We start from the raw sequence: 57,671 nt of genomic DNA, 5'->3' as shown, positions 1-57,671 counted from the left end.
TAACTCTTCATCGGCGGTCACGCAGCCGCTCATGTAATAACTGAAGGAGATAAAATCGACAGTCTGTTTTAATGCCAGTTTATCTTCAGCAGTAATTTCAACACTAATGCCGTGCTGTTTAAAATAACGAGCCATATAAGAGGGGTAATAACCGCGAACCTGCACATCGCCAAAGAATAGCCATTCACGATTCTGCTGTAATGTTTCCAATACATCGGCAGGCTTGCAAGTTAGTGGATACATCAGCCCACCCAACAGCATATTTCCGATTCGGCCATCAGGGATAATTTCATGCAATGCAGCAACCGCTTTGGCACTGGCAACCAACTGGTGATGGATAGCCTGATACACGGCACTCTTACTGCTTGCTTGCTCTAATCCTACTCCGGTGAATGGCGCATGCAGCGACATATTGATCTCATTAAATGTCAGCCACAATTTAACCTTATGCTGATAACGCTGACACACGGTGCGGGCATAATGTTCAAAGAAACCAATTGTTTTACGATTACCCCAGCCACCATAATTCTTAACCAGCCCATAAGGCATCTCATAGTGGGATAATGTCACCAATGGCGTAATGTTATATTTCGCCATTTCATCAAATACACGGTCATAGAATGCCAGACCTGCCTCATTAGGCTGCTGCTCATCGCCCTGTGGGAAAATACGTGTCCAGGCAATGGATATCCGCAAACATTTAAACCCCATCTCAGCAAATAGTACGATATCCTCTGGGTAGCGATGATAAAAATCGATAGCTAGATCTTTGACATAACTGTCACCACTCACCCTAGGAATGATATCGCCAAAAATACCATGGGGTTGTAAATCAGAGGTAGATAGCCCTTTCCCCTCAGCAAGATAAGCCCCTTCTACCTGATTAGCGGCAATCGCACCGCCCCAAAGGAAATTATCTGGAAATGCATGTTTCATCGGTTTTCTCCTAAATCAGTATTAACGAATTACGGTTAATAACGGGGCTTGCTCAGTAATAGAGGTGCCTTTAGCACACAGGACATCCTGATAATTTTCACTGTTGCTGATAATTATCGGCGTCGTCAGGTCATAACCTGCTCCGGTAATCGCCGCACAATCAAACTCCAGCAGTAAATCACCTGCGCTGACCCGGTCACCGGCTTTAACATGAGCGGTAAAATATTTGCCATCGAGTTTGACGGTATCAATACCAACGTGGATAAGGACCTCAGCACCAGAATCAGATTCAATGCCAATCGCATGGTGGGTTTTAAACAGTGACGCTACAACGCCATTAACCGGTGACACGACCCGCCCTTGTTGTGGAATAATCGCAATTCCCGCCCCCAATAAACCACTGGCGAAAATACTGTCACTGACATCCGCTAGCGCTAACAATTCACCACTGATCGGGCTGAATATCACTTCGCCCATACCACTGTGGTTATCGGTGATGGATGAGGTGTGAGACAAATCCTCTGTTTCTGCGGTGGCAACAGGCGCTGGCAGGCCAAAAAAGAAGGTGCTGATGGCAGCAAAGATCAACGCAATCAGGGTGCCAATAATGGCGCCCCATACGCTGGCATCGACACCTGTAGCGGGAATTATCTGGGCAAAAGAGAAGATACTGGCAAGGCTGAATGAATAAACATGGGTCTGGCAGAAACCGACGATGACACCCCCTATCGCCCCGCCTACGCAGCCAAAAACAAACGGTTTTTTCGACGGTAAGGTCACCCCATAAACAGCGGGTTCAGTAATACCGAATATCCCCGCAGTAAATGCCGAACCAGCCAGCCCCTTCATTTTTGCATCGCGAGTACGTAAAAAGACACCGAGCGTGGCCCCCACTTGCCCCATAACTGCCGGTAACAACAGCGGCAACATGGCGTCATAGCCCAGTACACTCAGGTTGTTTATCATCAAAGGGACCAAACCCCAGTGCAGCCCAAAGATAACGCAAATCTGCCATAGCCCGGCCAATACACCACCGGCAACAGGAGGAGCAGCCGAATAGATAATTTGGAACCCCGACGCCAATAAATGGCTAAGCCAGGTTGCCAGCGGGCCAATCAGTAAAAAGGTGGCTGGAACGGTTATTACCAGACACAGTAATGGCGTGAAAAAGTTCTTAATATTGCTGTGTAACACCCGGTTAAACCCTTTTTCTAACCGACTACTAACCCAAGCCGCTAATATGATAGGGATAACCGACGAGCTGTAATTGATAAATGTGACCGGAATACCAAGGAAATAGACCTCAGAAGCCCCAGGTTGCCCGGCTGCGTTAAATGCAGCGAGCATCAAGGGGTGTACTAATGCACCACCAATCGCCATGGTAATAAATGGACTGCCACCAAACTTCTTACCTGCGGTATAACCCAATACCAGTGGGAAGAAATAAAACAGTGAGTCACTGGCAGCAAATAAAATTGTATAGCTGCCGCTGTCGGGTTGTAACCAGCCGCAAACAACACTCAGTGCCAAAAAACCTTTAAGAATACCGGAGGCGGCCAATACACCGAGCAAGGGGGTGAAAATACCCGAAATGATATCGATACAGTGACTGAACAAACTCTCTTTTTGATTACCTGACTTGTTATCATGCTCTTCAGCATCAGCCAACCCCGCTTGGTTCACTAACGCCTGGTAGACCTCACTAACATGGTTTCCGATAACCACCTGAAACTGGCCACCACTTTCCACTACCATAATAACGCCAGGATTATCTTTCAGCGCTTGGGCATCAGCCCGCGCCATATCCTTGAGTTTAAAGCGTAAACGGGTAGCGCAATGTACTACGCTATTAATATTACTCTGCCCCCCTACTCCGGCGAGGATCTCGCTGGCGACCGTTGTGTATTGCATCGTGTTTTCCTTCGGTAACACTCTTGTTTATACAGGTAAAAATTCGGGCAAAAAAAAACCTAAACGCACTCCGCACCGCGACCCAGCGACACAAGTACATTCAGGTTTTGCCTGCCGAAGCAGTAACAATCCAGTTTGGCTAAATTCTCTTACTACTTAGAACCCTTCCCTTTTAAATCATTTAATCTGGCAGATTAAAACTTTCCCGGCGAACGCGTTCAATATGGATAGTCAAAAACATCCGCTCTTCTTTGCTCAAATCTTGTTGATACTGCAATTTCATATGCTGCTGAATCTTACCCGCACAGCGGTAAGCCTCGGCATAATTATCTTTCACTGCATCGTGTAAGGAATCATCATCACTGGTGACCCCATTACGGCCCAACATTCGCTGTGAGAAAAATTTCAGATGGGTAACAAAACGGTGATAACTCAGCCCGTCCTCATCATATTCCAGCTTAAATTGGTACTTCACGATATGCAGTATCTCCTGCATTACCTTCGTCACTTGCATTACTTCAGGCATTTCACCCTTCAACTGAGCATTCACCAGATGGAGCGCGATAAATCCAGCTTCATCTTCACGCAATTGCACCCCAAGGCGTTGTTTAATAATCTGCAAGGCTTCACGACCCAAGGCAAACTCTTTGGGATACAACCGACGAATCTCCCACTGCAATCCATTCGTTATATCCAAACCTTGTTTATGCCGCTCAATCGCATAGAAACAGTGGTCAGTCAGCGAAATGTAGAGGTTATCCTGCAACTTACCCAGTTTTGCCGTTGCCTGCGTGATGATACAGTCACAAGCAATCATTACTTCTAATGGAATACAGCTCAGCAACTCACTCAGCCGCGAAACCAATTCATTGTCTTTTAGAGCAAACACTTTTTCGATCAATGTGTTATCTAGCGATTCACCTGGGTGTTTTTGAAAGCCAAGACCACGTCCCATAATGACTTGTTCCTGACCATGCTGATCGAGAACAATAACTACATTGTTGTTAAGTATTTTAGCGATTTGCATGCTTTAGCCCTGAAAACAAAAAAACCCGACTCAGCAGCATTCATCATGCTACTCAATCAGGTTTTGCCCGCCATTGACGGTAACAATCCAACTATTCGGTAAACTACCATGTTAATGCACGACTGCAAGCTGGAAGAGATAAGAATCGTGATGCAGATCTCTTCTTATCTGGATAAATAGATCAGCATGTCATTTTAGCCATTATTTAGTTAGGGTTAATACCACCAACCATTGCCGTTATGGTGATAAAGAATAGCGGTAAAAACAGCCGTTTCTTTATTAAGACTTTTCTTAAGATCATAAAGATAAATTAAATTAACCCATAAAATAATGGAAATAATAACAGCACCCGGTCATTTGAGATTGATTCTTTATTACAACTACTAACTTTATATAAATACATTAATTTTATGTATAGGGAATGGTTAATATCTTACGGTAAATTATTAATAACCTTCGCCTCACTCACAAAAAACAGCGCGATATTTCCGTTATATCGTCTTAATTGATTTACATCATATAAAAGTAACAAGTTATTTCCTAAGGTGAGACATTGCCGCTCAACCCTAATTTTCTTATTTTTCATTAAAAAAGTGTCCTCCGCAAAGGTAATGTCGATGAATAACAATAAAAGACCTATCACCGGCTCACTAAGCCGCCGTGAATTTATTCAAACATCCGCCGCAGTCACCGGGGCTGCGGCTATTGCCAGTTCTATCACCCTTCCTTTTTCAGTACATGCCGCGCCAGAAGAGCACGCAGCAACAACAGAGGAAACCGTTAAATACAGTGCTTGTCTGGTCAACTGCGGTAGCCGCTGCCCACTAAAAGTGCATGTGAGAAATGGCGAAATTATTAAAATTGCTAATGAAGCAATTTATGATGACTCTACCTTTGGTGAGCATCAAATTCGCCCCTGTTTACGTGGCCGATCGGTAAGATGGAAAACATATAACCCGGATCGGGTCAAATATCCCATGCTGCGTGTTGGCAAACGCGGCGAAGGTAAATTTAAACGTATTAGTTGGGATGAAGCTACCACTATTGTCGCTGATAATCTAAAAAGAACCATTGCACAATACGGCAACGAAGCAATTTATTATCAATATGGTTCTGGTTCGACCGGCGCTAATTTACAAGGCCGCAATGCCTGTAAAAGAATGCTGAGCTTGCTGGGTGGTTTTCTCGATCAACACGGTACTTATTCCACCGCCCAAATAAATACGGTAATGCCGTATATCTATGGCAATGCAGACGAAACTTTGCTGGATGAAATTAAAAACTCAGATCTGGTGGTTATGTTTGGTCATAATCTGGCAGAGACTCGGATGTCGGGCGGCGGGCAATATATCGAAACCGTTCATGCTCTGGGGCAAAGCAAAGCCAAAGTTATTATTATCGATCCACGCATGACCGACAGCGTAACGACCCTCAACGCAGAATGGCTCCCCATCTTCCCAGGTACCGATGCCGCGCTGGTGGCCGCATTAGGACATGTATTAATTAAAGAAAATCTGACTGATGAAGATTTCCTGGCACAATATTGTGTCGGCTGGGATGCCACAACACTACCCGCCTCAGCCCCCGCCAATAGCTCTTACAAAGATTATATTTTAGGTAACGGCCACGATGGGGTAGAAAAAACACCGCAATGGGCCAGTGAGATAACCGGCATTGCACCGACACAGATTATTCAATTAGCCCGTGAGTTGGGAAATGCCCGTGCAGCATGGATATCACAAGGTTGGGGGATTCAGCGCAGTGCTAATGGCGAGCAGGCGGCACGCGCCATTATGATGTTGCCATTGATGACTGGTAATATTGGCCGCGCCGGAACCAATACTGGAGCCTGGGGCGGGAATGTGAAATATCCGGTGCCGGGATTCAGTATTCCGAACCCAGTGAAGACTGCTATTCCCTGCTTTATGTGGACCGATGCTATTTTTCGTGGCACTGAAATGACAGCGAAAAATGCGCATGTGAAGAATAAAGATAAACTTGATACCAATATTAAGTTTATGTGGAACTACGCCAGTAATGTTATCGGCAATCAGCATTCTGATCTGAATAAAACCCACCGCATTTTACAAGATGAATCACTGTGCGAGTTTATTTTGGTGTGGGAAAACCACATGACCAACTCTGCCAAATATGCTGATTTATTACTGCCCGATGTCACCTCAGTTGAATCAAATGATTTAATTGATAACTCCTACGCTAGTGGGGCTTATCACTACGTCACGCGGTTGCAAAATGCGATCGAGCCGCTGTGGGAGTGCCGCCCGTCTTATGATGTGTTAGCCGAAATTGCCACCAAGTTAGGAATTGGCGATGCCTTTACCGAAGGCCATACCCAGCAAGAATGGATTGAAATCAGCTATAACAAAATGCGTGAGAAAAACCCCGCCTTGCCACCTTTTGAACAGACCAACGACCAAGGCATCATCGATCGTATTTATGCCGACAGCAGTCAATATATCGCGTTAAAAGATTTCCGTGATGACCCTGTGAACCACCCGTTGAAAACCCCGTCTGGCAAAATTGAGATCTACTCAGAAGCGCTGGCAACATTGGAAAAAGAGTGGCAACTGGCACCCGGTGATCGCATTACCGCTGTCGCTGAATATTGCCCAACCTTTGAAGGTGTTAGCGATGTAGAAACCATGAAAAACTACCCTTTGCAGATGACAGGCTTCCATATCAAAGGCCATACCCACTCCTCTTATTATAACGTAGCCATGCTGCGGGAAGCGGTACCACATCAGTTTTGGATTAACCCCATTGATGCCCAGCCTCGCGGTATCCAACAAGGGGATATGGTCGAAATTTTTAACAGCCGAGGCCGCATGCGTATTGCAGCAAAGGTTACCGAACGGGTGTTACCGGGGGTTATTAGCGTGCCGCAGGGGGCATGGCGAAATACCAATAAGGACGGCATTGATGTGGGAGGGTGTATCAATACCTTAACAACACTGCGACCGTCACCACTGGCAAAAGGTAACCCACAACACACCAACCTCGTTGAAGTAAAACGTATATAAGGAGTTGAATAATGAAGCAATATGGTTTTTTTGTCGACTCCACCAAGTGCACCGGATGTAAGACCTGCCAAATCAGTTGCAAGGATGAGAAGAAGTTGGATCTCGGACCGAAGCTGCGTCGGGTTTACGAATATGGCGGCGGCAGTTGGACTCAGCAGAACAATATCTGGGTACAAAATGTCTTTAACTACTACCTCTCTATCGCCTGTAACCACTGCTCATCACCTACCTGCGTAACGGGTTGCCCAACCGGTGCCATGCATAAACGCGAAGAAGATGGTTTGGTGGTGGTTAATCAGGATCTCTGTGTCGGCTGCCGCTATTGCGAGATGCGCTGCCCGTATGGTGCGCCGCAATTTGATGCCAAGAAGAAACTAATGACCAAGTGCGATGGCTGCTATCAGCGGGTTGCCGCAGGTGATAAGCCAGTTTGTGTCGAATCCTGCCCGCAGCGGGCGTTAGATTTTGATGAAATCACGCTATTGAGGGATAAATACGGTGAAGAGAATGCCATTGCGCCATTGCCGCACGCGCATCTGACACACCCCAATCTGGTTATCAGAAGCCACCGTGATGCCAAGCCATCCGGTGATACATCAGGCTGCATCCAAAATCCGGCGGAGGTATAAAATGCATGAATTACCCTTGGTGTTTTTTACCGTACTGGGGCAAACCGCTGTCGGGTTGTTTGCACTGGTGCTACTGAGTCACAAACTCGGTATGACCACGCCACTACAACTCAAACAAGCCAATATCATCGGTCTGCTGCTGATGATGGTAGGCCTGATCGTTGGCACACTGCATGTTGGGCAACCATTGCGCGCCGCCACCATGCTATTGGGTGTTGGTCGCTCGCCGATGAGTAATGAGATAGTGCTCAGTGGATTGTTTGTCGCCATGGCCTGTGGCACCGTATTTTTCTCAACCATAGCCAAAAATACATTACTGGCAATGCTGTGCAATGTGGCAACGGTTATCTTCGGCCTGGTCTTTGCCTGGTCAATCACCCAAGTTTATCAACTGACAACCGTGCCTAATTGGGATACCTCGTATACCTCGCTACAACTGTGGATGACGGTACTGGTTGGCGGTGGCGCTTGCGCTATTCTGACCGGCGCTCGTCAGCTTGGCGCATCAGCGGTGTTGGTCGGTGCCATTGTGACCTTGGTGAATAAACCAGGTTACCTCAGCTTTCTGGGTCAAAGTTCAGCGGAACTGAGTAGCCAGCAGGCGCTGTTTTGGGGAATTCAAATTCTGCTGCTAACGCTCGGTATCTTTGTTGCTGCCGCAGCATTACTGAAAGACAGGATCCCTCGGGTTACGCTCGCGGTCAGTGCCTCGGCGCTGGTTATCGGTGAGTTGGCCGGGCGTATCGCTTTCTACAATCTCTGGCAAGTGCCAATGTAAATTAACATATTGATTCTATTGGCCTACTGACAAATAGCTGCTTAGCCGTGATACCTGCGGCTAAGCCGTATTGAGATAGCTGGACCTGAAGAGAGAAAATTTTGATGTTACTGAACACCACTCTGCCGAGGATTTTAGGTGCCTGTTTTTACTATCCACCACAGTCCGATACCGTACAGCGCCTTTGGCCACTACTGCCACAGATTGCTGAGATTTTTCCGTGGCCGAATCCGGCTAAAATTGTACGATATTGCCAACAGATGCCGAGTATCCAACCCGAACAACTGGAATATGATTTCTCGATTTTGTTTGAGGGACAAGGTGAAATGCCCGCCCCACCTTGGGGGTCTGTTTATCTGGATAAAGAAAATATCTTGATGGGGGCGAGCACCCTGCAATATCGCCAATTCCTGTCAACATTCGGGTTGGTAAATCAAAGTGCGATACGTGAACCGGAAGATCAATTTGGCCTCATGTTACTGGCATGGGTTCATTTAATTGAACAGCAGCCGACAACTAAGCCCCCATCGGATAAAGCCGCGCTAGCACTGCTCACTGAGCATTTACTGCCGTGGGCCTATCGCTATCTTGAGCTGGTAACCAACAGCCAAACCGAGTATCAGGTATATCCGTTGCTGGCAAAAATCACCGAGTGCTACCTGAAAACCTTACAAACTGAACTGGGCCTATTTCCTCAGCCCCGTGAGCTATTTCGATGATAAAAGACGAGCGCTACTACAAGGCGTATCTGGAAAACCGCACCATCAGTCGCCGTGGGCTATTTCGTGGCTTGCTAAAAAGCGCCCGCCAACAACCACTTACCCTCCCATCGGGGAGCGCAATCAGGCCACCGGGAGCCATTGTTGAAAGTGCTTTCACGCAAACGTGTACGGGTTGTGAAGCCTGCATGCACGTCTGCGGCGAGCATCTGATAGTCATGGTCGAGCAACGGCCTGAGTTGGATTTTTCTACCCAATATTGCAGCCGTTGTCTGGCCTGTACCACTGCTTGCCAAACCGGTGCTTTATCACCCTCTACCTACCATATTACGGCGCACCCTCGCGTAGAAAACATCTGTCAAAATACCTATATCTACTGCGACAGTTGCGCCGATTACTGTGATAAACAGGCTTTGGTGTGGCAGCCCCACCAGCCGCCGACACTGGCTTTAGCGCAGTGCGATGGCTGCGGTGAGTGTGCATTCAGATGCCCGGCAAGGGCGCTGGAAATGCGGCTGACATCACCCAAAATGGCCGATTGAATCAAAGTGCTACTACGTTAAATAAGTAACCCCGACCTGCTGATGTCAGTACAATGCCACTACCTTTAGTAGCTTGTACCCCACAGGAGTGACACCGTGTTCCATTACCCAGCCCATTATGCCCTTGATGAAGCCAGCGGCGAGTACCACATCCAGTATCGCGACTTCCCTGAATTGGAATCAGTGACCTACTCTCAGGAGGATATTGAACTGGAAGCACAGGACGGTATTAAGAATGGTATTGCAGCAGAAATGGAAGAGCGCCGCCCCGTCCCCGCCCCCTCAGCGCTGCAACCGGGTGATATTGCAGTTCATGTGCCCATTCTGGTGCGACTGAAAGCTGAATTACACAATGCCATGTTAACCACCAATACCCGCAAAGCAGATATGGCGCGCAAGCTCGGTTTGAATGCCGCACAGATGGATCGCCTGCTGGATGTGTACTACGCTTCCAAGGTTGAAGCACTGGAACAAGCCCTGTATTTACTGGGCTTTGAGGCCAATATCGGGGTAAAAAAAATAAGCTGATTGTCTGGACCTCGACCAGATTGGCTTAGATTGTAACCAAGAGAGTAACAAATTGTTATTTAGCGATAATTTAAAAAAACGTTAATAGCTTCACACTTCAATGCATTGGCTCACAATATTTGCGGTTTATATACGAAAACGTGATCTAATGCATAAAATTACAGTATTGAAAGTTTCTCCCTGTTGGGATTACATTAGCCCGATCCTGTCGTATACCACTGAGTTAGCTCAGGCTGACACGACAATTCGGATGTATCTCAGATTGATAGCTGGCCAGTTGTGATGAAATGGCTACCATTGATTAAAAACGTGATTCGTCCACATTTAATACCCAAAGAACTTGGCATTACAGTCAGGCAGAACGTGAGTTGATACCGACAAGCTGACATCAGTCAGTGACTCGGGTGAGTGAACGTAGCGAACACCACTGTAATTTTAAGTAACAAGGGTAAACGTAGCACAGCAATTTGGATCGTTACTGGCGAGGTAGCTCCAAGGGGAGTTGTTCAGTGAAATATTTCTTTATGGGTATCTCTATTATGTTGGTGGTTTGGGTTGGCACCTTCATGATGATGGTCGAGTAATATTAACTCGAACCATCCACAATCTGACATCGTATAGAGGGCGCATTCGCGCCCTTTATCATTTTCCTGGCATCATTCGGCGTAATGTATCATCCCGGCGAATATAGTGATGATAAAGCGCGGCCAGTGCGTGAGCGCCAATCACAAAATAGCCTAAATTGGCAATTAGCTCGTGAGTCTGCTTAAGATAACCACGCGCGACATCATCCGGTGTTACCCACTGCGGTACCTGCCACCCCAGCAAGAACCAGGTTTTCCCACCATAAGCCTGAGCCAACACCCCCAGCACCGGTAATGATAAGAACATTAAATACAGACCCCAATGCATAATCTGCGCCCCTAACAACTGCCAGTTAGGTAACCTTGGGGTGATCGCTGGTGTTATATTGCGCTGGCGCAACCACAGTCGTACCAACATCAGTAGCCAGACAGAAATACCAAAATTGAAATGCAGATTTTTCACTAATGTACGATCTTCATCCGGTACCGTGTCACTGAGTAACATGGCGGCATAAGTCAGAATGATCATCACTAGCGTCAGCCAGTGCAGGGTTATTTGGGGGAGTGAATAGCGATTTCTCATTGTGGTGCTCCACTGACTTCATCAAGTTAATAATCAGTATGGTGCAAAATAGATGAAGAAAACATTAAGGAGGGCGGATAACGTTTTGAACACAAGGTACTTTATTCTGACCGGACAGCGTGGGTCGCCGGTCAGAATAGAGAGTTAGCTATTTAGTTGATGGTAAGCGCGGGGTTAGATACCGTCACCTGAAACCGCTTTACTCGGTTTCAGCAAACCATCAGTACGAAACATACTCTTAATTCCGCGCACCGCCTGACGGATCCGGTCCTGATTCTCAATCAAGGCGAAACGGACATGAGTATCACCGTAATCACCGAATCCTATCCCCGGCGAAACGCAGACTTTTGCCTCAGACAACAGGCGCTTGGCAAACTCGAGTGAGCCTAAATGGGCGTAAGGCTCTGGGATTTTCGCCCAGACATACATCGACGCTTTGGGGTTTTCAACCATCCAACCAGCCTCATGCAACCCACGTACCAACACGTTACGCCGCTGGCGGTATTTTTCAGCGATATCACGAACACACTGTTGGTCCCCTTCCAAGGCAGCAATTGCCGCCACCTGCAACGGGGTAAAAGTGCCATAGTCGTGATAGCTTTTGATGCGAGCCAGCGCATTAACCAATTCCGGGTTACCCACCATAAAACCAATACGCCAACCGGCCATATTGTAGCTTTTGGATAAGGTGAAAAACTCAACCGCAATGTCTTTTGCCCCAGGCACTTGCATGATTGACGGCGCTTTCCAACCATCATATACAATGTCGGCATAGGCCAAGTCATGCACCACCAGCACGTCGTATTGCTTCGCTAACGCCACCACCCGTTCAAAAAATTCTAGCTCCACACATTGTGCTGTAGGGTTAGACGGGAAGCCGAGGATCATCATTTTCGGTTTAGGAATGGTTTCACGAATCGCACGTTCCAATTCACAGAAGAAATCAATGCCCTCGGTCAATGGGACCGAGCGAACTTGCGCCCCTGCAATCACCGCACCATAAATATGAATCGGGTAGCTAGGATTCGGCACCAATACTGTATCACCGTGGTCCAGTGTCGCCAGCATCAGATGAGCCAGCCCCTCTTTCGAACCGATAGTGACAATAGCTTCAGTTTCAGGATCAATATCCACTTGGTAACGCTCGGCGTACCAGTTGGAAATGGCCCTACGCAGCCGCGGTATACCCCGAGAGGTTGAGTAGCCGTGGGTGTCTTCACGTTGCGCGACACTGCACATTTTCTCAACGATATGGGGTGGTGTCGGACCATCGGGATTACCCATACTGAAATCAATAATATCTTCACCGCGACGGCGGGCCGCCATTTTCAACTCAGCGGTAATATTGAAAACATAAGGGGGCAGGCGATCAATACGGGTAAAACGACGCTTAGCAGGGAGTTCAGCCATAATTTCCTCGAGGATACGTTAGCGCCCGGACCGTCCGAGCGACGCTGACCATCAGATGGTCTGTTTATGAACATATCCCAGCGCTAAAGGGCTGTCGAGTGGCTGGTAACAAATATCTAACTCATCGGAGAAGTTACTGAGAATCAAACTCACTCGCCAGCATCCCTAATACCCAGTCATCACACCATTGCCCGCCAAGTTGATAATTATCACGCAACGTCCCTTCCAACTGAAAACCACAGCGTTCCAGTAACCCGCGTGAAGCATGGTTGCCCACAGTAACCGTGGCTTTCATTTTATGAAACTGACATTGCTGGAAACCAAACGCCAATACAGCCAACAAGGATTCTTTGGCAAAACCTTTGCCCTGGCAGGACGGTAACATGGCATAACCCACTTCAGCTTGCTGTAATGGCAACCATTCAGCCAAAAAGCCGGTAAGCCCCATGCTCTGTCCGCTGGCGCGTTCACGAACCACCAGACATAGCCAATGGTTGGAGGTCTTTTCCCAAGGGGTTAAACGTGATTCAAAACGCTCACGAATCTCGGCCATATCCATCGGATCTGCCATATAACGCTGAACCACAGGATCTTGGTATAAGCGTAAAAACAGCGGCCAATCCTGCTCTTTGAGGCTCTCGAGCACCAACTGTGGTGTTCTCAGAGAAATCGGCGAGCTACTGAACATCGGGATCACTGGTGACATTTTTCCCTCGAATTGAAGATGTTAGCCATAAACAGAACGCAGAATATTAAAGAGGAAATTTTTCCATAACCTCATCCCTTTATTCTTCTCCATTTTACTTAAATAATGTTCACTTCAAGATAACAAAAAACAAACAAATGGTCAGCATCGCGCGCGCCATTACCACGGCCCTCCCCTACAGCTATCGGAGAATCAGTATTATGGCTTCATTACAAATAAACGATATTCCCGCAGCAATCAAAGCGGTGAAGCAGCAATTACGTCAGGCGCTGCCTGATTATCAGCAGGTCTTCCAAGCCGTGGAAGAGAATATTCGCCAGCAAGTCACCGAAATCCGCCGTAGTTTGGCGCAGGGTGAGAATCCTGTTCCCCAAATTCATGCCGATGATATTATCAATGGTAACGTTACTGAAGAACAAAAAGCACAAATAAAACAACGAGGATGCTGTGCCATTCTCGGTGTCTTCCCAACGGAAAAAGCAGCAGCGTGGAACCGTGAAATCGGTAACTATCTCGAACGTAATAATTTCGTCGAACGCCTGAAAAATGCTGCGGAAGATAACTATTTCGGTACGCTGGCTGCCAGCAAACCGCAAATTTACGGAATTTACTGGTCAACACCGCAGGTTGAGGCTCGCCAGGATCAGCGCATGAATGCGGTGCAGGTATTCTTAAATAATCTGTGGCGAACCGAGAGTAACGGCAAGCAGCATTTTGATGCTAACCGGGTGGTGACTTATGTCGACCGGACCCGTCGCCGCCCGCCAAAATCATCGTCACTGGGCCTATCACCCCACGTTGATGGTGGCTCCATAGAGCGCTGGTTGGATGAGAACTTCCGTCATGTGTACCGCCACGTGTTCTCGGGTGACTGGCAGAAGTATGACCCATTCGCCGCTGAAGGCCGCCCACAAGTGCGCGAATTCCCCTCACCGGCAGTGTGCTCGATGTTCCGTACCTTCCAAGGCTGGACGGCCCTGACACCACAGCGAACCCATGCGGGGACGCTGAATGTTATCCCGATCGCTAATGCCATGGCCTATATCCTGCTGCGCGCATTACAAGATGATGTTGCTGACGATGATCTGTGCGGTGCAGCACCAGGGCGCGCTTTATCCGCCTCTGAGCAGTGGCATCCTCTTTTAATGGAAGCCATTTCCCCTATTCCAGATTTGGAAGCAGGTGATACGGTATTCTGGCATTGCGACGTGATTCACTCAGTGGAAAATGAGCATAATGGTGAGTTTGACAGCAACGTCATGTATATCGCGGCGGCGCCATGGTGCGACAAGAACGCCGCATACCTGCCACGCCAGTTAGCCAGTTTTATTGATGGCCGCTCACCACCAGACTTTGCCGCCGATGATTTCGAGGTGGATTTCAGTGGCAGAGCCACCGCCGATAACCTAACCACCCTCGGCAAACAACAGTTGGGTATGGCTGAATAACATTCCTATCAATCCCGTGTTTCTCTGCCAATAAGAACGATATAAATAATCTCCTCAACGTTATCTCTGCTGGCGCGACCCGCCAGCAGACTCCCCTGCAATCCGCCGCATCGATTTACCGGATAACGCGGATAAAGTGGCAGTTGCCGGTCATTTTCCTTATAGTTAGCCGCTTATTCGCCGCCGAATCTGATGGTCCCAAACTAAGATTCAAGGCTATCGCCAAGAGAAAATAGTGTGCACCAGATATTTGAAATGCTACTGGCGGTGTTTGATCGTGCCGCATTAATGTTGATTTGTTTATTCTTTCTGACCCGCACCCACCTGTTTCGTCAGTTATTGCAAAAAGAGAAGCACACACCACTGGAACTGGCAGCGGTAACCGCTATCTTCTCGTTGTTCGCTATTTTTGGTACTTATTCCGGTATTAACGTCGAAGGTTCATTAGTGAATGTTCGGGTTATTGCTGTCATGTCTGGCGGTATTTTATTTGGCCCGTGGGTAGGTATCATTACCGGACTTATCGCCGGCTCTCACCGATATTTAATTGATATTGATGGAATTACATCAATCCCCTGTCTGATTACCAGCATTATAGCCGGCCTGATGTCCGGCTATATAAATCTGAAAATAAAGAAAGAGCGGCAATGGAGTATCGGTATTCTGGCAGGCATGATTTGTGAGTCACTCACCATGCTATTGGTGATTATTTGGGCCAGGCCGACCGCATTAGGTATTGATATTGTGTCTAAAATCGCCATTCCTATGATCTTAGGGGCGGTTTGTATCGGGTTAATTGTCCTGCTGGTACAGAGTGTCGAAGATGAAAAAGAGGTTATTGCCGCGCGGCAAGCAAAACTGGCACTGGATATCGCCAATAAAACCCTGCCCTATTTTCGCAATATCAACGGCGAATCACTGCGCAGTGTGTGTGAGATTATTCGCACCGATATTAAGGCAGATGCTGTCGCCATTACCGACACCCAACATATTTTGGCTTATGTGGGGGTGGGCGTTGAAGCCTATAATATCGGTCATGAGATCATCAGTGATATTACCAAAGAGAGCATTCAGTGTGGGAAGATTACTATCCGCAATAATGATGAAGTCCATCGCACGCCACAAATTCACTCCCTCATCATTATTCCGTTATGGGAAAAAGGTGAAGTCACTGGCTCACTGAAGATCTACTATTGCCATGCACATAAAATTACCTATTCACTGAAAGTGATGGCGGTCGGCTTGTCACAAATTATCTCAACCCAGATTGAAGTCTCCCGTATAGAACAACTGCGTGAAATGGCAAATAAAGCGGAAATGCGCGCACTACAAAGTAAAATTAACCCGCACTTCTTATTTAATGCCTTGAATGCTATCTCGTCCTCAATTCGTATTAATCCAGATACCGCGCGCCAATTGATCATCAATTTATCCCGTTATCTGCGTTATAACCTTGAGCTGAATGACGAACAGATTGATATTCGCAAAGAACTACATCAAATTCAGGATTATATCGCCATCGAGCAGGCACGCTTCGGCAGCAAGTTAACTGTGATTTATGATATTGACGACGATATTGCGCTGAAAATACCCAGCTTGTTAATTCAACCCTTGGTTGAAAATGCCATTGTGCATGGCATTCAGCCGTGTCGTGGTAAAGGTGTGGTGGTCATTGCGGTTAAAGACAGTGGCGACCAAATAAAAATTTCCGTAAAAGACACCGGTAATGGTATTAACCCAGAGACAATTGAGCGCGTGGCGAATAATGAAATGCCGGGCAATAAAATTGGTTTACTCAATGTGCATCATCGGGTGAAGTTACTGTATGGGGAAGGTTTACAGATACGCCGCATGGAACCGGGCACCGAGATCTCTTTTTATATCAGCAAAAATGGCGGCAAAATCCATGCTGACCCCCATATTCCAGCCGGAGTCTAATCCGTGAAAGCAATCATTGTTGAAGATGAGTTTCTGGCTCAAGAAGAGTTGAGTTACCTGATTCGCCAGCACAGCAACATCACCATTGAGGCAACCTTTGACGATGGGCTGGATGTGCTTAAATACCTGCAAAACCATCAGGTCGATGCTATTTTTCTCGATATCAATATTCCATCATTGGATGGCGTGTTATTGGCACAAAACATCAGTAAATTTGCCCATAAGCCTTATATTATCTTTATCACAGCCTATAAAGAGCATGCCGTTGAAGCCTTTGAAATTGAAGCATTTGACTATATTTTAAAGCCTTATCATGAGTCTCGTATTGTCACTATGCTGCAAAAACTCGAAGCGCTGCATAAGCGTGAGCACCAAAATAGAGAACAGACCAGCAGTACCAACCACCGTTCTGCGGCGCATACCATCAATTTGATGAAAGATGAGCGCATTATCGTCACTGATATCAATGATATCTATTATGCCGCAGCACAGGAAAAGGTCACGTTGGTCTATACTCGGCGCGAAGAATTCATTATGCCGATGAATATTACTGAATTTTTCAGCCGCCTACCGGAGGAGTACTTCTTCCGCTGCCATCGCTCCTATTGTGTCAATTTAGCCAAAATCCGTGAAATTGTGCCGTGGTTTAATAATACCTATATTCTGCGGCTCAGTGATTTGGACTTTGAAGTCCCTGTCAGCCGCAGCAAGATAAAAGAATTCAGGCAACTGATGCGTCTTTAAATGCATTTCATTCCGCGTGGAATGCAGCTCATTCCCCTTTCGATCTATAGTGATTAGCCCGCCCGTATACTGGTTTCATTCGGCGGGCTGATAACACCTCAAGACAAGATTTCCGGTGCCCCATCAGCGCGTAATCTTTGGCTTCCGACGCTATTGCAAATCATTGTTATGTTCGCAATAGCCATATTCGGGCCACATTGCATTGATGTTTAAGGAGTCCGGCATGAGCAGTAAACCGGTAAATCGTTGGCTAATTGTTGCGGGTACCATCATTGTTCAAATGGGGTTGGGAACTATCTATACCTGGAGCTTATTTAATCAGCCACTGGGAGAGAAGTTCAGTTGGTCGTTAGGGGCAGTTGCAACCACATTTTCCATTACCAGTTTTTCTCTCGCTATTGCCACTCTGTTTGCTGGCCGCCTGCAAGAGCGCATAGGTATCCGTAAACTGACGTTACTTTCCGGTATCATTCTTGGTTTGGGCCTGATTGCCAGCTCTTTTGCCACATCATTAGGAATGATTTATCTATTGGCTGGTATCGTGGTCGGTTTCGCCGATGGCACCGCCTACATCACCACCCTGTCGAATCTGATCAAATGGTTCCCGGAACGTAAAGGGCTGATTTCCGGTATTTCAGTGGGGGCATTTGGTACCGGCAGCTTATTGTTCAAATATGTAAATGCCAGTCTGATTGCCAACCAAGGAGTGTCGCTGGCATTCTTCTACTGGGGCCTCATCGTGATGGTATTAGTAGGGGCTGGCTCTTTCCTGCTACAAGAGAAAGCAGTGGCCCCACAGGTCAATAACAGCCTGCAAACCGCCCGTGCCGGGCGTGATTTTAGTGTCAAAGAGATGCTGGCGGTTAAAGAGTCTTACTTCTTATTTATCATCTTCTTCACCGCATGTATGAGTGGCTTATATCTGATTGGTATCGTGAAAGATTTAGGCGTACAACTGGCAGGAATGGACTTGGTGACGGCAGCCAACACCGTTTCAGCCATTGCCATCTTTAATACCGCCGGGCGCATTATCCTTGGCGCACTATCAGACAAAGTGGGCCGTCTGCGCGTAATCAGCTTCACCTTGCTGGTCACCACATTAGCGGTATCCGTGTTGAGTTTTGTTCCACTGACTCATGCGCTGTTCTTCTTGTGTGTCGGGGCGATAGCCTTCTGCTTCGGCGGCAATATTACGGTGTTCCCGGCGATTGTCGGCGACTTCTTCGGTCTGAAAAATCACAGTAAAAACTACGGTGTCATCTATCAAGGGTTTGGTTTGGGTGCTCTGGCAGGTTCGTTTATTGCCGCACAACTGGGTGGATATCAGGCGACCTTTATGGTTATCGCGGTGCTGTCAGTACTTTCCTTGCTGCTGACGTTGATAATCAAACCGCCAAAAGGTGCAGCAACCGAGACTGAAAGTACACCAACAGCAACAGCGGGCGTAACTGCCCGTAGCCATGCCTAATAGAGGGTGACACGGCCCACCATAACTAATACAACTCAGCCAGAGTTTGTAAAGTATGGGGCTGGTTTAAAGCAATGATGTAAAAAAGCAGAGCCTTGGCTCTGCTTTCATATTTCAGCGATAGCGAATAAAAACCTTATAATTCATGTCCTAATGTCTGACGCAAGTAAGCGCCCGCCCCCAGCAAACCCGGTTGCTGATGGGTAATCATATAAACAGGAATATCTTGCAGGAAATCTTTGAAACGGCCTTTATCTTCAAAAGCACTGCGAAAGCCCGAAGCTGTAAAGAAATCCATAAAGCGTGGCACGATACCGCCAGCAATATAAACGCCGCCAAAAGTGCTGAGATTCAATGCCAGATTGCCGCCAAAACGGCCCATAATCACACAAAACAGTGATAAGGCGCGGCGGCAGTCAGTACAGCTATCCGCCAGAGCGCGTTCAGTAATATCTTTCGGTGCCAGATGTTCCGGTAGGCGTGCATCAGAAATCACGATAGCTCGGTATAAATTAACCAACCCCGGCCCGGAAAGTACTCGCTCGGCAGAGACATGGCCCAGTTCCTGACGCAATACCGCCAAAATAGAGTCTTCTTCTTCGCTGTTCGGGGCGAAGTCCACATGACCGCCCTCTCCCGGTAAGCTAATCCAACGGCGGCCCACATTAACTAAATGGGCCACACCCAGCCCAGTACCTGCACCATAAACCGCCACTGGTTTACCCGCTTGAGGCGTTGTGCCACCAAATTGCAACACATCCTGTTCGGACAACACCGGAATCGCCATCGATACTGCCGTAAAATCGTTGATCACCTCCAGATGATCCAACCCCAGGCTTTGCTGCATAGCTGCAATAGAAAATGCCCAAGTATGATTGGTCATCGCCACCCAATCCCCGGTAATCGGGCAAGCAATAGCGATACAGGCATCCTTTACGGTGACTGTATGCTCTGACAGATATTGCTTAATGACATCTTCCAGACTGTCGAATTCCAACCCTGAATATGTTTTTGCTTGTGATATTTCGCCCGTCGCCACAGCGCAAAGCGCCAAACGGGCATTAGTGCCGCCAACGTCACCCACCAGGGCATAGCTTGTCATCAGAAACTTCTCCGTTACAGGGATGCTTAACTTCAACTATGTCCACTGTAAAATCAGGCTGGAGAAACAACAATATCAATGCGCTAAACCCTTTCGCTTTGCGATAAAGATCACATAAAAACGTTTCAGCAACAGCAAAATACCGCTGCTGAAGGTGAAAAATGACGTAAATATTTAGCGTGAATTGCGCCCTTCCTCAGAAACCGGCTGCAATGTCGCAAGCTGGCGCGAGCGGATAACCCGCATCCGCAGGCTGTCATAGGCCCAGTTGTAACATACGGTGTAAGGCAGGAAGAACAAGAAGAAACCGATCTCCAACATAAATGCCTGTAATAGCGAAACACCCAACGTGAAAGCCGCGATAGGTAAGCCTATCAGGATAAAACCACCCTCGAAGCCCAGCGCATGGAGTACCCGCACGAGCAGAGTCTTTGCTACCCGACTGACTGGCCAGAAGTGGTCGAACAGACTGTTGTAAACAATATTCCACAGCATTGCCACTGAGGAGAGGATCAAGGCCAATGTTCCCATTTGCAGTATGGAGCGATCCAGTAACCATGCGCCGACGGGCGCACAAATGGCAACGGCAATCACTTCAAACCCAACGGCATGAATAATCCGCTCCAAGAGAGATCGGTGATGAACTTGCATAAAACACCTACTTAAATTAACTGATGACAGATTGTTAGAGGTGATTATCATCGTTTTTTAAGATAGATTAAAAATAGAACCCATCGATAAAATAGATAGTTTATGCATTATTCTCCCGAAGCCTTAATTGCATTTGTTGAAGCCGCAGCCCTTGGGTCCTTCTCCGCGGCAGCCCGTAAGCTACGCAAAAGCCAATCAACTATCAGCACCGCCATCGCCAATCTGGAAGCCGATCTGGGTTTGACCTTATTTGACCGCCAGGCGCGCCAACCGGTATTAACTGACCATGGTCGCCGGGTGCTATCCCATGTGCAGGAAATTCTGGCGGCCAGCGAACGGCTGGATAATCTATCAATACGTCTGGCAGGTCAGGTTGAAACCCGACTGACTTTTGTCCTTTCTGATACTTATCAACCAACACATCATGAGGACTTACTACGTCGCTTTGAGCAGCGTTACCCTGATATCGAATTTGAGTGCCTGATTGCCGAAGAGGGCGACGTCATTGACCTGCTGCAACTACGGCGAGCGCATATCGGTGTAGTAGAAGTTCAGTCGTACTATCCACCGGATATTGCGGCCAGCCGATTAGCCGCACAGACTGAAATGGCGATATTCGTGCAGCAGGGTCATGCGCTGGCAAAGCTCCCTCAGGTTCACCCCGAACAACTGGCTACCGCCCGGCAACTTTGCCTCAATACTTACAATCGTACTGAGCGCAACCAGTCGCAAGGGCTAATGTGGTCTGCCCCCAGCTACTTAATGTTGTTAGAAATGGCGGAGCAAGGCTTCGGCTGGGCGATTTTGCCACGCTGGCTGGTGGAGCAATACAGCCGTCAAAAACTGGTCGCGTTGCCCACCATTGGTTGGCCTAAAATGATCTCTATTGATGCGGTTTGGTCGAAAAAAAGCCCACCGGGGCCAGCGGGCTATTGGTTGTTAGACCAATTAACCGGTCGTAATGGTATCGATAAACCAGATGCCTAATTAGCTACCACTGTAATTATTTTCTGACATCCCTTTCTCCGCCTTATCTTGTGATCCCGTTAGCTTACGTCGTCGGTGAAAACGCATACACTAAACTGTCGTTTACTCTCGTTAATAAGGGTCATCATGGTCTATCAGGCAGCTTCCTCCCGTTATCAAGAGATGAAGTATCATCGTTGTGGTCGTAGTGGATTAATGCTTCCGGCAATTTCTCTTGGCCTGTGGCATAACTTTGGTGACAGCACGCTGTACGAAAATAGCCGCAATTTAGTGCATCGCGCTTTCGATAGTGGTATCACCCATTTTGATTTAGCCAATAACTATGGCCCGCCGCCCGGTTCAGCCGAGCTGAACTTTGGCCGCATCCTGCAACAAGACCTGCGCCCCTATCGTGATGAACTGATTATCTCTTCCAAAGCGGGATACACCATGTGGCCCGGCCCTTATGGTGACTGGGGTTCGAAGAAATATCTGGTAGCCAGTATCAACCAAAGCCTACAACGTATGGGGCTAGATTATGTAGATATTTTCTACCACCATCGCCCGGATCCTAATACACCATTGGAAGAAACCATGGCCGCATTGGACCTGCTGGTGCGCCAAGGTAAAGCGTTGTATATCGGGTTGTCCAACTATCCAGCGGCGCAAGCCCGTCAGGCCTGTGAAATTCTGGCAAATCTCGGTACGCCTTGCCTGATTCATCAGCCTAAATACTCTATGTTCGAACGCTGGATTGAAACCGGGCTGCAAGATACTTTGGATGAGTATGGCGTAGGATCTATTGCCTTTTCTCCGCTGGCAGGCGGCGTATTGACGGATCGCTATTTGGCGGGTATTCCGCAGGACTCAAGGGCTGCCAGTGGCAGTAAATTCCTTAATCCCGAGCAGCTTACCGCAGAAAAACTGGCCAAGGTGCGCCAGTTGAACGCATTGGCCCACGAACGCGGTCAGAAGTTGTCACAGATGTCTTTAGCCTGGGTATTACGTGGCGGGCGGGTGACTTCAGCACTGATTGGTGCCAGCAAAATCAGCCAGATTGACGACGCGGTTGGTATGCTAGCCAACACTGATTTCAGCACCGAAGAAATCAAACGTATTGAAGATATTCTGGTGTAAACGCTCTCTCCAAAGTCCCCAACAGGGGCACTCCGGTGCCCCTAATCCATCATTATTACAGATAAATCTCAATTTTTTATTTTACAGTTTTATCTGAATCACAGTTGCCGAACCGCAGTTTAAGATAGGCCATAGCCAATAAAGCTGCGCAAGGATAAATCATGTCAAAAGTGGATGTTTTGAAACCAACGATATTTAGACCTATTGCGTTAAGACCACTGTTATTAGTAACGATATTAGCCTGGTTTCCTCTCGTTCCTATGGCAAATGCCGAAAGTATTGAGCTACTCCCCAGTGTTTCATTGCAGATCGGTGAGCAAGATCGCCGTGGCAATTATTGGGATGGTTATGACTGGCGCGATCAACGATGGTGGCAGGATCATCAGGGGCAGGATTTAGGCGAACGAAATCGCCATGGACATTACTGGGATGGGCACCGCTGGCAAAACAGAGACTGGTGGCAAAAGAACTATTATTACCGTGAAGGGCGCTATCAGAAACACGATAAACATTATGACAACCACGGCAAGAAACATCATCGAGGGAAAGGGCATGACCGCCATCATGATGATGACTAATTAAAAAAGCTTCTGGCGGATGATTGGCTATCGATCCCGCCAGTATGAAGAAGTTAGAGCAAGCTAATCAACAGATAAGCATTTAATCCAACCACCACTAACACAATCATCTTCCCCAAAATCTGAATCAATTTTGAGTTAACCATCTCTCCCATCAATTCTTTATTGCCAGTAAAGACCAGCAATGGAACTAACGCCAACGCAATACCAAAACTCAGCAGTACCTGGCTCATCACCAAGATCCGTGTTGCATCCATACCCGCCAGAATGACAATAAAGGAAGGCAACATCGTGACCGAGCGTCGCACCCAGATAGGGATATAAAACCGGACAAAGCCTTGCATGACGACCTGCCCTGCCAAGGTCCCCACCACTGTCGATGACAACCCAGCGGCAACCAGACTCAAACCAAAAATAGTGGCTGCGGCATTACCTAACAGGGGTTGTAGTGTGAGGTACGCTTGCTCGATTTCAGCAATACTGCCATAACCATTGAAATGGAAAGCCGCCGCCGCCGTTGCCATCATAGCCAGATTCACAAAACCGGCAATTGTCATGGCAATCGCCACATCCAATTTAGTCGCAGCATAACGGGATGCCTTGGAGTTTTCTCCCGCCGTTTGCGTCAAGGATGAATGCAGATAAATAACATGCGGCATAATCGTGGCACCTAATACCCCGGCCGCTAGAAACACCGCGTCACGGTTAGGCAAGTCAGGAACCAACATACCGCGACCCAACGCCGCCAGTTCTGGTCGGGAGAAAATAAGTTCTACAATATAAGCCGCCGCTACAAATAACAGCAACCCACCGATAACCAGTTCGAGAGGTTTTTGCCCACGCTTTTGCAGCATAAGAATCAGGAAAGTGGCAATGCCGGTCAGGACAGCACCTTCAAGCAGGGTCACACCTAGCAGTAATTTAAACCCGATTGCCGCCCCAATAAACTCGGCCAGATCCGTGGCCATGGCGATCATTTCGGCTTGTACCCAGTAGGCCCATACCGCAGGCCGTGGAAAACGATCACGGATATGCTCAGCCAGATTTTTACCAGTGGCAATACCGAGTTTAGCGGACAGTAATTGGATCAACATAGCCATGATGTTGGCCCAAACCACCACCCACAATAAGGTATAACCGAAAGAGGCCCCCGCCTGAATATTGGTTGCGAAGTTACCGGGGTCGATATAACCGATGGCCGCGATAAAAGCAGGCCCCATCAGGGAGAGTTTTATCCTCCTTGATGTACGGCGGGATGTATCGACAGTACGGCTATTCAGCATTCAGTATTACCCTTGAAAACTTACGTCTACTTTCTTATCAATAATAATATCTAAATGATAATAATTATCAAGCGCACTTGGCGTGGTAGAACTTATCTCTCTGATAGCTAACACCGTATAATCAGCCGTGTAGCAATCACCCGTGGTAGCTTTCTGAAAAGTTGGGTTAAATGTTCCATCGCCCTTTTCGTAACGAATGACTACAATTGTTCAACCTAGCATATTTAAACTACTTCCGTAGCAAATTATTAACATCCTATTTTTTGTGATCCACTCCACTAATTCGTTTGCATTAGTGCAAGTGAATTTCTATATTTGCTGCCTACATCTCGTTTTTAATGTAGCCGTTACATAAAATGTCCACCGAAATCTAGCCTGCCTCAAATTTGGAGCACACATGTCCCATATTCTGCAGTTTGCGTTGGCCTTAGTCGTGGTGGCCATATTAGCTCTGGCGATCTGTAAGGATCGTAAAAGCATCCGCATTCGGTTTGTTATTCAATTGCTGGTAATTGAAGTGTTGTTGGCGTACTTCTTCCTCCATTCGGAAGCTGGATTGGGTTTTGTGAAAGGATTCGCCGGTTTATTCGACAAGTTGCTTGGATTTGCCGCCAACGGTACCGACTTTGTCTTTGGCAATATGGGTGATAAAGGTTTGGCGTTCTTCTTCCTGAGAGTGCTGTGCCCTATCGTCTTTATTTCTGCTCTGATTGGTATTCTGCAATATATCAAAGTTCTCCCCGTCGTTATTCGTATCATTGGTACTTTGCTGTCTAAAGTTAACGGCATGGGTAAGCTGGAATCATTCAACGCCGTCAGCTCACTGATTCTGGGTCAATCTGAAAACTTCATCGCCTATAAAGACATTTTGGGCAAAATGTCTGAAAAACGCATGTACACCATGGCAGCAACTGCGATGTCGACAGTTTCTATGTCAATCGTGGGTGCATATATGTCAATGCTGGACGCGAAGTTTGTGGTTGCGGCGCTGGTACTTAACATGTTCAGTACCTTTATCGTGTTGTCATTGATCAACCCGTATAAAGCAGAGGACGAGGAAGAGTTGCAACTAAGCAACTTGCACGAAGGCCAAAGCTTCTTTGAAATGCTGGGTGAGTACATTCTGGCCGGTTTCAAAGTTGCTATCATCGTTGCAGCCATGCTGATTGGTTTTATCGCGTTAATTTCTGCGATGAATGCCTTATTTAGCTTGCTGTTCGGTATCAGCTTCCAGGGTATCTTGGGCTATGTCTTCTTCCCGTTTGCCTGGGTGATGGGCGTACCGACTCATGAAGCCTTACAAGTTGGTGGCATCATGGCAACCAAACTGGTATCTAACGAATTCGTGGCAATGATGGACTTGCAGAAAGTGGCATCAGAACTGTCGCCACGCAGCGTGGGTATTCTGTCAGTGTTCCTGGTTTCATTCGCTAACTTCTCCTCTATTGGTATCGTAGCCGGTGCGATTAAAGGTTTGAATGAGCACCAAGGGAATGTGGTTTCACGCTTTGGCTTGAAGCTGTTATACGGCTCTACGCTGGTCAGTGTGCTGTCCGCCTCTATTGCGGGCCTGGTACTCTAAGTATCAGAAAAAAATCTCTAAAGAGGCGCTACGGCGCCTTTTTTTATACCTGCGATTCATACCCGGACTATTTACACGGATGATGACTCTTTGAGTAATCAAAGGCTGGACAACTTTAGTGGGTAAGTTTAATGCCGCGACTGATGTGATATGCCCGTTAATAAGCAATAGATGACGTTCTAAGTCAGGTAGTAAATATAATGGTGGGTCGTGCGGGATTACTCGGTCTCTGACCTCGCCCTTCGGGTCAACGCTCCCGCGTTGCTGTCTCGCTTCGCTCGGCTCGAACCTGAACGCAGGGTCTCACCCACACGATTTCGTGTAGTTTTTGAGTTTTTAAATCTGGGGAAGTTAATACGGTACTTGATATAATGGTGGGTCGTGCGGGATTCGAACCTGCGACCAATTGATTAAAAGTCAACTGCTCTACCAACTGAGCTAACGACCCATTATATAGATTTATTCGACATTTTTAACACGAGTCATGCGGGATTACTCATCCTGCGGATTCGCCCTTCGGGTCAACGCTTACGCGTTGCTGTCTCGCTTCGCTCGGCTCGAACCTTTAACCAATTGATTAAAAGTAACTATTCTGCCAACTGAGCTAACGACCCATTATATGGTAATACGAAGTAAAAGAAGTGGTGGGCGATACCAGATTCGAACTGATGACCCCCTCCGTGTAAAGGAGATGCTCTACCAACTGAGCTAATCGCCCACTTCTACTACCTTGAATCTTAATACTTTTAACAATGAGTGATGAGTGGTGGGCGATACCAGATTCGAACTGATGACCCCCTCCGTGTAAAGGAGATGCTCTACCAACTGAGCTAATCGCCCTCATCTATCTCATTTATTGCATAACACGTCGAGTTTGGTGGGCGATACCAGATTCGAACTGATGACCCCCTCCGTGTAAAGGAGATGCTCTACCAACTGAGCTAATCGCCCCGCCGTGTTGTTGGAGTCGCATTATAGGGATAGTTCGAAGTGAGTCAACGGTTTTTAAAACGAAAACAATCGTTCGCCGCAAATTTAAACAGGATGCGATATTTATCGCCGCTATGAACCTTTATTAAATGATCCCCAAAATATTTCAAGGTGCAGGACGGCGGCAAACAAATGAACCCGATGAGCTTACCCAAGGATGTGATTCGGGTGAGTGAGTGCGGCCAACACACCTGCAATTTGAAAGATGACAGGGATATCATCAATTGCATACCGGTAACATCGTTGAGGAATTACTACAGGGTGGTAGAATGTCGCCTACTTTTTCAAATTTCGAGCAACTGTCAGCTTTTGCTGACCGGCGTAGCGTAATAAGGCATCGATTCCAATGAAGATCAAAACCCGTTTTGCACCCAGTCCTACCGGCTATCTCCATGTAGGTGGCGCACGCACCGCATTGTATTCCTGGCTGTTCACCCGTCATTTAGGTGGTGAATTTGTTCTGCGCATTGAAGATACCGATCTTGAGCGCTCAACTCAGGAAGCCATCGACGCTATTATGGACGGTATGAACTGGTTGAATCTGGATTGGGATGAAGGCCCGTATTTTCAAACCAAACGGTTCGATCGCTACAATGCGGTGATTGACCAAATGTTGGAAAAGGGCACCGCTTATCGCTGCTATTGTTCTAAAGAGCGCCTGGAAGAGTTGCGTGAAACCCAAATGGCCAATGGCGAGAAACCTCGCTACGATGGTCGTTGCCGCGATAGCCAGTGCACTCATGGCGCTGATGAGCCATCAGTGGTACGTTTTCGCAACCCGCAGGAAGGTTCAGTCATTTTCGACGACAAAATCCGTGGCCCTATTGAATTCAGCAATCAGGAACTGGATGACTTAATCATCCGCCGTACCGATGGTTCACCAACCTATAACTTCTGTGTCGTCATCGATGACTGGGATATGGAAATCACCCATGTTATCCGTGGTGAAGACCATATCAACAATACACCGCGCCAGATTAATATTCTGAAAGCATTAGGCGCGCCAGTGCCTGAGTATGCTCATGTATCAATGATTCTGGGTGATGACGGTAAAAAACTGTCGAAACGCCACGGGGCTGTTGGTGTTATGCAATACCGCGATGACGGCTATCTGCCAGAGGCACTACTGAACTATTTGGTGCGTTTGGGTTGGTCTCATGGTGATCAGGAGATTTTCTCTGTGGCCGAGATGACCGAGCTGTTTACCCTCGATGCAGTCAGTAAGTCAGCCAGTGCATTCAATACTGAAAAATTACAGTGGTTGAATCATCACTATATCAATAGCCTGCCACCAGAGCATGTTGCTGTTCACCTGTCATGGCATGTTGAACAACTGGGGCTTGATACCCGTAATGGCCCTGAGTTAGTTGAAATCGTAAAACTGCTAGGTGAGCGCTGCAAAACGCTGAAAGAGATGGCCGAGTCCTGCCGTTACTTTTACGAAGAGTTTGACGAGTTCGATGCTGATGCGGCTAAAAAACATTTGCGCCCAGTAGCCCGCCAGCCACTTGAAGCAGTTAAAGCCAAACTCGCCGCCATCAACGCCTGGACCACTGAAAACGTTCACAACGCGATTCAGGGCACGGCTGATGAGTTAGGTGTAGGTATGGGTAAAGTGGGGATGCCGCTGCGTGTCGCAGTCACTGGTGCGGGTCAATCGCCAGGAATGGATGTCACTGTCCATGCTATCGGTCAGGCACGCTCACTGGCACGTATTGATAAAGCATTAGCCTTTATCAGCGAGCGCGAAGCACAACAATAATACGGTTATTGTGCGTTCAATCAGGCGGCTATTCAGGCCGCCTTTTTATTATTATTCGTTAGATAGTGTGAGCGACATTTAATATTTAATGCTATTTACCCGCTGATTTGGCGGCTTTTTCAGCGCTTAACGCGAGAAATCGAATTAGCCGTTGACACTGTTTCAGTGGTTTCATATCATGCGCCCCGTTCACACGATTTATTATGTGCACATTGGGGCTATAGCTCAGCTGGGAGAGCGCTTGCATGGCATGCAAGAGGTCGACGGTTCGATCCCGTCTAGCTCCACCAAATTTTCTTGTTTGATTGCATCATCAGGCCAGAAAAGGGTGGCATCATAGATAAGTCAGTACGAACAACCACATTTGTGGGGCTATAGCTCAGCTGGGAGAGCGCTTGCATGGCATGCAAGAGGTCGACGGTTCGATCCCGTCTAGCTCCACCACTCTTTAAAAAACCGGCTTATGGCCGGTTTTTTGCTTTCTCGCGCAAGCCTCCCTCACTCTTTGTCATTTATCTCTGTTATCCTGCGAACTAATCAAAGGTATTGATTACGGTGGAAATAGGCATGAATCAGCAGCAACAAATCATTCAATGGCTACAGGCTGACCCTCATCGTATGCAGGCTTTGTCGATTGCCCGAGAGCTCGGGTTAAAGCAGTGGTGTCTGGCGGCAGGATTTGTGCGTAATCTGGTGTGGGATCAATTGCACGGGTACCCGTTAGCGACCGCGCTCAATGATATCGATTTAGTCTATTTCGATAAGCAACATGCCCACGAGCAGCATGACTTACAGCGAGAAGCGCAGCTACAGCAAAAGAGTGCGGCTCAGCATCTCTCCTTCCCCTGGTCAGTAAAAAATCAAGCCAGAATGCACCTGTATAGGGGTCGCCAACCTTATACCAGTACCGACGATGCTATTAGCTACTGGGTTGAAGTAGAAACAGCAATCGGTGCCAGGCTCAATGCGAGCGGCGATATTGAGCTGGTGGCTCCACTGGGTTTGGGCGCACTGTTTACCCGAACGATCACCTTGAACCCGAAAAACGGTGAGGTCGATACCTACTACCAACGGGTAAATAGCAAAGGTTGGCTGCAACATTGGCCTGAACTACGTTTGGTAATTTAACGTTTCAGAACCGTGTGGTAGCGTTTAAAAAAACAACCAAGTGATAAGCAAGTGATAAGATTGTGTAAAGCAGCCCTCAAAAGTTAAAGGTTAATATCCTCCCGTCGATAAGCATTACTCCATCCAGGTTTTACTAAGGAATAATGATGTCGAATACTATCTCTGCAGCATCCGTGTCAGTGAGCAGCAGTAGCTCTTCTGACAGCAGTGCGGCGGCACAAATTAAATCCATTAATCAGCAGATCCAAAAACTGACCGAAAAATTAAGTACCTTAAAAGATTCCGGTTTGACTGCAGATGAATTACAAAAGCAGCAGCAACAGATTCAGAGTCAAATTGCAGCGCTGCAAGCTGAGCTTGCCCGTATTCAGGCCAAGGAAGCGGATAAAACCAAAGAAGGTGACAACAATGCGGCAACTGCGCCCGCCGGTGATGGAGTAAACCGCCCTTCCGCACAGAACCAGATTGACGTTTATATTTAATAACATTGATATTCGGTTAAACAGTGATAGGGCGATGGCAACATAACGGCTATCGCCCTGTTTTAGAAAGTAAAATCAACCACGCTTGAGGGGTTTTACCAAACCATCCAATCCCTCGATTTTAATGGTCAGCGTCAGCTCCATCAACATACCTAACTTGCCTGGTGGGAATTCCCCTTTGCGGGCGAACCAGAGCAGGTACTCTTCAGGTAAGTCGATTAATACCCGCCCTTGGTATTTACCAAACGGCATCCGGGTATTGGCAATCTCAATCAAATTCTCTTTTCCATACAGCCCTCTGGCGTTACCACTATTCACCCAGCAGACGAATCATTTCCGCTTCATCAATGACTGTAATCCCAAGCTCCTGCGCTTTCGCCAGTTTTGAGCCAGCCGCCTCACCAGCAATAACCAGATCCGTTTTTTTGGAAACACTGCCACTCACTTTGGCACCTAAAGCAGCCAGACGATCTTTCGCTTCGTCCCGTGAGAGAATGGTCAGTGAACCCGTCAACACCACTGTTTTCCCAGCAAAGGGGCTATCAATCTCTTCAGCAACAATTTGCTGTGGCTCAGGCCAACTGATCACTTGCTCTAGCGCCTCGATCACTTTCTGATTGTGTTCTTCACCGAGGAAATTCCGCACATGCCTGGCCACCACTTCCCCTACATCCGGCACACTTTTTAATGCTTCGATATCTGCCGCGCGCAGATTCTCCAGATTACAGAAGTGAGCCGCTAAATTAGCCGCAGTCGCCTCGCCGACTTCACGAATACCCAAGGCATAGAGGAAGCGGGCGAAGGTTGTTTGTTTCGCTTTCTCTAACGCCGCAATCAGATTTTGTGCCGACTTTGGCCCCATCCGATCTAAACCGGTCAGTTTGCCAGCGGTCAACTCAAATAAATCAGCCGGGTTCTCGACATACTGTTTCTCTACCAGTTGCTCGATAATCTTGTCACCCATTCCGTCCACATCCAACGCCCGGCGGGAAACAAAATGCTTCAACGCCTCTTTACGCTGCGCTGCGCAGAACAGACCACCGGTGCAGCGGGCAACCGCCTCACCTTCTACCCGCTCGATATCAGAACCACATACCGGGCAGTGCTCCGGGAAAACTATCTCTTTGGCATCCTGCGGGCGTTGTTCCATCACCACACCAACCACTTGCGGGATCACATCTCCAGCGCGGCGAATAATAACGGTATCACCAATGCGTATACCAAGACGCTCAATTTCATCGGCGTTATGCAGTGTCGCATTACTGACAACCACGCCAGCCACCTGCACCGGTTCCAGACGTGCGACCGGGGTGATAGCACCGGTGCGCCCCACCTGAAACTCCACGTCGCGAACTTGAGTTATCTGTTCCTGCGCCTGAAATTTAAACGCCGTAGCCCAACGGGGAGCGCGTGCTACAAACCCCAATCTTTCTTGCAAGTCGAGTGAATCAACCTTGATAACCACGCCATCAATATCAAACCCCAAACTGGCACGGTCCTGTTCTACCTGACGATAGAAGGCAATGACCTCATCACTACCGGTGCATAACTTCACTCGATTACTGACCGGCAGACCCCAGGCTTTAAATTGCATCAGGCGCTGAATATGACTGCGCGCAAGCTCACCGCCATCGAGTAAACCCACACCATAACAGAAGAACATTAATGGCCGTTTGGCGGTGATGCGGGGGTCGAGCTGACGTAACGATCCGGCAGCAGCATTGCGTGGATTGGCAAAAATTTTACCGCCTTTGCGACGCGCCTCTTCGTTAAGTTGCTCAAAACCCGCTTGTGGCATAAAGACTTCACCGCGAACTTCCACCCGCTGTGGGATATTCTCCCCATGCAGGCGCAGTGGAATGGCACGGATGGTACGCACATTCGCGGTAATATTTTCACCCGTGGTACCGTCACCACGGGTAGCAGCTCTAACTAACTCACCATTCTCATACAATAGGCTGACCGCCAGGCCATCGAGCTTCAGCTCACAGCAGAAGGTCAACGGTTCAGCGGTTTTCAGCCGGTCATGCACCCGTTTGTCAAAAGCCAGGTAGCTCTCTTCATCGAAAACGTTATCAAGAGATAACATCGGCACTTCGTGTCTAACCTGTTCAAATGCATCAAGCGGCGCAGCACCAACCCGCTGTGTCGGTGAATCATGAGTAATCAATTCAGGATGTTGTGCTTCCAGGGAACGTAATTGCTGCATCAAACGGTCATATTCAGCATCAGGGATCTCAGGGGCATCCAACACATGATAAAGATGTTCGTGATGGCGCAATGAGGTTCTTAGTTGATTAATTTGCTGAATTATCGATTCCATGGCTCACCATCAAAGATAAAAAACCCCCGGCATGCGGGGGTTCGGGTTAATTCGATTCATTGCGAGGTAACGTTATCAGGCGCTAGCGTTTGCATCCAGCACTTCACGGATACGCGCCTTATACGTTTCCAGCTTCTGCGGGGTCATCATGCGGCGATCATCATCCAACACTACACCACCGACATCATCAGCAATGCGTTGGGCTGATTGCAGCATTAATTTAAAGTTCTGATTGGCATCACCATAAGACGGCACCATCATAAACATTGAGACACCCGGCGTTGAAAAATCAGACATGGTATCAGGGTCGAAAGAACCCGGTTTTACCATATTCGCCAAACTGAATAATACTGGGCCACTGCCTGCCGGGCTAAGATGACGATGGAAAATACCCATCTCACCAAACTGGAAACCAGACTGAAGAACACTCTGTAGCAGCAACTCGCCGCCAAGAGCGCCACCATGATGCGCAGCAACATGCAGCACCAAAACGGTCTCTTTCAGTTTCTGTGGTTTCACCTCTGCTGCCGGAGCGACAGGCTCTGGTTGTGATTCCACATGTTGTGGTGCCACACGAGGTGCAGGTTCTGCCACATGCTGTGGCTCTGCGTGTCGCGGTTGCGAATACGACTCTTCAACCGATCCAAGCAAAGGATCACGCTGTGATGCATGCGGTGGTTGCTCAGCCGATAGCCCACCCAAAAGAGGGTCGTCATAGTCTGTTGGCACTGAAGCAAAAGGCTTGTGACGAGGTTCCGTCTTGACCTGAGCCGGTTTGGTATCAGTATGCTGAATAACCGGCATGTCTTCGTCGTCGTCATCAATATGACTAAACGAAGGCTTCTCCTGTGGATGAGCAGTGCGGACGCGCACTTCTCCTACCCCTTCATCGAGACTCTCGATCGGGGTTTCAACACGTTCTTGTTTCGGACGTTTAACTGGGCGATCGCGAAAAAGTGAAGAGCGTTCTTTACGGCTGGTCCATAAACCATGCAATAACAACGCTATTATGGCGATCGCGCCAACAACGATTAATATCAGACGCAAATCCTGCATCATTACTATCTCTGTTGTTCCAATACATTGCCACCGCGGCAAACATTCACCCTTTAACTCTATTTGCCAACGAACACAAGTGCAAGTCCGTGCTCAATTTTCTTCGAAGAAAGATGATTATGCTAGATGTTTCGCTCGTTTTTTGCACAATATGTGACTATGCAGTGGGAAATCATACCGATATGATACGTGGGTCAATAGACTTACAGAGAACTGAATGGCATGGCGTATACGCAAAAAGCGGTAAAAAAGGTGAGTGGTGTCCATTATTTCGCCCAAGGATGGCAATTAATTTCCCGTCCGGGTATCCGGCGATTTGTTATTTTGCCCTTACTGGTAAATATTCTGCTGATGGGGGGCGCTTTCTGGTGGTTATTCAACCGTATAGGTGATTGGGTTCCACAATTGATGAACCATGTTCCCGACTGGTTACAGTGGCTGAGTTATTTGTTGTGGCCAGTAATGGTTATCTCGGTGCTACTGGTATTCAGTTACCTGTTCAGTACCCTGGCCAATATTATTGCAGCCCCCTTTAGCGGCTTGCTGGCTGAGCAACTGGAGGCCAGTCTGACGGGTAAACCACTGCCAGACACCGGTATATGGGGAATAGTTAAAGATTTGCCGCGCATCATGGCGCGCGAGTGGCAAAAACTGGCTTACTACCTGCCCCGGGCATTAGGGCTACTGCTGCTCTACTTTATCCCTGGCATTGGTCAGACCGTTGCGCCGGTATTGTGGTTCTTATTCAGTGCCTGGATGCTATCAATTCAATATTGCGATTATCCCTTTGATAACCATAAAGTGAGTTTCCAGCAGATGCGCAGTGCATTGCGACAAAATAAAGTCGATAACTTGCAATTTGGTGCACTGGTGAGCTTGTTTACTATGATCCCATTCCTTAATCTGGTGATTCTGCCGGTTGCCGTTTGCGGAGCCACCGCAATGTGGGTAGATCGTTACCGCGACCAGTTTACTCAACCACCTCGTTAATCTCCTTTGGGCGTGCCAGCCACGCCCTTAAAGCTATTGGGATTAAAACTTATTTCCTAATAACATATCGATATACTAATTACTTACTTCCATAGCCATACTGTTAGCGTATGCTTTGAACGTTTCCTACATTTTCATAGAGTTAAAGGACGGGCTATGAGCAAGATATATGAAGACAACTCTTTAACAATCGGCCATACGCCGCTGGTTCGTCTGAACCGTATCGGTAACGGGCGCATTTTGGCGAAGGTTGAATCACGCAATCCAAGTTTCAGCGTTAAATGCCGTATCGGTTCCAATATGATTTGGGATGCCGAAAAGCGCGGCATTCTGACCGCAGGCAAAGAGCTGGTAGAACCTACCAGCGGTAATACCGGCATTGCTTTGGCATTTGTTGCCGCCGCTCGCGGTTATAAATTAACCCTTACCATGCCAGAAACCATGAGCATTGAGCGCCGTAAGCTACTAAAAGCGCTCGGCGCTAATCTGGTCCTGACCGAAGGGGCCAAAGGGATGAAAGGAGCCATTGCTAAAGCGGAAGAGATTCAAGCAACTGACCCTGACCGTTACCTGATTTTGCAGCAATTCAGTAATCCAGCGAATCCGGAAATTCATGAGCAAACCACCGGCCAGGAAATTTGGGAAGATACCGATGGTGAAGTGGACGTCTTTATCGCAGGTGTCGGTACCGGTGGTACCCTGACCGGTGTTAGCCGCTACATTAAAAATACCAAAGGCAAAGCGATTATCACTGTGGCGGTTGAACCGACTGACTCCCCGGTTATCACGCAAGCGTTGGCTGGACAGGAAATCAAACCCGGCCCACATAAAATCCAAGGTATCGGTGCTGGCTTTATTCCCGGCAACCTCGATCTGAGTTTGGTTGACCGCGTAGCGTTGGTAACCAATGATGAAGCTATCTCAATGGCTCGCCGTTTGATGGACGAAGAAGGTATTTTGGCCGGTATTTCTTCCGGTGCAGCAGTTGCGGCAGCAGTCAAACTTTCCGAAGAAGATGGCTTTACTGACAAAACAATTGTGGTTATTCTTCCCTCCTCGGGTGAGCGTTATTTAAGCACAGCATTGTTTGCAGATTTGTTCACTGAGCAAGAGCTGCAACAGTAGTCAGGCTGTCGCACTAAATGCTAAAAAAGCACCCTCATGGGTGCTTTTTTTGTGGCGCACTTCAAAGTTTTTACTACATAAAGATTGATTTTACCCTCTGGGTTTAGTATTTAACCGGTCAATTATTTTGATACGCGAAATTAATCGTATCTTGAGTGAATCTCTGGCTGAATCGATTTAACAATTATGCAATGCGACAAAAAATGTCATCACCGAACGTGGATTGAAGACATAACGCAAAGAGAGCATTATTCTTAGATACGACAGTGTCGATTTTAGACCTGAATTCAGGTTGCATCAGAAACTGTCTTTGTGACTTGCCGGTGGTTGAGGCATAGTCATGCGCAAGTCAGATGGTCTTGTTATACGCGCACCAATACAGGCTAAAGTTTGGGTTCTACACTAAACTTTAGCTCCACAACATAAATCCAATAAGTTGGGGAAATACAATGTTCCAGCAAGAAGTTACTATTACTGCACCAAATGGTCTGCATACCCGCCCGGCTGCCCAGTTCGTAAAAGAAGCAAAAGGCTTTGCGTCTGAAATTACTGTGATCTCTAACGGTAAAAGCGCCAGCGCCAAGAGCCTGTTTAAACTACAAACTCTGGGCCTGACCCAAGGTACTGTTGTTACGATCTCGGCTGTTGGTGAAGATGAGAAGAAAGCTGTTGAGCATCTGGTAAAACTGATGGCTGAGCTTGAGTAATCACGCACGCTTTTTTAGTTAACACCAGTCAAGAGTAAGGTAGGGTTATGATTTCAGGCATTTTAGTATCACCGGGTATCGCTTTTGGTAAAGCACTTTTGCTGAAAGAAGATGAGATTGTCATCAACCGGAAAAAGATCTCTGCTGACCAAGTGGAGCAGGAAGTCGAACGTTTCAAATCTGGGCGGGCCAAAGCGTCTGAGCAGTTAGAAGCGATTAAGACCAAAGCTGAAGCAAGCCTCGGCGAAGAGAAAGCTGCCATCTTCGAAGGGCATATCATGCTGTTGGAAGACGAAGAGCTTGAGCAGGAAATCATAGCCCTCATCAAAGATGAGCATGCCTCTGCTGATGCAGCCGCTTATTCAGTGATTGAGGGGCAGGCAAAAGCCCTGGAAGAACTGGATGACGAATACCTGAAAGAACGTGCGGCTGACGTGCGTGATATCGGTAAACGCCTGCTGAAGAACATTCTCGGTCTGACCATTGTTGATCTGAGTGCCATTCAGGATGAAGTTATTCTGGTTGCCACCGATTTGACGCCATCAGAAACCGCACAGCTTAATCTGGATAAAGTGTTAGGGTTTATCACCGATTTAGGTGGCCGTACCTCTCACACTTCGATTATGGCTCGTTCGTTGGAACTCCCTGCTATCGTCGGCACCTCCGATGTGACCAAACAAGTCCAGAATGGCGACTATTTGATCCTTGATGCAGTAAACAACAAAGTCTATTTAAACCCAACTGCCGATATTATTGAGCAGTTGAAAGCGGTGAATACTCAATACATCACCGAGAAAAATGATCTGGCCAAATTAAAAGACCTGCCTGCTATCACCCTTGATGGCCATCAGGTTGAAGTGGTTGCCAACATCGGTACTGTGCGTGATATCGCCGGTGCTGAACGTAATGGCGCTGAAGGTGTTGGTCTGTATCGTACCGAATTCCTGTTTATGGACCGCGATTCTTTGCCTACAGAAGAAGAGCAGTTCCAGGCATATAAAGCCGTTGCTGAAGCGATGGGCTCTCAGGCTGTTATCGTCCGTACCATGGACATCGGCGGCGATAAAGATTTGCCGTATATGAACCTGCCGAAAGAAGAGAACCCATTCCTGGGCTGGCGCGCTATCCGTATTGCTATGGATCGCAAAGAAATTCTGCACGCACAGCTGCGTGCAATCTTGCGAGCCTCAGCATTTGGCAAATTACGTATTATGTTCCCGATGATTATTTCGGTTGAAGAAGTACGTGAACTGAAAGCAGAACTTGAACTGCTGAAAGGCCAATTACGTGTAGAAAACAAGGCCTTCGATGAAACTATCGAGGTCGGTGTAATGGTTGAAACACCTGCGGCGGCGGTTATCGCTCGCCATTTAGCTAAGGAAGTTGACTTCTTTAGTATTGGGACAAACGATCTAACTCAGTATACTCTGGCAGTAGATCGTGGCAATGAGCTGATTTCTCATCTCTATAATCCAATGTCGCCATCGGTATTGGGCCTGATCAAACAGGTTATTGATGCATCTCACGCTGAAGGTAAGTGGACCGGTATGTGCGGTGAACTTGCTGGTGATGAACGTGCTACACTGTTGCTATTGGGCATGGGGCTGGATGAGTTCAGCATGAGTGCGATTTCGATCCCACGCATCAAGAAAATTATCCGTAATACGAATTTCGAAGATGTGAAGGTGTTGGCAGAGCAGGCATTAGCTCAACCAACAGCGAAGGAATTGATGGATTTGATTACCACATTCATCGAAGAAAAAACACTCTGCTAATTCCACGATACTGGAACGCTGCCCGATATAAATACTTAGGAGAAGATCATGGGTTTGTTCGATAAACTGAAATCACTGGTTTCAGATGACAAAAAAGACAGTGGTACTATTGAAATCGTTGCGCCATTGTCTGGTGAAATCGTCAACATTGAAGATGTTCCTGATGTTGTTTTTGCAGAGAAAATCGTTGGTGATGGTATTGCTATCAAGCCTTCAGGCAATAAAATGGTTGCTCCTGTTGATGGCACCATCGGTAAAATTTTCGAGACTAACCATGCTTTTTCTATCGAATCAGACAGCGGCATTGAGCTGTTCGTCCACTTCGGTATTGACACTGTTGAACTGAAAGGCGAAGGCTTCAAACGCATCGCTGAAGAAGGCCAGCGCGTCAAGAAAGGTGATGTGGTTATTGAGTTCAATCTGGCCCTGCTGGAAGAGAAAGCCAAGTCTACATTGACGCCGGTTGTTATCTCCAACATGGACGAGATCAAAGAACTGATTAAGTTGTCCGGTAGTGTCACCGTTGGTGAAACACCAATTATTCGTATCAAGAAGTAATCTCATACGAATAAAAAAACGGCGCCTAAGGGTGCCGTTTTTGTTTTCTGCTATTACCGTTACTGTCAAACTACTCCACTGCAAGCCAACGTGGAATCCGTAGTGTAATCACCAATCCCCCCTGCTCACCATTGCGTGCTTCAACCTGCCCGCCATGGGCCTGAATCACCTTACGCGTAATGGCCAATCCCAAACCATAACCTTTGCCAGACATCGCCGACTTAACGCGCACAAAGGGGTCAAAAATACTGGATAACTTGCTCTCTTCAACGCCTGGCCCTTGGTCAGCAACCTGAATCTGATAACTCTTATCCACCAATGAAAGTGTCACTTTTACCTGTTGCCCATGAACGGAGAAACGCAGCGCATTGCGGACAATGTTATCAATAGCCCGTCGCATCAATTCAGCATTACCTCTGACGGTGTACTCGATAGGGGGCAACACCTGTAGCAAGATCTCAACGCCCGGCACCTGCGCCTCAAAGCGCGCATCATTTACCACCACTTTGACCAGCTCATGCAAATCGAAATACTCGTCATCGTCAGCAAGATCGTGGTTTTCAGCTCGTGAAAGTGCCAGCAACTCACCAATCATCTTATCCAACCGTTCCGATTCATGCTCAATACGCTGTAATGAGCTTTCAACATTGCCAGGATTCTGGTGCGCTAAGCCAATCGCCAGTTGCAAACGCGCCAGCGGGGAACGCAACTCATGGGACACATCATGCAGTAGTTGTTCCCGCGCACTGACTAGAGCTTCGAGCCGTTCGGCCATTGAGTCAAAGTCACGCGCAACTTCAGTCAGCTCATCATGACGCCGCCGCATTACCGGCAGCAATCGTACCGACAAATCCCCCTGTGCCACCCGTTCAAAACCGGCACGCAACTGGCGCATCGGCCGCGTTAGATTCCAGGCTAATAACGCGCTAAAGAACAAACCGCCTAATACGCCCATCCAAATCATAGGGATAGGAATATTCAGTATTTCATGGCGCTTTTCATCGGGGCCACCCTGCTGATTAACGGGGCGCAAGCCATCGATGTCGTAACTGACACGATAGTTTTGTCCATCAGGGCCTTGGGCCCAAGTGGTAACCTCACGACGATAAAACTCAGGTTCACCGCCTTGGGGAATCGATTTCCCGGTAAGCGCCTCTTCAGTCAGCGGTGGCAGCGCCGCCACCGGTAATACAGAAAAATGGGCTTTATCAGCCTCCGACCAGTTAGCTGTCATGGTACTTAGCGCAGGCAAACCACCGGAATGTAATACCGACGCCGCCGAGGCAACCTGTAATTTGGCAATTTGCCGCACCATTTCACGCTCAGGGGGTTCATGGCGATTGCCATAAAAGGAGAACACCAGCCACAGCATCTGGGTCATTAAAATAAAGGTAAACCAAAAACCCAGCAGGATTTTCCAAAACAACCGTCCGCGCATAAGCAATCTCACTCCACCCAAGGCTATTATCTGATGCGATAACCAATACTACGTACCGTTTCAATATTCAGATTGTTCCCCGGCAGGGCTGCAAGTTTTTGACGTATATTGCTGATATGCACATCAACACTGCGGTCATAGGCTTCCCGTGGTCGGCCTAATCCTTTATCGGATAACTCATCTTTGGTAACCACCCGCTCTGGTGAACGCAACAGCAGTTCCAACAAGTTAAATTCCGATGCAGTCAGATCAAACGGTTTACCCTGCCATTCACTGCTGCGCGTTGACGGGTTGAGTGTGAGGTCGCCATGGCTGATGATACTGTCATCGGCTGACGGCACCTCAGGATGTTCATCAAAGCGGCGCAATACTGCGCGCAAGCGGGCGACTAGCTCGCGGGGATAACAGGGTTTAGGCATATAGTCATCTGCCCCCATTTCCAGACCGATAACCCGGTCAATATTATCCCCTTTAGCGGTTAACATAATGATCGGTAAGCGACTTTTTTTACGCACTTGCCGCAAAACATCAATACCACTCATATCAGGCAACATAATATCGAGGATCAAGGCGGTATAGTCTCCAGATAAGGCTGCGGCAATACCCGCTTTACCGGTTAATACCAATTCGGCATTAAAGCCCTCACCGCTCAGGTATTCTCTCAGCATAGTGCCCAGTTCCACATCATCATCGACTAACAAAATCTTCATTTTTAACTCTCCTGCCTGATTTCGGCTATTTTCATGCCTATTTGACTCGCGCGCAGCCGGTTTTACTCAATCCTTACATATTCTTGAATCTCACTTAACTCACACTCATCGGTGTTGGCGGTAAATTATCCCCCTGCATTTGGTTTCACCGTTCTCTTCATTGTGGTTCAAGGATCTTTGATTGATTATGCAACAGGTTACAAGGTCGAAACGACGCTTTATCGGGCTGGCTGTACTGCTGCTGATAGCGGGCGGCGTGCTGCTATTCAGATTGATTTCACCGGCGGATAAACCCGCTTACATCACCGCCGCCGCCGAAACTCGCACTCTGGAACAAACTGTCTTGGCTGATGGCACCATCAAGGCACAAAAACAAGTCACTGTTGGGGCTCAGGTTTCAGGGCAAATCAAAGCGCTCCATGTCACCCTAGGACAGCAGGTTGAGAAAGGCCAGTTAGTGGCTGAAATTGATGACCTGACTCAGCAAAATACCCTGAAAGATGCCGAAGAAGCGCTGAAAAATGTGCTCGCCCAACGAGCGGCGAAAGTGGCAACACAGAAAAACAACCTATTGACCTACCAACGGCAGCAGCAAATTTTGGCCAAAGGTCTCGGCGTACGCGCTGATTTTGATAGCGCCAAAGCCACATTAGAAAGCACTCAGGCGGAAATTACTGCGCTCGATGCCCAGATTGCACAGGCGGAAATTGCCGTCAGTACCGCCAAACTCAATCTTGGGTACACTAAAATCAGCTCACCCATCACAGGTACAGTGGTGGCAATCCCGGTTGAAGAGGGGCAAACCGTCAACGCAGTACAAAGTGCGCCAACGATTATCAAAGTCGCTCAGCTCGACACCATGACGATAGAAGCACAAATTTCTGAGGCTGACGTGGTGAAAGTTAAAGCCGGTATGCCGGTTTACTTCACTATTTTAGGTGAGCCGGAAGAACGATTCAGTGCCACGCTGCGGGCAATAGAACCGGCGCCTGATTCGATCAACGATGAAACCACCACCACCTCATCCAGCTCAAGTAGCAGCTCCAGCTCCAGTAGCACTGCCATTTATTATAACGGCCTGTTTGATGTTGCTAACCCAAATGGCGCGTTACGAATTTCAATGACCGCGCAGGTCTACATCGTGCTCAACAAAGCCGAGAACGCCATCGTTATCCCCGCAACCGCATTAAACAACGTAAAAGGAAAGTATCAGGTCCAAGTGGTGAGCAACAACGGCAACATCGGTTGGCGTGAAGTGACCGTTGGGCTAAATAACAATGTTGATGCACAGATCCTCTCAGGCCTGCAAGCCGGAGAACAGGTGATCGTCAGCCAAGGCAGCAGTACCACCGCCAACAATAAGGCCCAACGTATGGGGCCACCGATGGGGATGTAACTGATGCCAGACCTCAACCACAGTAAGATCTTACTTCAGCTTGATAATGTCAGCCGTGAATTTATTAATGGCGAACAGACGGTTCAAGTGCTGAAAAATATCAATCTAACTATTTACAGCGGAGAAATGGTGGCGATTGTTGGCGCATCAGGCTCCGGTAAATCAACGCTAATGAATATTCTCGGTTGTCTGGATAAACCCAGCGCAGGCGAATATCTGGTCGCTGGCCGGATCCCACAACATTTGGACCGTGATGCGCTCGCCGAACTGCGCCGTGAACATTTTGGCTTTATCTTTCAGCGCTACCATCTGCTAAATGATTTGAGTGCGCGGGAGAATGTGGAAATTCCGGCAATTTACGCCGGTATCAATCGCGAGGAACGTAAAAAGCGAGCCGCCAGCCTGTTGTCTCGCCTCGGTCTGGCCGAGCGGCTGGATTATCGCCCAAGCCAGCTTTCCGGGGGGCAGCAGCAGCGGGTCAGTATTGCCAGAGCACTAATGAACGGCGGGGAAGTTATTCTGGCCGACGAGCCCACCGGAGCACTTGATACTCACAGTGGTAATGAAGTCTTAAATATCCTGAAAGACTTACACCAGCAAGGCCACACCGTGGTAATTGTCACCCACGATATGTCGATTGCAGAACATGCGCAGCGAATTATTGAATTGAGAGATGGCGAGGTCATTGCTGACCGACAAATGCAGTCGACAAAATCAGTAAGTACAGCAACCGTCGAACAAGAACCAGACATTGCCAGTAAACCACTACTCACCTCGTGGAAAGCGCAGCGCGACCGCCTACAAGAAGCGTTTAAAATGGCAATACTGGCGATGGCCGCACAGCGTTTGCGCACCGTACTGACCATGCTGGGGATTATTATTGGCATTGCCTCGGTGGTATCGGTGGTGGCACTAGGAAAAGGTTCGCAACAACAGGTTTTGGCGAATATCAACGCGATGGGGACCAGCACGCTGGAGATTTTCCCTGGCAAGGATTTTGGTGATATGCGCTCAGCGGCAATCCATACTCTACGGGCGACCGATGCGGATGCCCTGGCACAACAAGGTTATATTCACAGCGTGACACCAACGGTTTCGACCAGCACCACGCTACGTTATGGTAATAAATCGGTCAGTGGCACCGTCAATGGGGTCGGTGAGCAATATTTTCTGGTGCGTGGCTACAATATCAACCAGGGAATGGCCTTTAACCGCGCTAGCGTCGATGGCCTGATGCAAGAGGCAGTCATTGATGAAAACACCCGCGATAAGCTGTTTGCCCAAGGCGAAAACCCCATCGGAAAAGTTATCTTACTTGGCGCTCTGCCCTGCCGCGTGATTGGTGTGGCGGCCAAGAAACAAAGTGGTTTTGGTAGCGACGAGAACCTCAATGTGTGGATCCCCTATACGACGGCGATGAAACGTATGCTCGGCCAATCTTATCTAAAGAGTATTACCGTGCGGGTGAACGATGATATTGACCTGGCGAATGCTGAACAGGGTGTAACAAAATTGCTCACTCAACGTCACGGGACACAGGATTTCTTCGTGATGAATACCGACAGTATCCGTCAAACCATTAAGAAGACCACCTCAACCATGACATTGCTGGTATCAATGATTGCGGTTATTTCCTTGATCGTTGGTGGTATTGGAGTGATGAATATTATGTTGGTATCGGTCACCGAACGTACTAAAGAAATAGGCGTGCGGATGGCGGTTGGTGCCCGTGCCAGCGATATTATGCAGCAGTTTTTGATAGAGGCGGTATTAGTGTGCTTATTGGGCGGTGGCCTTGGCGTAATATTATCGCTAGCGATCGGCCTGATATTCAGTCAGTTCAGTAGTAACTTTTCAATGGTTTATTCAACAACATCCATCATGATGGCCTTTATATGTTCTAGTTTGATTGGGATTATTTTTGGTTTTTTCCCTGCCAAACGGGCAGCCGAGATGGACCCTATCAGGGCTTTAGAGCGGGAGTGAAGATGATTGGGGATATTAGAATCATCATCTATATCCCCTTCAATAGACTAACAATCAATACAATCTCGATATTATTTATCGATAAAATAGAGAAACATAAAAATAACAGCAGCCTATATCAACAACAAAGTAAATCATGACCAACCAGAGCATCAGATATAATTCAATCATAACCGCCATATTATTATAAGACAATTCCCACAAAACAAGATTATTCTTAATAATAGCAAATTAACTTTATTAAATTTAAGCTAACAGCCTGAAGAACCTTTACACCTCTAATTACCTACGGTAATGTGTGGCTATACATATTAAAATACCAGACCATGCTTGGCCTAGTATTATCTATTTTTTATAATACACGTATAAATATCTCTATCCTTTTGGCGTAGTTATTTTCGTCATATTGGTATTCCACAATCTATTTTTGCTTTCAGCATACTGGGTGCTGTAAATCAGGGGCGGTAGCGTGGACAAACCAGATTAAATTTTTGGACAACAACAGATGGCTCGTAGTGGTTTCGAAGTACAAAAAGCTGCCGTTAACGCTTTGTTTCTAAGGGAAATTAAAACTAGATTTGGCAAGTATCGGCTGGGTTATCTTTGGGCGGCGCTAGAGCCTATGGCTCACATGCTCATGCTACTAGGCATTTTCGGCTACATTATGCAGCGTACCATGCCAGATATTTCCTTCCCGGTTTTTCTGATTAATGGGATTGTTCCCTACTTCGTATTCATTAATATCAGTAACCGGTCGATTGGTGCTATAGAAGCCAACCAAGGCTTATTTAACTATCGCCCGGTAAGGCCGATAGACACCATCATTGCCCGCGCTGTTTTAGAATCATTAATTTATGCGGTAGTTTACATCTTACTGATGGCGATCGTCGGCCTGCTTGGCGAGGAGTTTGAAGTCATTAACCTTATTTCGCTGGTTCTAGTCTGGTTAATGCTAATCATTTTCTCCTGCGGCGTCGGTCTGAGTTTTATGGTGATAGGAAAAACCTTCCCCGAAACCGAGAAGTTTCTACCCATTCTGTTAAAACCGCTCTACTTTATTTCCTGCATTATGTTTCCGCTCCATTCAATTCCAAAGGATTACTGGCCGTACTTACTGTGGAATCCGTTAGTCCATGTCGTTGAGCTATGCCGTGAAGCCGTCGTTCCGGGTTATGTCAGCGAAGGTGCCAACTTATACTATCTGGCCTTCTGTACGTTGGTCAGTCTGTTTGTTGGGCTTGTGTTGTACCGTAACGGTGAAGAGGCGATGCTAACCTCATGATCAGAATTGAAAATCTAACCAAATCTTATCGTACCCCTGCTGGGCGCCATTATGTTTTTAAAAATCTGCATGTCGAGTTTCCTGCTAATAAAAGTGTGGCCTTAATTGGTCGCAATGGTTCAGGTAAATCAACGTTATTACGTGTCATCGGTGGTATCGACCGGCCTGATAGCGGCAAAGTTATTACCGATAAAACGATCTCCTGGCCAGTAGGACTAGCAGGTGGATTCCAAGGGAGTTTGACCGGGCGTGAAAACGTTAAGTTTGTCGCCCGCCTGTATGCAACAGACCGTGAATTACGAGAGAAAGTAGCCTTTGTTGAAGAGTTCGCCGAGCTTGGCAAATACTTTGATATGCCAATCAAAACCTACTCTTCTGGCATGAAATCCCGCCTGGGTTTTGGCCTGAGTATGGCATTTAAGTTTGATTACTATCTGGTGGACGAAGTCACCGCTGTAGGGGATGCGCGCTTTAAACAAAAATGTGCAGACCTGTTCAAATCCCGCCACCAGGAATCAAGCTTTCTTATGGTTTCCCATAGCCTCGGTTCACTGAAAGAGTTCTGCGATGCCGCGCTATTTATTGGCCGAGATAATCAGGTGAAATATTTCGAGTCAGTAGATGAAGCGATTGCGGTTTATAAAGTGGATGAAGGGATATAGTTTTGTTGCTTTAGTTTTAAGCAAATAAGATAAATTAAAACAACCTGTAAATTTAGCCTCAGGGTTTTGACTATACTCCCCATTCAGGATACAACTCATAAATGTCATCCGCATGACAATCACGATTTTTAATCGTAGATAATAAAATGAAAAAAATTAAAAAATTCCTTAAAAGTCCTGGGGTATTCTTTCGTGACTATTTTAATAAAAAATACCCTATAATTAGAAATGAAGTTTTTTGTCCAGAAATTGAAGAAGAAATTCTTATCCGTCATGATCTGTCAATGGAAAAATTAATTCATATCGATTTTCCTATAGATGTCGTTTTTACATGGGTCGATGATTCTGACATCGAGTGGCAACAGCGCTATCAAAAATATAAAAGCCTTACTGACTCAAATACTCTTGGTAAACACGCAACAGATAAGGCCAGATTTAGTAATCATGATGAATTACGATACTCTATTAAAAGTGTAGAACTATACCTACCTTGGGTTCGGCACATTTATATTGTCACAGATAACCAACGCCCTCAATGGCTACAAACTGACGAACGCATAAAAATAGTTGACCATGGCGAAATAATTGAAAGCCACTATCTACCAACCTTTAACTCACATGTCATAGAGGCGTATTTACATAAAATTCCAGGGTTAGCTGAGCATTTTATTTACTTCAACGATGATGTGTTTGTTGCAAGACCATTGCCTGCTGGGCATTTTTTTAAAGGTAATGGTCTTGCCTCATTATTTCTCTCCCAAAAAAGCTTAACCAACATGCAAGCTAGGGGAACTGATACTCCCACACTATCAGCCTCGCATAATGCAGTAGAAATTTTTGACAAAGATTTTCAGATAGCAATTGATACACCGCTAGTTCATACCTATGTCCCACTCAGGAAGAGTATTTTCGAAAAAAGTTGGAAGCTTTATGAATATGAAATAAGAAAATTTTTACCCAATAAATTCAGAACAAATAATGATATGAATCTCGCGACTTTCTTCGTCCCTTGGATGTCCTATATTCAAGGTGAGGCCACTCCAGTACGGGATATTTGCTACTATTTTAATATTAGGTCTACCGCTGCAAGAAGTAGTTTTAAGGCATTGAAGATTGCTAAAAAAGAGGGGTGTATGCCTCATTCATTTTGTGCTAATGATTTTAATACTCAGAAAGCACCGTTTGCAAACTATAAGTCATTATTAAATACCGAACTTAAATATCATTTTGAATCAGAGAAATAAAATGCTTACCAGAAAGTTTAAAAAATTAATACGCAATCCAAAATTATTCTTCTCGGACATGTTAGTAAAGCGAGAAAATAAAATAAAAAAATAATGCTAAAAAAATATAATGGCACCCATCAATATACTATAATCTCAGCAGTATATAATGTCGGAAGATATCTAGATGAATACTTTAAAAGTATTATTAATCAACACATGGATTTCAAAAAAAGCATTCACATAATTTTAGTCGATGATGGTTCAACTGATAGCTCAGCACAAATAATAAAATCCTGGCAAAAAAAATACCCATTAAATATAACTTATATATATAAGGAAAATGGTGGGCAAGCATCTGCACGAAACCTTGGTTTAGATCATGCTAATACAGAATGGGTAACGTTCATTGACCCTGATGATATAATTGATCAAAATTATTTTTCGTCAATTGATATTTTCATTAATAAAAATATCAATAAAAAATTAGATTTAATAGGTTGTAATCTAATATTTTACTTTGATGCTACAAATCAATATAAAGACACTCACCCATTAAAATATAGATTTGCAAAAGAGGAAACGTTAGTTCCAATAAATAACTTAGGAAAACAAATTCAGTTATCTGCAAGTTCTGCTATTTTTAGACTGTCTAATATCAAGGATAACAATATATCGTTTGATGTAGATATAAAACCTAACTATGAAGATGCTCACTTTATAACAAAATATCTTTTTCCTCTAGATTATGGTAATGCAGCATTTTTAAAGAAAGCCAAATACTATTATCGAAAAAGAAGTGATGGTACATCCACTTTAGATAGCTCATGGGAAAAACCAGGGTTATACGATATAGTTTTACGAAAAGGCTGTATCGAGTCAATGCAGCGCTACCTTCAATCAGGTAGACCTATTCCAGAATCACTACAGCTTCAGGTTTTATATCATATTTTTTGGTATCTAAGAAGATTTATAAACCATGAGTATAAACTTTCATTTTTAGATAATGAAAAAATTGAAGAGTTTGAAAAAAATATATATGATATTTTCTCAATGATCGATGATAAGATCATTATGCAGTTCGGACTTGCAGGGTGTTGGTTCTATCATAAGGTTGGTATGTTATCATGCTTTAAAAAAAGTGAACCTCCATTTCAAATAGTATATATAGAGTCATATGACAAAAATAAAGGTCTTGCTCAATTACGCTATTTTACAGATAAACATGAACTTGAACATGTAACCATCAATGATGTTGATACCATCCCAGTTTTTATAAAAAATATAAATTTCTCTCTAACGATTTCGTCAACGAAAGAAGGTTATGGGTTAAATTTGAGTCAAAGTCAGTTATAAAAATAAGTATTTGTGGTAAACCTGCACGAATATCTCTTTCTGGGAAACAGGAGAAAGATGGCGTCCGTGGCGATGCGATTATTAAACATTTTAACGCAATAATACCAAAATATAAAACATCAGAAAAATATAAAAATTCATGGATACTAATGGATCGTGATACCCATGCTGATGATAATGCTGAACACTTATATCGCCATATTAAAATTAATCATCCCGAAATTAAAATGTTCTATGTACTAAGGTCTAGTTCTCATGACTGGACACGCCTAGAACAGGAAAATTTTTCTTTACTTGATTTCGGTAGTGAGGAACATAAATCTGCACTAGAAAGTTGCTCAAAAGTAATTAGTTCTCATGCGGATTATTGTGTGACTAATTTCCTTGGACCAAAAATGTTATCCGGTAGGCACTTTATTTTCTTACAACACGGAGTAACTAAAGATGACCTTTCTGGATGGCTAAATCAAAAAGAGAATATAGACTGTTTTATCACAGCATCGAAACCTGAGTTTGACTCTATTACCTCTAACAACTCGCAGTACAAGTTTGGTAAAAAAGAGGTTGTTCTTACCGGTTTTCCAAGGCATGATAAATTATTAAAATCAGTCTGGAATAGTAATAAGAAAATATTGATCATGCCTACATGGAGATCCTCTATTGTCGGAAAAGCAAATAAAGAAGGCTCAGAGAGGGAGCTTAATCCTCTTTTCATGAGTTCTTGTTATGCAAAGCATTGGTACAACCTACTCCATTCACCTGATTTATATCGGATCTATTTGAAATATGGCTATGAGGTAATTTTCTATCCTCATGTGAATATCTTGCCTTATCTGAGTAAATTTAATATCCCTGAATTTATAAAAGTTGGTAATCAAGACAATAAAGGAATGCAAGAGTTGTTCAATGAGGCTTCATTGTTAGTTACAGACTATTCTTCCGTTGCTTTTGATATGGCTGTGCAATCTAAACCAACAATTTATTATCAGTTTGACGAAGATACTGTTTTCCAAGGCTCCCATACGTATGCCAAAGGATATTATGATTATCGCAAGGATGGATTTGGCCCAGTAGTCACTAACGAGAATGATTTTTTCTTAGAGTTAAATATTCTTCTTAAAAATTCAGCAAAACCCTCGAAACAAATTAAGAAACGTATCAATGATACATTCCAAAATCGCGATGGGAATAACTGCGAGCGTGTTTTCAACGCTATTGAAGCGCTGGATAAGCCTTTGCCAACTGATTTTATAGATGTGGATATATTATTTGAATATGCTACTCATGCAAGTAATAGCAAAAACTGGAATCTTGCGCTTTCTCGCTGGTCATTAGTTTTAAATAGTGGGAATGAGCAGCAAAAAAATGAAGCAACAGTTCAAAAAATAGTTTCACTTAATAACCTTGGAAATATTAATTTAGCGCTGGAAGTAATTAATGAATATTATGGACACGATAAATCCATTTGGCCAGAGCCGGTACTTCGTGAATATGCTTTCATTCAGATGAAACTTCAACAATGGGAACTTTCCGCCGAATGCTGGGCAATGTTACCCAACCGTAGTAATGAAGACACTATTTATTTCCTGCAATCTATTGCAGAGCAATCAAACGCAGCAAAATTTGATCATATTTATAAAAGGCTAAACTTTGGTACTAGCGAAAAACATTCTTTGCTCAGTAAATCTTGGTATTATATCTGTCACGGCGAGTGGTCAAATACTATTGACCTTATAGAAAATAACTCTGTAGATTTTATTAATTGTGATTTTTCAAGATTACAAAGCTATATCATGCTAGCCCGCTGCAATAGAGAAATGGGTAACTATGACATCGCAAGGAAGAAACTTGAGTTAGCATCAAAAATACCAGGTGATAAAATAGCATTAAATTATGAAAATGCGAAAATTTCTTTCTTAGAAGAGAAATGGATTAAAGTAACCCAACAAATTAATAATAAAAATATTGATATAGTCTCTATATCTGATGAACTTATCATCACCTACATAAAAGGATTGCGCTTACAAGGAAATAATTCAGAAGCAGCAGTGGTTCTTGATAAACTCCCAATTAAAACTTTCGATAACCAAGAGTTTTTATTTGAACTAGGAGAAATTAACTACTTATTAAAAAAATGGGATGCTTCTGCTAAAGTCTGGTCAAAATTACTCACTAATTATGATATTGCAAACTACCGTTTAGCACATTCTTATAGAATGTTGGGAATGATAGAAGAAGCAATAACTTTAATCAAAAATTCTAAAAATAGGTTCCCAGACAGTATAGATGAATGGATTTTGAGAGCCGAATTAGCTCAACTTTGTTGCAAATGGGATGAAGCAATTCACTGTTGGTCGTCAATACTTCATTATTACCCTGATAACGCTCCGCAAGACAGTTGGTCAAGGCTTCATAATTCTCAAATGATGCTAATACTCTCAAAAGTTGCTGAGTAAATAAATTTTAGCAGCCCCCCTAGTAGTTAATTTAATGCTTGTGGTATATCCGCTCACTCTATTTTATTTAATATACACCCTGTAGCATTTTAATATGTGAGTTGCAGACAGTATGAAGTACTATATCTGTCTGTATACTCAGTACGCATATAGCAATCATTGTATTATTGAAAAATCTTATCGGTAGTATTTTAAATTCACCCATAAAATAAGTTAGCAAAACCAAAAAGTTTAAACTATTTATTTCATATTCCCCACCCCCTCATCTTTAATATCTACACGAGTGCCAATAAACTTATTCCCTTCCAGCACATTGTTATCGGCGTAGTCAGCAAAGTACTGACCAGAATTATCTTTGGGTTTATCACCACAATCAAAACCAGAGAGATCTCTGCTTTGGCGGGAGGCTAGCCAAATACCGATCTGCTCGTCGGTAAAGGTGTTATTGCGGATAATATTGTGGTCGCTGTGCTGCCAGCGGATAACAGAGTTCCCACTGCTGTAATGCTCGCCACAGTTCTTATACAAAAACACACCACCCGCACCATTGCCTTTAAATAGATTCCCCTCTATCAGATTATTGGCGGATGAATCCACCGCTAATCCTTCTCGCTTGCCCCGCCCCAGACTCTCATGACCATTATTCACTATACGGTTATTAATAATCCGGTTGTTGCGTGATGAGTGTTCCAGATATATTCCCGACATATAAGACTGCTGAACAGTAGAATTACTGAGAGTGGAGTCAGTCACGTAATCATCAAAATAGATGCCCACTCGCCCACTGCCGGTCACCACTACCGCGTCGATAAGAATCCCCATCGGCGTTCGGTGATAATTAATCTGGTGATCGGTGCTAAGTTGATTAGCCGGAATATTAGAGGTAATACGGATACCACTGCGACTAAAGTTGCGGATATGGCAATTTTTGATGCTGACGTTTTTTAGTGGTTTGCCTTTGCTATTGACCATTATGCCAAAGGGTAGATTATTGTCCCCTTCCAACGTCGCCCCTTGACAGTCGAGATGAGTATTGCTGTGCGATATCAGTAGGGATTGACGATAAATACAGTGCGGCTGCAAGCTGATATTCCCCTGTAACGCGGTGGCATCAGGCAAATAGCATGTCAGTTGAGCAGCTTGTAGCGATAATGTGTATGAGGTGGCTGTGGCTAATACTAACCAGAGGTGGCAGCGCAACAATAATCGGAAAATGGTTACAGCAGTATTATCTGTATTATTTATCGGCATCAGCAATAATCATTTCTCCGCCCCATCCTGAAAAGTATCCCCAAAACTCACTAAACCGGGATCCGGTAATATTCGTCTTTATATTCGGTCTTTACCGTAGGTATCAGTTCAAGCTGATTATCACCATAATAAACCGCATTAATCTGGGTGTTTCTCAGTATATATAGCCGGAATTTTTTGAATAACTTCATATCTGGCTTGAAATCAGACTGCCAAAATTGATTGAGGTGCCCCTGAAACGTTAACCCTTTCATGTCATACAGCGCGTTACCCATAACGATCAACGGCTTGTTATGAATAAGGGCTGATAACCCGGCAGTGCTATTAATCGTTACCACCGCCTTGGCGTGAGTCAGTAATTCCGGCATCGGCAAATCGTGTACATATTTTACCCGCTCGCTGATGTTGTACTGCTTACCGAGTTTACGGATTAATGGCCCGTACAGGCGATGCCCCCGGTCCATAGGGTGATGTTTGATAACTAACCACTGGTCACTACAGGCTTTTTTTGAAAATGAATACATTACGTCATTGATGTAATCACGCACGTCGTTGTATGGGCTGTGGTTGCGGATCTGGCTATCATTGTAGACCTGTAAAACCACCAGATGGTAGCGCTGGTCAAGCTCGCCCTGTAGTTGACTCAGCACTTTTCGTTGCAAGAATCGGTACCACTGTTTACGCGCGGCAGCACGTATCCAGCAACGGGCTTCGTACCAAGGTGAAAAGGATTTATGGTGACGATATTGTGGAAATTGGTGGCGGTAAAACCAGCCCGCCAGATAATAACCGATGCAACGGCGTACCCGCAGACTAAAGCATGATGTCAATTTTTTGGCGACCGGTGCTTTAATTTCTGGCAACTTACGGTAGAAATCAGGATTACGTGGCAAGGCGGAAAACGCATTCACCCCGCCCTCTTCGAGGGTAATAAAATGCGGGCGGAGGTAGCCTTCCTCAAACGCCAGAAAGCGCACCCCTTTGGTCTGCGCCCAAAGCCTGGCAACTTGGTGTAGCGGGCGGCAATCACCAAAACACAAAATAGTGTCGAAGTGGTAATCTTGCCAGGTATCTTTCAACCAGGTGGGGAACTCTTTCGGCGTCTGCCTGAACACCAAATAGTCACGCTTACGGCAATAAAACTTGTCACCGCCGTTGAATACTACGTTCACCGCTTCGCACCCCTGAGATTCAAGCCACTCAGCGGTATCACTGAAATAAGGTCCCATCGGGCCTTGTAACAGTAGGTACTTCTTGCCAGCAAGAAGTGTTGTCAGTGCACGGCAATCTGTAAGCATAAACACGTCACCATTATCATTTAACAGACTGATTTATAAGTTTATTGTCACTTTAGTTAGCATGAGCAGTTTTCTATAATTACGCATAATCCTGCCCGATTTTTTTTTGCTAAATTGCATTTCAGCACGTGGCTGAGCCGCCAAAATGTCTAACGCCCGTTCTGCGGTTATTGCTTCACGCCGAAGAGGGTCAACATAGGTCGGATAAGCGATCAACGCCTGATATACCAAGTCATCCAGCGTCAATGTGCGCTGCCGGCGTGGTGCAGAATGTTCGTCCTGTGTCAGCCCCCAACCGGCATAAAAAGGTATGCCGTAGCAAAATACCTGCTTCCCATGCAACAGCGCTTCAAAGCCCGAAAGCGACGTCAAAGTATGCAACTCATCCGCAGCCTGAATGCATTGGATGATGTCGGCATCCTGCGCCTGAGTGTTAGCCCAACGCGCAATATCAGCCGCAGGAATATGCCCTTGCCGGTTGCCAACCAATACGTCCGGGTGCGGCTTATAGATAATGAAAGCGTCCGGGTTACGCTGGCGCACCGTTTTCAGCAGTTCACTATTGGTACGAATACTGATTGTTCCGCTCAAAATGGATGCATCGTCTTCCACCTGGCCGGATACCAGCAAAATGCGTTTGCCACTGGCTTGCGGCGGCAGACTGAATGGCGCGCCAATGTTGTATTTACTGATTTTGCCACTGACCAATCGCTGGCGAAGCTTTGCGGCCCGCACTCGCTGTAGGTCAGTTAACCGGCTGCTGTTGAGTAACGACTCAAGATCACTCGGCCGGGTGGCATCGTAGTAAATGCCGCTTTTATCCAGCACCAGCGACAGCGGTGGATGCAAGTCAGAACCCAGCCCCGATGAGCGTATAAACCCATCTTCCATACGCCATACCGGCACTTTTTGCGCCTGAGCCTTTGCTTGCCAGCGCTGTTCGCCTTTATTGCCCCACACCACACAAGCCGTGTTCGATGTTTTACCGTCTCTGAAAGAGACGTTGTTCAGTGTGGTTTTTAAAAACAGTAAAAAAATGCTGCGTTTCCAAAGTGTTAAACCCGGCGCCCATAACTGACCCTGGCGTTGTAGTTGATGGTTTTTTTGCATCAACAAACCTTCTAACACAGCAAATAATGTCGCCGGCTGGCCACTACAGGGATCGATATAACGGCTGTAGCGCAGATAGGCGGCGCTGAATAAATCCAACAAACTGGCCTGCCCACGCCGGGCCGATAATCCGCCAGCCTGCGGGTGGCGATCGTCAGTCAATCCCCAACCGGCATACCAGGGTTGACCAAATACCGTGACAGCTTTACCCGCCAGCAACGCTTCAAAACCATATTGCGAAGTCACCACATACACACGACTGACCTGGCGCAATAACGACTGCGGGCTGACATTTTCTGCCAGCAACTTGATGCGTGGATTTTTTGGTATTGCCTTGAAGTAGCCTGCTTTCTTACCCTGTAAAACATCGGGATGAATTTTCAGCCAAACCTCTGCCTGTGGGTTTTCATTCAGCGCGGCATCTAACATGGCCTCAAAGTCTGCCGCATCGGCATTGCCGTATTTAACCGCCATGTCACCAAAAGTCTGGTCCACGACCAACACCGCATCACCTTGCGCAGGCACGCCGCTGAATGCCGGTGCCAGGTTATATTTCGACAAGTCAGCATCAACAATTAACTGCATTGCCTCTCGGGCGTCGGCATAAAGTGGCTGGTTACCGGCCCGGTCAAGAATCAGCCTTTCCAGCGAGCTTGGCCGGCTGGCGTCGTAATAGATACTCTGAGTATCCACCACCATCGACAGTGGTGGGCAGCCTGACACGCCCAACCCCAACGAGCGGATAAAACCGTCTTCAAGACGCACAACAGGCAAGCTGGAAGCTCGCGCCAACGCAACCGCTTTATCACCACTTGGACGATGGCCCCACACCGCCACCGCGCTTATCCCCGGCGGAATTGATCGCAACGATGACAGCTTGCAGCAGGGTTCAGCCAGAAAGTTTTCCAGATGCTCGATGTGATAGATTCCTGCCGAAAAGATGCCTATCATCAGAGTGTTAGCACCACTTTAGCGGCAACTGCCAACTGGTAAAGAATGGTCGAAATCCCCCGCGTTACTTCGATGTTCTTCGATTCAAACTTCGGTAATACCATCAGTTCGTCACCCGGTTGCAGCGTTTTGACGTCTTCAGCATTCAGTGCTTCACCATTCTGTTTAATCAGAATGACTTTGGTGTTACTGGCTTTTTGCGTGTAACCGCCAACCTTGGTAATGTAATCATCCGGGCTAAGACCTTTCTGCCAACTCACCGCATTCGGGAACATTACTTCGCCATGGATCATGACCAGCGAGGTCTTTTCAGGGATCTTAATTACGTCACCGTCCTCCAGAATCACCTGATCAAGATTACTTTCGTTGAGCACCACTTCACCCTTAGGTACCACGTTGCGGGCTTTGGTAACAAAGCGACTGATAAGCTGCGCTTCTTGCATTCGCAGACGGGCCTCTTCTGAAGTGGAAGACTGTGCTGATAAAGAGGCTTCTTCAAGTTTTTGCAGTGACAGGTCAAGCATCTCTTTCTGACGCAGCGCGACCGAGCGGCGATACAGTTGGATCGAGTCCATTTGCGACATGCTATTAGGGCGGATTTTTGCCAGCACCTGACGCATAGTCGCACCATAAGGCAGTACCATGGCATGCTCGCCGGAATGCGCCCCTTCGATTCGAACCTGAATGGTTCCTGAGTAGCGATCAGTGCTGATAATCAGCTTATCGCCATCTTGTAATGAACGCCCCGGTGCAGAGCTAAGTGGATAGTATTCACTGCGCTTAATCGTACCCTGCTGGCGGATAATGGTCATATGTGTGGCCCCCGGCTTAGGGCGTGCCCAACTGAGCGCTTCACTCACCGGAATCGTGCTGTTGCGGAATTCAAAGTCATAGCTGTTGAACACTTCGCCTTCGACACTGAAAGTGTGCTGGCGTGGGCCGACTACGATGGTATCGCCGTCAGCAAACTGTGATAGCCCCAAATTGCCGTTAAGGAGAAAGTCGTACAAATTAACCTGTGAGCGCACGCGGTTACCACGTTTGATGCTGATATCCACATAGCTGCCTCTCTGAGTATCGACACCACCGGCTTTACTGAGATAGGAGAGTAACGAGTCAGATGCCACCCCGCCGTACAATCCGGGGTTATTAACGTAACCGGTGACAAACACTTTGACCGGCTGGGCCTGTAATAAAGAGGCGTAGACATTCACATTCGACTGATAGACCTGTTTGACTTTGGCAGTCACCACACTGTTGATCTGGCTATTCGGGATGCCAACTACTTTCAGCGGGCCAACGTTTGGCAAGAAGATATTGCCTTTCGGGTCCACACTCAGCGCACCTTCAAAGTTAAATGCGCCC

Annotated in this window: 48 protein-coding genes, 6 tRNA genes and 2 other RNA genes (2 of these 56 cut by a window edge); 32 read left to right on the top strand and 24 right to left on the bottom strand. The window is 46.4% G+C overall.

The features are described from left to right. From V2A84_RS02960 to licT, 3 genes are all read right to left on the bottom strand, one after another. Positions 1-936, bottom strand: the 5' portion of a protein-coding gene (locus V2A84_RS02960; RefSeq protein ID WP_442848579.1) for a glycoside hydrolase family 1 protein. Its footprint begins 462 nt before the window's first position; only the first 936 of its 1,398 coding nucleotides appear in the window; the start codon lies at positions 934-936; the stop codon falls past the left edge of the window. A 21-nt stretch (positions 937-957) separates the two neighbouring features. Continuing rightward, on the bottom strand, positions 958-2,847 hold the full coding sequence (gene bglF, locus V2A84_RS02955; protein ID WP_083163504.1) for a PTS beta-glucoside transporter subunit IIABC: 1,890 nt from the start codon (positions 2,845-2,847) through the stop codon (positions 958-960). 181 nt (positions 2,848-3,028) lie between these two features. Further along, entirely contained in the window at positions 3,029-3,874 is an 846-nt protein-coding gene (licT, locus tag V2A84_RS02950; protein WP_083163501.1) for a BglG family transcription antiterminator LicT, read from the bottom strand. Between the two features lie 617 nt (positions 3,875-4,491). Between licT and V2A84_RS02945 the strand changes: the two genes are divergently transcribed. The 7 genes from V2A84_RS02945 to ypdK all read left to right on the top strand — a co-directional run bounded on the left by V2A84_RS02945 (position 4,492) and on the right by ypdK (position 10,695). Continuing rightward, a complete protein-coding gene (locus V2A84_RS02945; protein ID WP_083163498.1) occupies positions 4,492-6,915 on the top strand; it encodes a DmsA/YnfE/YnfF family dimethyl sulfoxide reductase in 2,424 nt (807 codons plus the stop codon). Positions 6,916-6,926: 11 nt separating this feature from the next. After that, a complete protein-coding gene (locus tag V2A84_RS02940; protein ID WP_083163495.1) occupies positions 6,927-7,544 on the top strand; it encodes a DMSO/selenate family reductase complex B subunit in 618 nt (205 codons plus the stop codon). A gap of 1 nt (position 7,545) precedes the next feature. Further along, positions 7,546-8,322, top strand: coding sequence for a dimethyl sulfoxide reductase anchor subunit family protein (locus V2A84_RS02935; RefSeq protein WP_083163492.1), 777 nt, complete (start codon positions 7,546-7,548; stop codon positions 8,320-8,322). A gap of 104 nt (positions 8,323-8,426) precedes the next feature. Then, the gene (locus V2A84_RS02930; protein WP_083163489.1) at positions 8,427-9,041 is read left to right on the top strand and encodes a TorD/DmsD family molecular chaperone; all 615 of its coding nucleotides are present in this window, start codon (positions 8,427-8,429) and stop codon (positions 9,039-9,041) included. Next, the gene (locus V2A84_RS02925; protein WP_083163486.1) at positions 9,038-9,583 is read left to right on the top strand and encodes a 4Fe-4S dicluster domain-containing protein; all 546 of its coding nucleotides are present in this window, start codon (positions 9,038-9,040) and stop codon (positions 9,581-9,583) included. The genes V2A84_RS02930 and V2A84_RS02925 overlap by 4 nt, the downstream gene beginning before the upstream one ends. Before the next feature lie 96 nt (positions 9,584-9,679). Then, positions 9,680-10,111: a hypothetical protein gene (locus V2A84_RS02920; RefSeq protein WP_042568372.1), complete on the top strand. Its 432-nt coding sequence runs from the start codon at positions 9,680-9,682 to the stop codon at positions 10,109-10,111. A gap of 509 nt (positions 10,112-10,620) precedes the next feature. Further along, complete coding sequence (gene ypdK, locus V2A84_RS02915; protein WP_098057507.1) at positions 10,621-10,695, top strand: membrane protein YpdK; 75 nt, start codon at positions 10,621-10,623, stop codon at positions 10,693-10,695. 58 nt (positions 10,696-10,753) lie between these two features. Here the strand turns inward: ypdK and V2A84_RS02910 are convergent, their stop codons facing one another. From V2A84_RS02910 to V2A84_RS02900, 3 genes are all read right to left on the bottom strand, one after another. Beyond that, entirely contained in the window at positions 10,754-11,278 is a 525-nt protein-coding gene (locus tag V2A84_RS02910) for a cytochrome b (protein ID WP_083163483.1), read from the bottom strand. 174 nt (positions 11,279-11,452) lie between these two features. Then, complete coding sequence (alaC, locus tag V2A84_RS02905) at positions 11,453-12,688, bottom strand: alanine transaminase (protein WP_083163481.1); 1,236 nt, start codon at positions 12,686-12,688, stop codon at positions 11,453-11,455. 133 nt (positions 12,689-12,821) lie between these two features. Further along, entirely contained in the window at positions 12,822-13,334 is a 513-nt protein-coding gene (locus V2A84_RS02900) for a GNAT family N-acetyltransferase (RefSeq protein WP_193784875.1), read from the bottom strand. Positions 13,335-13,594: 260 nt separating this feature from the next. Here V2A84_RS02900 and V2A84_RS02895 point away from each other — a divergent pair, with 260 nt between their 5' ends. The 4 genes from V2A84_RS02895 to V2A84_RS02880 all read left to right on the top strand — a co-directional run bounded on the left by V2A84_RS02895 (position 13,595) and on the right by V2A84_RS02880 (position 18,992). Beyond that, on the top strand, positions 13,595-14,842 hold the full coding sequence (locus V2A84_RS02895) for a DUF1479 domain-containing protein (protein WP_083163476.1): 1,248 nt from the start codon (positions 13,595-13,597) through the stop codon (positions 14,840-14,842). 237 nt (positions 14,843-15,079) lie between these two features. Then, positions 15,080-16,780, top strand: coding sequence for a sensor histidine kinase (locus tag V2A84_RS02890; RefSeq protein WP_083163474.1), 1,701 nt, complete (start codon positions 15,080-15,082; stop codon positions 16,778-16,780). Between the two features lie 3 nt (positions 16,781-16,783). Then, positions 16,784-17,524, top strand: coding sequence for a LytR/AlgR family response regulator transcription factor (locus V2A84_RS02885; protein WP_083163471.1), 741 nt, complete (start codon positions 16,784-16,786; stop codon positions 17,522-17,524). A gap of 223 nt (positions 17,525-17,747) precedes the next feature. After that, the gene (locus tag V2A84_RS02880; protein WP_083163469.1) at positions 17,748-18,992 is read left to right on the top strand and encodes an L-lactate MFS transporter; all 1,245 of its coding nucleotides are present in this window, start codon (positions 17,748-17,750) and stop codon (positions 18,990-18,992) included. Between the two features lie 136 nt (positions 18,993-19,128). On the opposite strand, the gene glk is transcribed toward V2A84_RS02880, so the two are convergent. Both glk and V2A84_RS02870 read right to left on the bottom strand, forming a co-directional pair. After that, a complete protein-coding gene (gene glk, locus V2A84_RS02875; RefSeq protein WP_372569426.1) occupies positions 19,129-20,094 on the bottom strand; it encodes a glucokinase in 966 nt (321 codons plus the stop codon). Between the two features lie 174 nt (positions 20,095-20,268). Beyond that, the gene (locus V2A84_RS02870; protein ID WP_083163464.1) at positions 20,269-20,745 is read right to left on the bottom strand and encodes a multidrug/biocide efflux PACE transporter; all 477 of its coding nucleotides are present in this window, start codon (positions 20,743-20,745) and stop codon (positions 20,269-20,271) included. Positions 20,746-20,847: 102 nt separating this feature from the next. Between V2A84_RS02870 and V2A84_RS02865 the strand changes: the two genes are divergently transcribed. The 3 genes from V2A84_RS02865 to V2A84_RS02855 all read left to right on the top strand — a co-directional run bounded on the left by V2A84_RS02865 (position 20,848) and on the right by V2A84_RS02855 (position 23,426). Then, positions 20,848-21,732, top strand: a complete 885-nt coding sequence (locus V2A84_RS02865; RefSeq protein ID WP_083163462.1) for a LysR family transcriptional regulator — start codon at positions 20,848-20,850, stop codon at positions 21,730-21,732. Between the two features lie 126 nt (positions 21,733-21,858). Continuing rightward, positions 21,859-22,848: an aldo/keto reductase gene (locus V2A84_RS02860; protein ID WP_083163459.1), complete on the top strand. Its 990-nt coding sequence runs from the start codon at positions 21,859-21,861 to the stop codon at positions 22,846-22,848. 161 nt (positions 22,849-23,009) lie between these two features. After that, on the top strand, positions 23,010-23,426 hold the full coding sequence (locus V2A84_RS02855) for a DUF2502 domain-containing protein (RefSeq protein ID WP_083163457.1): 417 nt from the start codon (positions 23,010-23,012) through the stop codon (positions 23,424-23,426). A 53-nt stretch (positions 23,427-23,479) separates the two neighbouring features. Here the strand turns inward: V2A84_RS02855 and V2A84_RS02850 are convergent, their stop codons facing one another. Further along, positions 23,480-24,709, bottom strand: a complete 1,230-nt coding sequence (locus V2A84_RS02850; protein WP_442848578.1) for an Nramp family divalent metal transporter — start codon at positions 24,707-24,709, stop codon at positions 23,480-23,482. Between the two features lie 397 nt (positions 24,710-25,106). Between V2A84_RS02850 and V2A84_RS02845 the strand changes: the two genes are divergently transcribed. Next, entirely contained in the window at positions 25,107-26,291 is a 1,185-nt protein-coding gene (locus tag V2A84_RS02845) for a NupC/NupG family nucleoside CNT transporter (protein WP_083163451.1), read from the top strand. A 201-nt stretch (positions 26,292-26,492) separates the two neighbouring features. On the opposite strand, the gene V2A84_RS02840 is transcribed toward V2A84_RS02845, so the two are convergent. The 6 genes from V2A84_RS02840 to V2A84_RS02815 all read right to left on the bottom strand — a co-directional run bounded on the left by V2A84_RS02840 (position 26,493) and on the right by V2A84_RS02815 (position 27,242). Next, a non-coding RNA gene (locus tag V2A84_RS02840) (RtT sRNA) lies at positions 26,493-26,618 on the bottom strand. Positions 26,619-26,663: 45 nt separating this feature from the next. Then, a tRNA-Lys gene (locus V2A84_RS02835) sits at positions 26,664-26,739 on the bottom strand. A gap of 43 nt (positions 26,740-26,782) precedes the next feature. Next, positions 26,783-26,874, bottom strand: a non-coding RNA gene (locus V2A84_RS02830) — RtT sRNA. Positions 26,875-26,933: 59 nt separating this feature from the next. After that, a tRNA-Val gene (locus V2A84_RS02825) sits at positions 26,934-27,009 on the bottom strand. 46 nt (positions 27,010-27,055) lie between these two features. Next, positions 27,056-27,131 (bottom strand) — tRNA-Val (locus V2A84_RS02820). 35 nt (positions 27,132-27,166) lie between these two features. Next, positions 27,167-27,242, bottom strand: a tRNA-Val gene (locus tag V2A84_RS02815). 385 nt (positions 27,243-27,627) lie between these two features. Here V2A84_RS02815 and gltX point away from each other — a divergent pair. From gltX to V2A84_RS02790, 5 genes are all read left to right on the top strand, one after another. Beyond that, positions 27,628-29,043 (top strand): glutamate--tRNA ligase, encoded by a 1,416-nt coding sequence (gene gltX / locus V2A84_RS02810; protein ID WP_083163449.1) that lies wholly within the window; start codon positions 27,628-27,630, stop codon positions 29,041-29,043. Positions 29,044-29,257: 214 nt separating this feature from the next. Then, a tRNA-Ala gene (locus V2A84_RS02805) sits at positions 29,258-29,333 on the top strand. 78 nt (positions 29,334-29,411) lie between these two features. Beyond that, positions 29,412-29,487, top strand: a tRNA-Ala gene (locus V2A84_RS02800). A gap of 123 nt (positions 29,488-29,610) precedes the next feature. After that, positions 29,611-30,171: a nucleotidyltransferase family protein gene (locus V2A84_RS02795; protein ID WP_083163446.1), complete on the top strand. Its 561-nt coding sequence runs from the start codon at positions 29,611-29,613 to the stop codon at positions 30,169-30,171. A gap of 146 nt (positions 30,172-30,317) precedes the next feature. Next, positions 30,318-30,653 (top strand): FlxA-like family protein, encoded by a 336-nt coding sequence (locus tag V2A84_RS02790; protein ID WP_083163444.1) that lies wholly within the window; start codon positions 30,318-30,320, stop codon positions 30,651-30,653. A gap of 75 nt (positions 30,654-30,728) precedes the next feature. On the opposite strand, the gene V2A84_RS02785 is transcribed toward V2A84_RS02790, so the two are convergent. The 3 genes from V2A84_RS02785 to zipA all read right to left on the bottom strand — a co-directional run bounded on the left by V2A84_RS02785 (position 30,729) and on the right by zipA (position 34,035). Further along, positions 30,729-30,947 (bottom strand): DUF3820 family protein, encoded by a 219-nt coding sequence (locus V2A84_RS02785; RefSeq protein ID WP_442849109.1) that lies wholly within the window; start codon positions 30,945-30,947, stop codon positions 30,729-30,731. A 16-nt stretch (positions 30,948-30,963) separates the two neighbouring features. Then, complete coding sequence (gene ligA, locus V2A84_RS02780) at positions 30,964-32,976, bottom strand: NAD-dependent DNA ligase LigA (protein ID WP_083163443.1); 2,013 nt, start codon at positions 32,974-32,976, stop codon at positions 30,964-30,966. A 75-nt stretch (positions 32,977-33,051) separates the two neighbouring features. Then, a complete protein-coding gene (gene zipA / locus V2A84_RS02775) occupies positions 33,052-34,035 on the bottom strand; it encodes a cell division protein ZipA (protein ID WP_102970550.1) in 984 nt (327 codons plus the stop codon). A gap of 219 nt (positions 34,036-34,254) precedes the next feature. Here zipA and cysZ point away from each other — a divergent pair, with 219 nt between their 5' ends. The 5 genes from cysZ (at position 34,255) to crr (ending at position 39,187) form a co-directional block, all read left to right on the top strand. Then, entirely contained in the window at positions 34,255-35,022 is a 768-nt protein-coding gene (gene cysZ, locus V2A84_RS02770) for a sulfate transporter CysZ (protein ID WP_083163438.1), read from the top strand. Between the two features lie 156 nt (positions 35,023-35,178). Beyond that, positions 35,179-36,147, top strand: a complete 969-nt coding sequence (cysK, locus tag V2A84_RS02765) for a cysteine synthase A (protein ID WP_442848577.1) — start codon at positions 35,179-35,181, stop codon at positions 36,145-36,147. A gap of 449 nt (positions 36,148-36,596) precedes the next feature. After that, positions 36,597-36,854: a phosphocarrier protein Hpr gene (gene ptsH / locus V2A84_RS02760; RefSeq protein WP_083163435.1), complete on the top strand. Its 258-nt coding sequence runs from the start codon at positions 36,597-36,599 to the stop codon at positions 36,852-36,854. Between the two features lie 47 nt (positions 36,855-36,901). Continuing rightward, on the top strand, positions 36,902-38,629 hold the full coding sequence (gene ptsI / locus V2A84_RS02755; protein WP_083163432.1) for a phosphoenolpyruvate-protein phosphotransferase PtsI: 1,728 nt from the start codon (positions 36,902-36,904) through the stop codon (positions 38,627-38,629). A 48-nt stretch (positions 38,630-38,677) separates the two neighbouring features. Further along, positions 38,678-39,187, top strand: coding sequence for a PTS glucose transporter subunit IIA (gene crr, locus V2A84_RS02750; protein ID WP_004392561.1), 510 nt, complete (start codon positions 38,678-38,680; stop codon positions 39,185-39,187). Positions 39,188-39,257: 70 nt separating this feature from the next. On the opposite strand, the gene V2A84_RS02745 is transcribed toward crr, so the two are convergent. Together V2A84_RS02745 and V2A84_RS02740 are read right to left on the bottom strand one after the other, a co-directional pair. Continuing rightward, complete coding sequence (locus tag V2A84_RS02745) at positions 39,258-40,625, bottom strand: ATP-binding protein (RefSeq protein WP_083163430.1); 1,368 nt, start codon at positions 40,623-40,625, stop codon at positions 39,258-39,260. 26 nt (positions 40,626-40,651) lie between these two features. Beyond that, complete coding sequence (locus tag V2A84_RS02740; RefSeq protein WP_083163427.1) at positions 40,652-41,335, bottom strand: response regulator transcription factor; 684 nt, start codon at positions 41,333-41,335, stop codon at positions 40,652-40,654. Between the two features lie 187 nt (positions 41,336-41,522). On the opposite strand from V2A84_RS02740, the gene V2A84_RS02735 reads away from it, so the two are divergent. The 7 genes from V2A84_RS02735 (at position 41,523) to V2A84_RS02705 (ending at position 51,696) form a co-directional block, all read left to right on the top strand. Next, positions 41,523-42,731, top strand: a complete 1,209-nt coding sequence (locus tag V2A84_RS02735; RefSeq protein WP_083163425.1) for an efflux RND transporter periplasmic adaptor subunit — start codon at positions 41,523-41,525, stop codon at positions 42,729-42,731. Positions 42,732-42,734: 3 nt separating this feature from the next. Further along, positions 42,735-44,717 (top strand): MacB family efflux pump subunit, encoded by a 1,983-nt coding sequence (locus V2A84_RS02730; protein WP_372569431.1) that lies wholly within the window; start codon positions 42,735-42,737, stop codon positions 44,715-44,717. A gap of 505 nt (positions 44,718-45,222) precedes the next feature. Continuing rightward, positions 45,223-45,999, top strand: coding sequence for an ABC transporter permease (locus V2A84_RS02725; protein ID WP_083163420.1), 777 nt, complete (start codon positions 45,223-45,225; stop codon positions 45,997-45,999). Then, positions 45,996-46,661, top strand: a complete 666-nt coding sequence (locus V2A84_RS02720) for an ABC transporter ATP-binding protein (RefSeq protein ID WP_083163418.1) — start codon at positions 45,996-45,998, stop codon at positions 46,659-46,661. Before V2A84_RS02725 ends, V2A84_RS02720 begins: the two co-directional genes overlap by 4 nt. Before the next feature lie 146 nt (positions 46,662-46,807). Next, entirely contained in the window at positions 46,808-47,905 is a 1,098-nt protein-coding gene (locus tag V2A84_RS02715) for a stealth family protein (protein WP_083163415.1), read from the top strand. A 93-nt stretch (positions 47,906-47,998) separates the two neighbouring features. After that, complete coding sequence (locus V2A84_RS02710; RefSeq protein ID WP_442848576.1) at positions 47,999-49,240, top strand: glycosyltransferase; 1,242 nt, start codon at positions 47,999-48,001, stop codon at positions 49,238-49,240. Between the two features lie 149 nt (positions 49,241-49,389). Next, positions 49,390-51,696 carry a CDP-glycerol glycerophosphotransferase family protein gene (locus V2A84_RS02705; protein ID WP_442848575.1) on the top strand — a complete coding sequence of 769 codons (2,307 nt, stop codon included), beginning with the start codon at positions 49,390-49,392 and terminating at the stop codon, positions 51,694-51,696. Between the two features lie 240 nt (positions 51,697-51,936). On the opposite strand, the gene V2A84_RS02700 is transcribed toward V2A84_RS02705, so the two are convergent. The 4 genes in view from V2A84_RS02700 to V2A84_RS02685 are tightly spaced (at most 50 nt apart) and all read right to left on the bottom strand, a layout consistent with a single transcriptional unit that may run on beyond the window. Next, positions 51,937-52,947, bottom strand: coding sequence for a right-handed parallel beta-helix repeat-containing protein (locus tag V2A84_RS02700; RefSeq protein ID WP_442848574.1), 1,011 nt, complete (start codon positions 52,945-52,947; stop codon positions 51,937-51,939). 50 nt (positions 52,948-52,997) lie between these two features. Beyond that, on the bottom strand, positions 52,998-54,245 hold the full coding sequence (locus V2A84_RS02695) for a capsule biosynthesis protein (protein WP_442848573.1): 1,248 nt from the start codon (positions 54,243-54,245) through the stop codon (positions 52,998-53,000). A 33-nt stretch (positions 54,246-54,278) separates the two neighbouring features. After that, positions 54,279-56,306: a capsular polysaccharide biosynthesis protein gene (locus V2A84_RS02690; RefSeq protein WP_442848572.1), complete on the bottom strand. Its 2,028-nt coding sequence runs from the start codon at positions 56,304-56,306 to the stop codon at positions 54,279-54,281. Beyond that, positions 56,306-57,671, bottom strand: the 3' portion of a protein-coding gene (locus V2A84_RS02685; protein ID WP_420073822.1) for a polysaccharide biosynthesis/export family protein. It continues 311 nt past the right edge of the window; 1,366 of the gene's 1,677 nt are visible here — the last part of the coding sequence; its start codon lies off the right edge, out of view; it ends in the stop codon at positions 56,306-56,308. Before V2A84_RS02685 ends, V2A84_RS02690 begins: the two co-directional genes overlap by 1 nt.

Origin of the sequence: Yersinia sp. 2553 StPb PI, from assembly GCF_052217105.1 — a bacterium.
Lineage (GTDB): Bacteria > Pseudomonadota > Gammaproteobacteria > Enterobacterales > Enterobacteriaceae > Yersinia > Yersinia enterocolitica_E.
This window is presented reverse-complemented; position numbering and strand designations above follow the sequence as displayed.

Excerpts from the sequence above, each read along its gene's own strand:
- V2A84_RS02730 (WP_372569431.1), top strand. The coding sequence starts at position 42,735 with ATGCCAGACCTCAACCACAGTAAGATCTTACTTCAGCTTGATAATGTC.
- V2A84_RS02925 (WP_083163486.1), top strand. The coding sequence starts at position 9,038 with ATGATAAAAGACGAGCGCTACTACAAGGCGTATCTGGAAAACCGCACC.
- alaC (WP_083163481.1), bottom strand. The coding sequence starts at position 12,688 with ATGGCTGAACTCCCTGCTAAGCGTCGTTTTACCCGTATTGATCGCCTG.
- bglF (WP_083163504.1), bottom strand. The coding sequence starts at position 2,847 with ATGCAATACACAACGGTCGCCAGCGAGATCCTCGCCGGAGTAGGGGGG.
- V2A84_RS02720 (WP_083163418.1), top strand. The coding sequence starts at position 45,996 with ATGATCAGAATTGAAAATCTAACCAAATCTTATCGTACCCCTGCTGGG.
- V2A84_RS02725 (WP_083163420.1), top strand. The coding sequence starts at position 45,223 with ATGGCTCGTAGTGGTTTCGAAGTACAAAAAGCTGCCGTTAACGCTTTG.
- V2A84_RS02705 (WP_442848575.1), top strand. The coding sequence starts at position 49,390 with ATGGATCGTGATACCCATGCTGATGATAATGCTGAACACTTATATCGC.
- V2A84_RS02790 (WP_083163444.1), top strand. The coding sequence starts at position 30,318 with ATGTCGAATACTATCTCTGCAGCATCCGTGTCAGTGAGCAGCAGTAGC.
- V2A84_RS02850 (WP_442848578.1), bottom strand. The coding sequence starts at position 24,709 with ATGCTGAATAGCCGTACTGTCGATACATCCCGCCGTACATCAAGGAGG.
- cysK (WP_442848577.1), top strand. The coding sequence starts at position 35,179 with ATGAGCAAGATATATGAAGACAACTCTTTAACAATCGGCCATACGCCG.
- V2A84_RS02740 (WP_083163427.1), bottom strand. The coding sequence starts at position 41,335 with ATGAAGATTTTGTTAGTCGATGATGATGTGGAACTGGGCACTATGCTG.
- gltX (WP_083163449.1), top strand. The coding sequence starts at position 27,628 with ATGAAGATCAAAACCCGTTTTGCACCCAGTCCTACCGGCTATCTCCAT.
- V2A84_RS02695 (WP_442848573.1), bottom strand. The coding sequence starts at position 54,245 with ATGCTTACAGATTGCCGTGCACTGACAACACTTCTTGCTGGCAAGAAG.
- V2A84_RS02855 (WP_083163457.1), top strand. The coding sequence starts at position 23,010 with ATGTCAAAAGTGGATGTTTTGAAACCAACGATATTTAGACCTATTGCG.
- ligA (WP_083163443.1), bottom strand. The coding sequence starts at position 32,976 with ATGGAATCGATAATTCAGCAAATTAATCAACTAAGAACCTCATTGCGC.
- V2A84_RS02930 (WP_083163489.1), top strand. The coding sequence starts at position 8,427 with ATGTTACTGAACACCACTCTGCCGAGGATTTTAGGTGCCTGTTTTTAC.
- V2A84_RS02860 (WP_083163459.1), top strand. The coding sequence starts at position 21,859 with ATGGTCTATCAGGCAGCTTCCTCCCGTTATCAAGAGATGAAGTATCAT.
- V2A84_RS02865 (WP_083163462.1), top strand. The coding sequence starts at position 20,848 with ATGCATTATTCTCCCGAAGCCTTAATTGCATTTGTTGAAGCCGCAGCC.
- V2A84_RS02700 (WP_442848574.1), bottom strand. The coding sequence starts at position 52,947 with ATGCCGATAAATAATACAGATAATACTGCTGTAACCATTTTCCGATTA.
- V2A84_RS02710 (WP_442848576.1), top strand. The coding sequence starts at position 47,999 with ATGCTAAAAAAATATAATGGCACCCATCAATATACTATAATCTCAGCA.
- V2A84_RS02715 (WP_083163415.1), top strand. The coding sequence starts at position 46,808 with ATGAAAAAAATTAAAAAATTCCTTAAAAGTCCTGGGGTATTCTTTCGT.
- V2A84_RS02880 (WP_083163469.1), top strand. The coding sequence starts at position 17,748 with ATGAGCAGTAAACCGGTAAATCGTTGGCTAATTGTTGCGGGTACCATC.
- V2A84_RS02940 (WP_083163495.1), top strand. The coding sequence starts at position 6,927 with ATGAAGCAATATGGTTTTTTTGTCGACTCCACCAAGTGCACCGGATGT.
- glk (WP_372569426.1), bottom strand. The coding sequence starts at position 20,094 with ATGACAAGCTATGCCCTGGTGGGTGACGTTGGCGGCACTAATGCCCGT.
- V2A84_RS02690 (WP_442848572.1), bottom strand. The coding sequence starts at position 56,306 with ATGATAGGCATCTTTTCGGCAGGAATCTATCACATCGAGCATCTGGAA.
- V2A84_RS02735 (WP_083163425.1), top strand. The coding sequence starts at position 41,523 with ATGCAACAGGTTACAAGGTCGAAACGACGCTTTATCGGGCTGGCTGTA.
- zipA (WP_102970550.1), bottom strand. The coding sequence starts at position 34,035 with ATGATGCAGGATTTGCGTCTGATATTAATCGTTGTTGGCGCGATCGCC.
- ptsI (WP_083163432.1), top strand. The coding sequence starts at position 36,902 with ATGATTTCAGGCATTTTAGTATCACCGGGTATCGCTTTTGGTAAAGCA.
- V2A84_RS02935 (WP_083163492.1), top strand. The coding sequence starts at position 7,546 with ATGCATGAATTACCCTTGGTGTTTTTTACCGTACTGGGGCAAACCGCT.
- V2A84_RS02870 (WP_083163464.1), bottom strand. The coding sequence starts at position 20,745 with ATGCAAGTTCATCACCGATCTCTCTTGGAGCGGATTATTCATGCCGTT.
- V2A84_RS02910 (WP_083163483.1), bottom strand. The coding sequence starts at position 11,278 with ATGAGAAATCGCTATTCACTCCCCCAAATAACCCTGCACTGGCTGACG.
- V2A84_RS02945 (WP_083163498.1), top strand. The coding sequence starts at position 4,492 with ATGAATAACAATAAAAGACCTATCACCGGCTCACTAAGCCGCCGTGAA.
- V2A84_RS02795 (WP_083163446.1), top strand. The coding sequence starts at position 29,611 with ATGAATCAGCAGCAACAAATCATTCAATGGCTACAGGCTGACCCTCAT.
- crr (WP_004392561.1), top strand. The coding sequence starts at position 38,678 with ATGGGTTTGTTCGATAAACTGAAATCACTGGTTTCAGATGACAAAAAA.
- V2A84_RS02895 (WP_083163476.1), top strand. The coding sequence starts at position 13,595 with ATGGCTTCATTACAAATAAACGATATTCCCGCAGCAATCAAAGCGGTG.
- V2A84_RS02845 (WP_083163451.1), top strand. The coding sequence starts at position 25,107 with ATGTCCCATATTCTGCAGTTTGCGTTGGCCTTAGTCGTGGTGGCCATA.
- cysZ (WP_083163438.1), top strand. The coding sequence starts at position 34,255 with ATGGCGTATACGCAAAAAGCGGTAAAAAAGGTGAGTGGTGTCCATTAT.
- ptsH (WP_083163435.1), top strand. The coding sequence starts at position 36,597 with ATGTTCCAGCAAGAAGTTACTATTACTGCACCAAATGGTCTGCATACC.
- V2A84_RS02745 (WP_083163430.1), bottom strand. The coding sequence starts at position 40,625 with ATGCGCGGACGGTTGTTTTGGAAAATCCTGCTGGGTTTTTGGTTTACC.
- licT (WP_083163501.1), bottom strand. The coding sequence starts at position 3,874 with ATGCAAATCGCTAAAATACTTAACAACAATGTAGTTATTGTTCTCGAT.